Source organism: Streptomyces sp. NPDC127114 (genome assembly GCF_042677525.1).
Classification (GTDB): Bacteria; Actinomycetota; Actinomycetes; order Streptomycetales; family Streptomycetaceae; genus Streptomyces.
The window spans coordinates 1-53,133 of record NZ_JBHXTJ010000048.1; the positions used below are offsets into that span (position 1 = coordinate 1).

At 72.5% G+C, this 53,133-nt stretch carries 51 protein-coding genes and 1 pseudogene; 20 read left to right on the plus strand and 32 right to left on the minus strand.

What is annotated here, in order from left to right; genetic code table 11:
- Window positions 1-166: 166 nt before the first annotated feature.
- Together ACFVGS_RS31940 and ACFVGS_RS31945 are read right to left on the minus strand one after the other, a co-directional pair.
- Window positions 167-865, minus strand: a complete 699-nt coding sequence (locus tag ACFVGS_RS31940; protein ID WP_384422834.1) for a copper homeostasis protein CutC — start codon at window positions 863-865, stop codon at window positions 167-169.
- A gap of 62 nt (window positions 866-927) precedes the next feature.
- Complete coding sequence (locus ACFVGS_RS31945) at window positions 928-1,914, minus strand: hypothetical protein (protein ID WP_384422832.1); 987 nt, start codon at window positions 1,912-1,914, stop codon at window positions 928-930.
- 164 nt (window positions 1,915-2,078) lie between these two features.
- On the opposite strand from ACFVGS_RS31945, the gene ACFVGS_RS31950 reads away from it, so the two are divergent.
- The 3 genes from ACFVGS_RS31950 (at window position 2,079) to ACFVGS_RS31960 (ending at window position 5,088) form a co-directional block, all read left to right on the plus strand.
- A complete protein-coding gene (locus ACFVGS_RS31950) occupies window positions 2,079-2,369 on the plus strand; it encodes a cation transporter (RefSeq protein ID WP_384422838.1) in 291 nt (96 codons plus the stop codon).
- A gap of 107 nt (window positions 2,370-2,476) precedes the next feature.
- Window positions 2,477-4,762 carry a heavy metal translocating P-type ATPase gene (locus tag ACFVGS_RS31955; protein ID WP_385695420.1) on the plus strand — a complete coding sequence of 762 codons (2,286 nt, stop codon included), beginning with the start codon at window positions 2,477-2,479 and terminating at the stop codon, window positions 4,760-4,762.
- A 44-nt stretch (window positions 4,763-4,806) separates the two neighbouring features.
- Window positions 4,807-5,088, plus strand: coding sequence for a metal-sensitive transcriptional regulator (locus tag ACFVGS_RS31960; RefSeq protein ID WP_128981368.1), 282 nt, complete (start codon window positions 4,807-4,809; stop codon window positions 5,086-5,088).
- A 29-nt stretch (window positions 5,089-5,117) separates the two neighbouring features.
- Here the strand turns inward: ACFVGS_RS31960 and ACFVGS_RS31965 are convergent, their stop codons facing one another.
- Window positions 5,118-5,297, minus strand: a complete 180-nt coding sequence (locus ACFVGS_RS31965) for a hypothetical protein (protein WP_384422827.1) — start codon at window positions 5,295-5,297, stop codon at window positions 5,118-5,120.
- 85 nt (window positions 5,298-5,382) lie between these two features.
- On the opposite strand from ACFVGS_RS31965, the gene ACFVGS_RS31970 reads away from it, so the two are divergent.
- The 7 genes from ACFVGS_RS31970 (at window position 5,383) to ACFVGS_RS32000 (ending at window position 11,381) form a co-directional block, all read left to right on the plus strand.
- Window positions 5,383-5,778, plus strand: a complete 396-nt coding sequence (locus ACFVGS_RS31970) for a BlaI/MecI/CopY family transcriptional regulator (protein ID WP_384422836.1) — start codon at window positions 5,383-5,385, stop codon at window positions 5,776-5,778.
- Entirely contained in the window at window positions 5,775-6,686 is a 912-nt protein-coding gene (locus tag ACFVGS_RS31975; RefSeq protein ID WP_385695423.1) for a M56 family metallopeptidase, read from the plus strand. The genes ACFVGS_RS31970 and ACFVGS_RS31975 overlap by 4 nt, the downstream gene beginning before the upstream one ends.
- 105 nt (window positions 6,687-6,791) lie before the next feature.
- Complete coding sequence (locus ACFVGS_RS31980; RefSeq protein ID WP_384422822.1) at window positions 6,792-7,274, plus strand: GNAT family N-acetyltransferase; 483 nt, start codon at window positions 6,792-6,794, stop codon at window positions 7,272-7,274.
- Between the two features lie 244 nt (window positions 7,275-7,518).
- Window positions 7,519-8,424, plus strand: coding sequence for an SAM-dependent methyltransferase (locus ACFVGS_RS31985; protein WP_384422819.1), 906 nt, complete (start codon window positions 7,519-7,521; stop codon window positions 8,422-8,424).
- 107 nt (window positions 8,425-8,531) lie between these two features.
- Window positions 8,532-8,963 (plus strand): Fur family transcriptional regulator, encoded by a 432-nt coding sequence (locus ACFVGS_RS31990; protein WP_384422817.1) that lies wholly within the window; start codon window positions 8,532-8,534, stop codon window positions 8,961-8,963.
- Between the two features lie 97 nt (window positions 8,964-9,060).
- The gene (locus ACFVGS_RS31995) at window positions 9,061-10,104 is read left to right on the plus strand and encodes a LuxR C-terminal-related transcriptional regulator (RefSeq protein ID WP_384422815.1); all 1,044 of its coding nucleotides are present in this window, start codon (window positions 9,061-9,063) and stop codon (window positions 10,102-10,104) included.
- Window positions 10,105-10,277: 173 nt separating this feature from the next.
- Entirely contained in the window at window positions 10,278-11,381 is a 1,104-nt protein-coding gene (locus ACFVGS_RS32000) for a LuxR C-terminal-related transcriptional regulator (RefSeq protein ID WP_384422814.1), read from the plus strand.
- 97 nt (window positions 11,382-11,478) lie between these two features.
- Here ACFVGS_RS32000 and ACFVGS_RS32005 read toward each other — a convergent pair whose 3' ends face one another.
- From ACFVGS_RS32005 to asnB, 6 genes are all read right to left on the minus strand, one after another.
- Complete coding sequence (locus tag ACFVGS_RS32005) at window positions 11,479-11,670, minus strand: hypothetical protein (protein ID WP_384422811.1); 192 nt, start codon at window positions 11,668-11,670, stop codon at window positions 11,479-11,481.
- A 217-nt stretch (window positions 11,671-11,887) separates the two neighbouring features.
- On the minus strand, window positions 11,888-13,276 hold the full coding sequence (mshA, locus tag ACFVGS_RS32010; protein ID WP_384422809.1) for a D-inositol-3-phosphate glycosyltransferase: 1,389 nt from the start codon (window positions 13,274-13,276) through the stop codon (window positions 11,888-11,890).
- A gap of 206 nt (window positions 13,277-13,482) precedes the next feature.
- Entirely contained in the window at window positions 13,483-15,048 is a 1,566-nt protein-coding gene (locus ACFVGS_RS32015; RefSeq protein ID WP_384422806.1) for a class I tRNA ligase family protein, read from the minus strand.
- A gap of 60 nt (window positions 15,049-15,108) precedes the next feature.
- Window positions 15,109-15,855, minus strand: coding sequence for an SDR family oxidoreductase (locus ACFVGS_RS32020; RefSeq protein WP_384422803.1), 747 nt, complete (start codon window positions 15,853-15,855; stop codon window positions 15,109-15,111).
- A 95-nt stretch (window positions 15,856-15,950) separates the two neighbouring features.
- Entirely contained in the window at window positions 15,951-16,982 is a 1,032-nt protein-coding gene (locus tag ACFVGS_RS32025) for a hypothetical protein (protein WP_385695430.1), read from the minus strand.
- Entirely contained in the window at window positions 16,972-18,792 is a 1,821-nt protein-coding gene (gene asnB / locus ACFVGS_RS32030; protein ID WP_385695432.1) for an asparagine synthase (glutamine-hydrolyzing), read from the minus strand. The genes ACFVGS_RS32025 and asnB overlap by 11 nt, the downstream gene beginning before the upstream one ends.
- 175 nt (window positions 18,793-18,967) lie before the next feature.
- Between asnB and ACFVGS_RS32035 the strand changes: the two genes are divergently transcribed.
- Together ACFVGS_RS32035 and ACFVGS_RS32040 are read left to right on the plus strand one after the other, a co-directional pair.
- Window positions 18,968-19,720 carry a PIG-L deacetylase family protein gene (locus ACFVGS_RS32035; protein WP_385695435.1) on the plus strand — a complete coding sequence of 251 codons (753 nt, stop codon included), beginning with the start codon at window positions 18,968-18,970 and terminating at the stop codon, window positions 19,718-19,720.
- Window positions 19,721-20,095: 375 nt separating this feature from the next.
- Window positions 20,096-21,265, plus strand: a pseudogene (locus tag ACFVGS_RS32040) (collagenase); the annotation flags it as partial.
- A 203-nt stretch (window positions 21,266-21,468) separates the two neighbouring features.
- On the opposite strand, the gene ACFVGS_RS32045 reads toward ACFVGS_RS32040, so the two are convergent.
- Both ACFVGS_RS32045 and ACFVGS_RS32050 read right to left on the minus strand, forming a co-directional pair.
- Window positions 21,469-22,119 carry a DUF5701 family protein gene (locus ACFVGS_RS32045; protein ID WP_385695438.1) on the minus strand — a complete coding sequence of 217 codons (651 nt, stop codon included), beginning with the start codon at window positions 22,117-22,119 and terminating at the stop codon, window positions 21,469-21,471.
- A gap of 94 nt (window positions 22,120-22,213) precedes the next feature.
- Window positions 22,214-22,765 (minus strand): hypothetical protein, encoded by a 552-nt coding sequence (locus ACFVGS_RS32050; RefSeq protein ID WP_385695440.1) that lies wholly within the window; start codon window positions 22,763-22,765, stop codon window positions 22,214-22,216.
- Window positions 22,766-22,992: 227 nt separating this feature from the next.
- Here ACFVGS_RS32050 and ACFVGS_RS32055 point away from each other — a divergent pair, with 227 nt between their 5' ends.
- Entirely contained in the window at window positions 22,993-24,351 is a 1,359-nt protein-coding gene (locus tag ACFVGS_RS32055; protein ID WP_385695442.1) for an RCC1-like domain-containing protein, read from the plus strand.
- Window positions 24,352-24,421: 70 nt separating this feature from the next.
- Here the strand turns inward: ACFVGS_RS32055 and ACFVGS_RS32060 are convergent, their stop codons facing one another.
- Complete coding sequence (locus ACFVGS_RS32060; protein ID WP_384423466.1) at window positions 24,422-25,030, minus strand: SMI1/KNR4 family protein; 609 nt, start codon at window positions 25,028-25,030, stop codon at window positions 24,422-24,424.
- A 26-nt stretch (window positions 25,031-25,056) separates the two neighbouring features.
- On the opposite strand from ACFVGS_RS32060, the gene ACFVGS_RS32065 reads away from it, so the two are divergent.
- Genes ACFVGS_RS32065 through ACFVGS_RS32075 form a run of 3 tightly spaced genes read left to right on the plus strand, consistent with a single transcriptional unit; the run spans window position 25,057 to window position 26,694 of the window.
- On the plus strand, window positions 25,057-25,446 hold the full coding sequence (locus ACFVGS_RS32065; RefSeq protein ID WP_385695445.1) for a hypothetical protein: 390 nt from the start codon (window positions 25,057-25,059) through the stop codon (window positions 25,444-25,446).
- 55 nt (window positions 25,447-25,501) lie between these two features.
- Window positions 25,502-26,125: a histidine phosphatase family protein gene (locus tag ACFVGS_RS32070; RefSeq protein WP_385695447.1), complete on the plus strand. Its 624-nt coding sequence runs from the start codon at window positions 25,502-25,504 to the stop codon at window positions 26,123-26,125.
- A gap of 35 nt (window positions 26,126-26,160) precedes the next feature.
- Window positions 26,161-26,694 carry a hypothetical protein gene (locus tag ACFVGS_RS32075; RefSeq protein WP_384423472.1) on the plus strand — a complete coding sequence of 178 codons (534 nt, stop codon included), beginning with the start codon at window positions 26,161-26,163 and terminating at the stop codon, window positions 26,692-26,694.
- Between the two features lie 380 nt (window positions 26,695-27,074).
- Here ACFVGS_RS32075 and ACFVGS_RS32080 read toward each other — a convergent pair whose 3' ends face one another.
- Complete coding sequence (locus tag ACFVGS_RS32080) at window positions 27,075-28,001, minus strand: class I SAM-dependent methyltransferase (protein ID WP_385695450.1); 927 nt, start codon at window positions 27,999-28,001, stop codon at window positions 27,075-27,077.
- Between ACFVGS_RS32080 and ACFVGS_RS32085 the strand changes: the two genes are divergently transcribed.
- The 3 genes from ACFVGS_RS32085 (at window position 28,000) to ACFVGS_RS32095 (ending at window position 29,306) form a co-directional block, all read left to right on the plus strand.
- A complete protein-coding gene (locus ACFVGS_RS32085) occupies window positions 28,000-28,272 on the plus strand; it encodes a hypothetical protein (RefSeq protein ID WP_385695452.1) in 273 nt (90 codons plus the stop codon). The genes ACFVGS_RS32080 and ACFVGS_RS32085 overlap by 2 nt on opposite strands.
- Window positions 28,273-28,356: 84 nt before the next feature.
- Complete coding sequence (tpx, locus tag ACFVGS_RS32090) at window positions 28,357-28,857, plus strand: thiol peroxidase (RefSeq protein WP_385695455.1); 501 nt, start codon at window positions 28,357-28,359, stop codon at window positions 28,855-28,857.
- Window positions 28,858-29,036: 179 nt separating this feature from the next.
- Window positions 29,037-29,306, plus strand: coding sequence for a hypothetical protein (locus ACFVGS_RS32095; RefSeq protein ID WP_385695457.1), 270 nt, complete (start codon window positions 29,037-29,039; stop codon window positions 29,304-29,306).
- Here the strand turns inward: ACFVGS_RS32095 and ACFVGS_RS32100 are convergent.
- Complete coding sequence (locus ACFVGS_RS32100) at window positions 29,275-29,832, minus strand: hypothetical protein (RefSeq protein WP_384423593.1); 558 nt, start codon at window positions 29,830-29,832, stop codon at window positions 29,275-29,277. The two genes, ACFVGS_RS32095 and ACFVGS_RS32100, sit on opposite strands and share 32 nt — an antisense overlap.
- Before the next feature lie 106 nt (window positions 29,833-29,938).
- On the opposite strand from ACFVGS_RS32100, the gene ACFVGS_RS32105 reads away from it, so the two are divergent.
- A complete protein-coding gene (locus ACFVGS_RS32105; protein WP_384423592.1) occupies window positions 29,939-31,336 on the plus strand; it encodes an FAD-binding oxidoreductase in 1,398 nt (465 codons plus the stop codon).
- A 111-nt stretch (window positions 31,337-31,447) separates the two neighbouring features.
- Here ACFVGS_RS32105 and ACFVGS_RS32110 read toward each other — a convergent pair whose 3' ends face one another.
- The 18 genes from ACFVGS_RS32110 to ACFVGS_RS32195 all read right to left on the minus strand — a co-directional run bounded on the left by ACFVGS_RS32110 (window position 31,448) and on the right by ACFVGS_RS32195 (window position 53,031).
- Window positions 31,448-32,074: a LysE family transporter gene (locus ACFVGS_RS32110; RefSeq protein WP_384423591.1), complete on the minus strand. Its 627-nt coding sequence runs from the start codon at window positions 32,072-32,074 to the stop codon at window positions 31,448-31,450.
- A gap of 371 nt (window positions 32,075-32,445) precedes the next feature.
- Window positions 32,446-32,724 (minus strand): antibiotic biosynthesis monooxygenase, encoded by a 279-nt coding sequence (locus tag ACFVGS_RS32115; protein ID WP_384423590.1) that lies wholly within the window; start codon window positions 32,722-32,724, stop codon window positions 32,446-32,448.
- Window positions 32,725-32,894: 170 nt separating this feature from the next.
- The gene (locus tag ACFVGS_RS32120; protein WP_385695461.1) at window positions 32,895-33,845 is read right to left on the minus strand and encodes a prealbumin-like fold domain-containing protein; all 951 of its coding nucleotides are present in this window, start codon (window positions 33,843-33,845) and stop codon (window positions 32,895-32,897) included.
- 283 nt (window positions 33,846-34,128) lie between these two features.
- Complete coding sequence (locus ACFVGS_RS32125) at window positions 34,129-37,896, minus strand: amino acid adenylation domain-containing protein (protein WP_385695463.1); 3,768 nt, start codon at window positions 37,894-37,896, stop codon at window positions 34,129-34,131.
- Window positions 37,897-37,959: 63 nt separating this feature from the next.
- Window positions 37,960-38,634 carry a maleylpyruvate isomerase family mycothiol-dependent enzyme gene (locus ACFVGS_RS32130; RefSeq protein WP_384410351.1) on the minus strand — a complete coding sequence of 225 codons (675 nt, stop codon included), beginning with the start codon at window positions 38,632-38,634 and terminating at the stop codon, window positions 37,960-37,962.
- Between the two features lie 6 nt (window positions 38,635-38,640).
- Complete coding sequence (gene ahcY / locus ACFVGS_RS32135) at window positions 38,641-40,041, minus strand: adenosylhomocysteinase (RefSeq protein ID WP_385695466.1); 1,401 nt, start codon at window positions 40,039-40,041, stop codon at window positions 38,641-38,643.
- The gene (metF, locus tag ACFVGS_RS32140) at window positions 40,028-40,906 is read right to left on the minus strand and encodes a methylenetetrahydrofolate reductase [NAD(P)H] (RefSeq protein ID WP_385695469.1); all 879 of its coding nucleotides are present in this window, start codon (window positions 40,904-40,906) and stop codon (window positions 40,028-40,030) included. The genes ahcY and metF overlap by 14 nt, the downstream gene beginning before the upstream one ends.
- Window positions 40,903-44,379: a methionine synthase gene (gene metH, locus ACFVGS_RS32145; protein WP_385695472.1), complete on the minus strand. Its 3,477-nt coding sequence runs from the start codon at window positions 44,377-44,379 to the stop codon at window positions 40,903-40,905. Before metH ends, metF begins: the two co-directional genes overlap by 4 nt.
- Window positions 44,376-45,359: a carbohydrate kinase family protein gene (locus ACFVGS_RS32150; protein WP_385695475.1), complete on the minus strand. Its 984-nt coding sequence runs from the start codon at window positions 45,357-45,359 to the stop codon at window positions 44,376-44,378. The genes metH and ACFVGS_RS32150 overlap by 4 nt, the downstream gene beginning before the upstream one ends.
- 36 nt (window positions 45,360-45,395) lie before the next feature.
- Window positions 45,396-46,604 (minus strand): methionine adenosyltransferase, encoded by a 1,209-nt coding sequence (metK, locus tag ACFVGS_RS32155; RefSeq protein ID WP_385695478.1) that lies wholly within the window; start codon window positions 46,602-46,604, stop codon window positions 45,396-45,398.
- Entirely contained in the window at window positions 46,601-46,855 is a 255-nt protein-coding gene (locus tag ACFVGS_RS32160; protein ID WP_384410333.1) for a phosphopantetheine-binding protein, read from the minus strand. Before ACFVGS_RS32160 ends, metK begins: the two co-directional genes overlap by 4 nt.
- Before the next feature lie 12 nt (window positions 46,856-46,867).
- Window positions 46,868-47,326: a holo-ACP synthase gene (gene acpS, locus ACFVGS_RS32165; protein ID WP_384410330.1), complete on the minus strand. Its 459-nt coding sequence runs from the start codon at window positions 47,324-47,326 to the stop codon at window positions 46,868-46,870.
- 1 nt (window position 47,327) lies between these two features.
- Window positions 47,328-48,218, minus strand: a complete 891-nt coding sequence (locus ACFVGS_RS32170; RefSeq protein WP_385695481.1) for a hypothetical protein — start codon at window positions 48,216-48,218, stop codon at window positions 47,328-47,330.
- Between the two features lie 36 nt (window positions 48,219-48,254).
- A complete protein-coding gene (locus ACFVGS_RS32175; protein WP_384410325.1) occupies window positions 48,255-49,148 on the minus strand; it encodes a diiron oxygenase in 894 nt (297 codons plus the stop codon).
- Between the two features lie 105 nt (window positions 49,149-49,253).
- On the minus strand, window positions 49,254-50,297 hold the full coding sequence (locus ACFVGS_RS32180; protein ID WP_384410322.1) for a class I SAM-dependent methyltransferase: 1,044 nt from the start codon (window positions 50,295-50,297) through the stop codon (window positions 49,254-49,256).
- Entirely contained in the window at window positions 50,294-51,136 is an 843-nt protein-coding gene (locus tag ACFVGS_RS32185) for a class I SAM-dependent methyltransferase (protein WP_384410318.1), read from the minus strand. The genes ACFVGS_RS32180 and ACFVGS_RS32185 overlap by 4 nt, the downstream gene beginning before the upstream one ends.
- A gap of 72 nt (window positions 51,137-51,208) precedes the next feature.
- The gene (locus tag ACFVGS_RS32190; protein WP_384410315.1) at window positions 51,209-51,754 is read right to left on the minus strand and encodes a MaoC family dehydratase; all 546 of its coding nucleotides are present in this window, start codon (window positions 51,752-51,754) and stop codon (window positions 51,209-51,211) included.
- Window positions 51,755-51,864: 110 nt separating this feature from the next.
- Complete coding sequence (locus ACFVGS_RS32195; RefSeq protein ID WP_385695486.1) at window positions 51,865-53,031, minus strand: trans-sulfuration enzyme family protein; 1,167 nt, start codon at window positions 53,029-53,031, stop codon at window positions 51,865-51,867.
- Between the last annotated feature and the right edge of the window lie 102 nt (window positions 53,032-53,133).

A 53,133-nucleotide genomic window follows, 5' to 3' on the forward strand; every position in this document is an offset into this window, starting at 1 on the left:
AGCGACGCGACCGAAGGGAGCGCCCTTGACGCGGTGGTGGTGGGAGCCACACTCGGATCAAGGGCGGCCGCACCAGAAGCCCACACGCAACCCCCGCCCGTACGACCTCAGAAACCCGTCACACCTCCCGGACTTCAGCCCCCACCACCTCAGAAACCCCCCACCCCTACCCGTCCAACGCCTCCCGCCACCCCCGTACCGCCTCCGCCGTCACCGGGGCCGTCCAGCCGTTCGGGCGGGCCGCGCCGCCGATGTGGAAGGCGTCGATGCCCGCCGCCCGGAGTTCCGGCAGGTGGTCGAGGCGCAGCCCGCCGCCGACCAGGATCTGCGGCTCGTAGCCCGCCTCGCCCGCGCGGGCCGCCTCCGCCTTCAGGGTGGCGAGGCCGTCGTCGACGCCCGTGGCCGCGCCCGCCGTCAGGTACGTGTCGAGGCCCGGCAGGTCCGCCAGCTGCTTCCGCAGCGCGTCGCGGTCCGCCGCGCGGTCGATCGCCCGGTGGAAGGTCCAGCGGCAGCCGTCCAGTACCGCCAGCAGGCGCTCCACCGCCACCAGGTCCGGGTCCCCGTCGGGGGTGAGGAAGCCCAGGACGAACTCCGTCGCGCCCGCCTCCCGGAGCTCCGACGCCCTCGCCACCAGCGTCGCGACCTGCCCGGCGTCGCCGGCCGCGAAGCCGTCCGTCAGTCTGAGCATCACGCGCAGCGGGATGTCCACCGCGGCGCGGATCGCCGCGAAGCCGGTCGTGGACGGGGTGAGTCCGTCCGCCGCCATGTCGGTGACCAGCTCCAGGCGATCCGCCCCACCGGCCTGGGCAGCGACCGCGTCCTCCTCGTCGAGCGCGATCACCTCCAGCACTGCACGGTTGCTCATCGAGTCCGTTCCTCCATGGATCGCACGACGCCTACAGGTCTAGTCCAATGTTCGGGACCAGACTAACCGTGCGAGTGGCCTCCCGCATCGTGCGACGCCTCTTCCGCCGGAGCCGTGGCGGCGGGCGCCTGGTCGCCCGTCGCGGGACCGACCGCCCCCGCCCGTACCGTGAACGCCGCCGTGCGGACCTTGCCCTCGTGCTGGAAGTCCAGGAACAGGCGGTACGTCCCCGAGCTCGGCGCCGTCGCCGTGAAGGAGACGTCGGGGCCCGGGCCGCCCTCGTTCGGGTGGACGTGGAGGTAGGCCAGGTCGCCGTCGCGCAGGGCGACCAGGTGGCCGTACGCGCCGAGGTAGGGCTCCAGGTCGGTGACGGGCTTCCCGGCCTTGGTGACGGTGAGCCGCAGCTCGCCCGCCTTCCCCGGGTTCAGCGTGCCGCCGAGGCGGACCTGGTAGCCGTCGACGTCGGCGGCCGGCGTGACCGGCGGCATCGGCTTCGGCGCGTACGCGCCCGGGACGGAGAGGTCCACGCCCAGCGTCACGCCCTTCGCGCCCTTCACCGCGGGCTTGAAGTCCGCGAAGGCCTTGTAGGCGCCCGCCGACGGCAGGTCCGCGGCCACGCTCCACGTGCCGTCGGCGGCCTTCACCGGGTGCAGGTGGCGGAAGACGGTGAGGTCGCGCGAGGCGACGATGAAGTGCAGCTCCTTGCCGTGCTCCGTGGTGAACGCGGTGACCTTCTTCCCCGCCGCGTCCTTGATCGAGAACTTGAGGGTGCTCCTGCCCTGGGCGGGCGTCGGGGTGTCCAGGGCCAGGGTGTAACCGCCCTCGGAGACCTGGAGGCCGCCGGCCGCGGGCGCGTTCGCCGCGCCCTCGGCATGGCCGGCGTGGCCGTCCGCGGCTCCCTCGCCCTTCGGCGCCGCCTCCGCGTGCCCGCCGTGCTCGGCCTTCTTCGGCTCGTCGACGGGTCCGACGCCCTTGCCGACCCCGTACGCGGTCCCGAAGGTCGCGGCGAGCGCGGCGGCAAAGGCAGTGATCTTCACTCCGGTGTTCATGACTGCTCTCCCGTACGTGGGTGGCTTCAATGCACCTCACCATACCCCTGGGGGGTATCAAGTCAAGTCGGATCCACACTTGCGTGGGATACGGGAGGGGGGTATACATGAATCCGCACCGATACCCCCCGAGGGTATATGGAAGAGCTCCGATGGAGGACGACATGGGTTCCTGCTGCACCCCCGACAACAGCTGCTCCACCAACACCGTCGAGGTCACGACGGCCACCGCCGTCGCCGACACCACCGCCACGGTCTACGCCGTCTCCGGCATGACCTGCGGCCACTGCAAGACCGCCATCACCAACTCCGTCAGCGCGCTCGACGGCGTCGTCTCCGTGGACGTCGACGTGGCCGGCGGTCTGGTGACCGTCACCACCGGCGGCGCGCCGGACGACGCCGCCATCGCCGCGGCGGTCGACGACGCCGGCTACGAGCTGACCGGCCGCGCCTGAGCGACCGGCTCGACCGGCGCCCGACCGCGCCGACCCGGCCGCCGGGGCTCGCCCACCACGCCCGGGCCCCGGCCCCCGACCCGTACCACGTAACGAGGAGCAGCCTCATGACAACGACGACCCCCGGCACCGCCCAGGTCGAGCTCGCCATCGGCGGCATGACCTGCGCCTCGTGCGCGGCCCGTATCGAGAAGAAGCTCAACCGCATGGACGGGGTCGAGGCCACCGTCAACTACGCGACCGAGAAGGCGAAGGTCACCTTCGACGCCGACATCGACGTCGCCGAGCTCATCGCCACCGTCGAGGCCACCGGCTACACCGCGAAGGAGCCCGAGCCCGAGCGCCCGGCCGCCGCCTCCTCCGGGAGCGGCGAGGGCGGCCCCTCCGACGAGGAGAAGGCCGACGCCGAGCTGCGGCCGCTCCGGCAGCGGCTGGTCACCGCCGTCGCCCTGGCCGTGCCCGTCATCGCCATGGCGATGGTCCCGGCCCTCCAGATCGAGTACTGGCAGTGGCTGAGCCTCACGCTCGCCGCGCCGGTCGTCACGTACGCGGCCTGGCCCTTCCACAAGGCCGCCTGGACCAACGCCAAGCACGGCGCGGCCACCATGGACACGCTGATCTCGGTCGGCACGATCGCCGCGTTCCTGTGGTCGCTGTGGGCGCTGTTCTTCGGCACCGCCGGCACGCCCGGCATGACGCACCCCTTCGAGTTCACCATCGCCCGCACCGACGGCGCCGGGAACATCTACCTGGAGGCCGCGGCCGGCGTCACCGCCTTCATCCTGGCCGGGCGCTACTTCGAGGCCCGCTCGAAGCGCAAGGCCGGCGCCGCGCTCAAGGCGCTGATGCAGCTGGGCGCGAAGGAGGTGACCGTCCTCAGGAACGGCCAGGAGATCACCGTCCCGACCGCCGAACTCCAGGTCGGCGACCGCTTCCTGGTCCGCCCGGGCGAGAAGATCGCCACCGACGGCACCGTCGTCGAGGGCTCCTCGGCCGTCGACGCCTCGATGCTGACGGGCGAGTCCGTGCCGGTCGAGGTCGGGGTCGGCGACTCCGTCACCGGCGCCACCCTGAACGCCGGCGGCCGTCTGGTCGTCGAGGCGACCCGGGTCGGCGCCGACACCCAGCTCGCCCGCATGGCCAAGCTCGTCGAGGACGCCCAGAACGGCAAGGCCGCCGCCCAGCGCCTCGCCGACAAGATCTCCGCCGTCTTCGTGCCGATCGTCATCGCGCTCTCGCTCGGCACCCTCGGCTTCTGGCTCGGTACGGGGCAGGGCCTCACCGCCGCCTTCACCGCCGCCGTCGCCGTCCTGATCATCGCCTGCCCGTGCGCCCTGGGACTCGCCACGCCGACCGCCCTCATGGTCGGCACCGGCCGCGGCGCGCAGCTCGGCATCCTCATCAAGGGTCCCGAGGTCCTGGAGACCACCCGCAAGGTCGACACGATCGTCCTGGACAAGACCGGCACCGTCACCACCGGCCGGATGACCCTGCTCAAGGTCCACACCGCCGCCGGTACGGAGGAGAACGACGTCCTGCGCCTGGCCGGCGCCCTGGAGCACTCCTCCGAGCACCCGATCGCCCAGGCCGTCGCCACCGGTGCCGCCGCCCGCGTCGGCACCCTGCCCTCGCCCGAGGACTTCGCCAACATCCCGGGCCTCGGCGTCCAGGGCGTCGTCGAGGGCCACGCGGTCCTCGTCGGCCGCGAGAAGCTGCTCCACGAGTGGGCGATGGAGCTCACCCCGTCCCTCAAGGCCGCCAAGGACGCCGCGGAGAAGGCCGGCAGGACCGCCATCGCGGTCGCCTGGGACGGCCAGGCCCGCGCGGTCCTCGAGGTCGCCGACGCCGTCAAGGAGACCAGTGCCGAGGCCATCAGGCGGCTGCGCGCGCTCGGTCTGACGCCGATCCTGCTGACCGGCGACAACAAGGCGGTCGCCGAGGCCGTCGCCGCCGAGGTCGGCATCGACGAGGTGATCGCCGAGGTCATGCCGCAGGACAAGGTCGACGTCGTCAAGCGGCTGCAGGGCGAGGGCCGTTCGGTCGCCATGGTCGGCGACGGCGTCAACGACGCCGCCGCGCTGGCCCAGGCCGACCTGGGCCTCGCGATGGGCACCGGCACGGACGCGGCCATCGAGGCCGGCGACCTGACCCTCGTACGGGGCGACCTGCGGGCCGCTGCCGACGCCATCCGGCTCTCCCGCAAGACCCTCGGCACCATCCGCTCGAACCTGTTCTGGGCCTTCGCCTACAACGTGGCCGCCCTGCCGCTCGCCGCGGCCGGACTGCTCAACCCGATGATCGCCGGTGCCGCGATGGCCTTCTCCTCGGTCTTCGTGGTCGGCAACAGCCTGCGCCTGCGCGGCTTCCAGGCCGCCGACAACCGAGCCGCGTGACCGACCGCCACCGCCTGCTGTAACTGTCCGACAAGGAGGCCGCCGTGGCCGGTTACGTACAGCACAAGGAAGACATCATCAGACGCCTGCGCCGCATCGAGGGGCAGGTCCGGGGAGTGCAGCGGATGGTCGACGAGGACGTCTACTGCATCGACGTCCTGACCCAGGTCTCCGCCATCAACGCGGCACTCCAGTCCTGCGCGGTGGCCCTCCTGGACGAGCACCTGAGCTGCTGCGTCACGGAGGCCATCGAGGCCGGCGGGGACCAGGCCAAGGTCAAGGTCGGGGAGGCGTCGAAGGCGATCGCCCGCCTGATCCGGACCTGACGCACTTCGCGTGGGACAAGAGAAAAGTGTCAGCCGCCCTTGTGCGAAGGGCAGTCAGCGGTCAGCCGGACGCTCAGCCGAAGACAGAGGCCGAGCACCTGACGGAGGACCACCAGTTCCGCCGAAGCCGGCGGACCGGGGACGCAGACCTTCGCGCAGGGGCGGTTCTTCATGAGGGTCGTCGACAGGCTCGTCATGAGGGTCGTCATCCCGCCATCGTACCCCTGGGGGGTATACCTGAGCGGGTGAGGCGGCCCGTACGATGAGCCGCCCGTGAGCGGGGAGGGGATGCACGTGCGCCGGCTGGGAGAGCTGGAGGCCGAGATCATGGACCGGCTGTGGGCCTGGCAGCGGCCCGCGACCGTCCGCGAGATCGTGGACGACATCAACCTGGGGCGCCGGGTCGCCTACACGACGGTGATGACCGTCGCGGACATACTCCACCGCAAGGGCTGGCTGCGCCGCGAGAAATCCGGCCGGGCCTGGCTGTACGAGCCCGTCCGCAGCCGCGAGGAGTACACCGCGGGCCTCATGCAGGACGCGCTCGGGGACAGCCAGGACCGGCCCGCGGCGCTGCTGCGGTTCGTCGAGACCATCTCCGACGAGGACATGGCCGCCCTCGACGCGGCCCTGCGCACCGCCCGGCGCGCACCGGGCGGCGGTTACGGCGAGGGCGGCGGCCACCCGTGAACCACCACACCCTGCCGCCGCTCGGCCTGATCCTCTGTACCGGCTTCGTCGTCCCCTGGCTCCTCGTGCGCGCCCGCTGGGTCCAGCAGGTGCCCCGGCTCGCGCTCGCGGTGTGGGTCGCGAGCGGCGCGCTGTTCGCCGGCTCGGCCGCGCTGCTCCCGACCCAGCTGATCCTGCCGAGCGAGACCGGCCACCGCCTCAGCGACGCCCTGTTCGCGCTCCGCTTCCCGCGGCCCGGGCGGCTCCTCGAACTGAGCCCGCTGGAGTACACGGCGCTCGGCCTCGGGCTCGCCGTGCTCTCGGTACCGGTCACCGGCTTCGTCCGCGCGCTGCTGCGGGCCCGCCGCCGGCGCAGCCGGCACGCGGAGACGCTGCGGCTGGTCGGGCGGTACGACCCGGGTCTCGGCGCCACCGTCCTGGACCACGAGCGGCCCGCCGTGTACTGCCTGCCCGGCCGCTCGCGCCGCGTCGTCGTCTCCTCCGGCGCCATCGACACCCTCACCGAGCCGCAGCTGGCCGCCGCGCTGGCGCACGAGCGGGCGCACATCTCGGGACGGCACCATCTGCTGGTGGCGGCCGCGGAGTCGTTCGCGTCGGTCTTCCCGCACCTCCCGCTCGCCCGGCACGGCGGTACGGCGGTGCCGCTGCTGCTCGAAATGGCCGCGGACGACCGGGCGTTGCGCCGTTGTTCACGCGACGCGCTGGCCACGGCCCTGTACGCGCTGGCCTCCGGGAAGGCGCCGCGCGAGGCCTTCGGCGCCGGCGGCCCGTCGGCGGCGCTGCGCATGCGCCGCATCCTCACCCCGCACAGCGTGGGGCATCCGGTGCTGTGGGGACTGCTGACGATCGCGGCGGCCGGCCTGGCGGCCGCACCGCTGATCATCGCCTGCTGTTCGTTCCCGAATTAGTTACTAAGGGAATTCGTAGATTTCACATCGGTCACATCGTGGCCGAATTCCCGGCTATTGTGGGTATGTTGGCGTTCAGCTCGGCACGTCGAAGGGTACGAACCAATGCAGCTGGCGGACGTGCGGGCGGCGCAAGCCCCCGACGCGACGACGATATCCAGGCTGCTTGCGGAGTCCATTCGGGGCAGCTACGCGGAAATACTCGGAGAAATCCCGACCCGCCGGCTCGTCTCCGCGCAATGCGCACTCCCTCGTATCCGCGCGGAAATTGAAATTCCCGGCGGCGCGCCCGGCTGGCTCGGCTGGCTGGTGGCCACCGACGCGGACGGCGCCGTGCTCGGCGCGGTGGCCGGCGGCGTGCCCGTACCGGGCGAGGGCGAGCTGTACGCGCTGGCCGTGATCCCGGGTGCACGCCGCGGCGGTGTGGGCACGGCCCTGCTGGCGGCGGCCAGCGAGCGGATGCGCGCGTTCGGCGCGACCGAGCAGCGGGTGACGCTGCCGGCCGACGACGACCCCTCGCTCCCCTTCTACGAGAAGCAGGGCTTCGTCCCGCTGGGCGGCGCGAACCGCCGGAGCCGCCCGCTCTGACCCCGGCCCCTCCCTCTCCTCCTCTCTTCGCCTTCCTCCTCCTCTCTTCGCCTTCCTCCTCCCTTCTCCGCCCTCTCCTCGCTCTCCGCCCGGGCCCTGGCGGACTCACGCCATCGCGTGTTCACGCCCCCGCTTCCGCTGGAACCGGTGCTCCGCCGCAGGTCAGGATGGAGCACAGCGGCGCGGCCCCGGCGGCACGGGAGCCCGCCCGGACGGCACGGACCGAGCGAGCCCTGGAGGAGCGATGCACACACCGAGCGGCACTTCCCTGCCCGTCGTGCCCGCGACGCTCGCACCGGTCCTGCCGTCCCGGTACGACCTCCACCTCGACCACCTCGAACTGCCCGCCCCCGGCGCCGGCATCCGGCTCAAGGCCGACACCCTGCCCGGACTGGAGACCGTCTCGGCCGGCGACGAGGACTCGGTCTGGCTCCACGACGCGCTCCTCGGCCCGCACAGCGCCGACATCGTCCGGTACCTCGGTCTCGCCCGGTCCACCGGCGGCCCCGTTCTCGATCTCGGCTCCGGCGCCGGACGGCTCGCCGTCCCCTTCGCCCGGCACGGCTTCGCCGTGGAGGCCGTGGACCGTGACGGCCCCGCCCTGGAGCGCCTCGAGACCTGGGCCCGGCGCATCGGTCCGCAGGTCGCCGGGCTGATCGTGACCACCAGGGCCGACCTCACCGAGCTGCGGCTCGACGGCGACTACCGGCTCGCGCTGCTCGCGGGCGCGATGGTCTCCGCCGTGCCGCCGGGCGCGCGGCCCCGGCTGCTGCGCGAGATCGCCTCGCACCTGGGGGCGGGCGGAGCGCTCGCGCTCGACTACACGGCGCATCTGCTGCCCGGCCTGGTCGCCGAGCCACAGCGCACCTGGGCCTTCCAGGTGCCGCGGTTCGACGGCGTCGACGAGTGGGTGGTGGCCCGGCAGACCTTCGATCTGCGCACGATGAGCGAGAGGATCACGTACTACTCGGCGCGGACCGGAAAGCTGTCGACCGAGCGGGTGGTGCTCACCACCGACAAGTGGATCGTGGACGGCGAGCGCCTCGCGGCCGAGCTGCACTCGGCGGGCCTGCACATCGAGGGCCGGCGGCGGCACCGGATCGACGACCGGACCGAGAGCGTGCTGCTCGTCTGCCGGGCCGACGACTGACGCACGCCCCGGCCGGACCCCTGACGCCAGGGACCGCCAAGATGTACGATGCCCACAAAGGTTTGGGTCGACCAGGTGGCGGGTGGCGGGCGGAGAAGATGGCAGTCGTGGAAGACCTGACGGGCCGCGAGGCGGTGATCCAGCGCCTGCGCGACGTCGGCCTGCGGGTCACCGGTCCACGCCTCGAGGTGCTCACGGTGCTCGCCGCCGGCGGCCATCTCGACGTCGAGGCGATCACCGCGACCGCCCGCGAGCGTCTCGGCACCCTGACCAGCCAGGCCGTCTACGAGATGCTGCGGCACTTCCAGGAGACCGGCCTGGTCAGCAAGTTCGACCGCCCGGGCCTGCCCGCCGTCTTCGAGATCTCGGGCCCCGCGCACCAGCACGCCCTGTGCCAGAACTGCGGCCGCGTGGAGAACGTCGCCGCCACCGCCCCCGCGCCGCCGCGCGGCAGTCTGCCGCAGTGGCGGGTCAGCGACGCCGAGGTGGTCTTCAAGGGCCTTTGCCCCGACTGCCACGAAGAGCCCCCTTCGCGCTGAAAGCACGTGAACACCGTGCGTCGCGTTCGAATTTGTGGCAGGGTCTAGCGGGGCGTTTCAACAGGATCCGCGCGATCCGAGGGGAGTCTGCTGCGTCGTGTCCAAAAACGCCGCCGGAGCGCGTACGGGAAGCGAGCAGGCCCTCGCGCTCTACCAGGAGTTACGCAGCACGACCGGCGCGTCCTTCGACGACGCGGCGCACCGGCTGGAACTGACCGGCGCCGAACGCGACCGCTGCCGCGAGGAGTTGGTCTCCCTCGGCCTGATCGACCAGGCCGCCGCCGGTGCCGACGGCACCGCCGGTTCCGTCCCCCTCGTGATCGCCCCCGACGTCGCCCTGCTCCGGCTGCTCCAGCACGAGCGCGAGCGCCTGGAGAACCGGCTGGCCGAGACCAGTCGGGCGCACACCACCCTGGAGACGCTGGCAGGACCCTTTCTGCGGGCCGGGATGGAACCCGGCTCCGAGGTCGAGGTGGAGATCGTCGAGGATCCGGCCAGGATCCGCCGGGAACTGGCCGACCTGACGAACACGGTGCGAAGCTCCGTCCATTCGATGCTGACCGGATCGGTGCGGCGCGAGGAGATGTCCCTGGAGCTGGAGCGGGACCGCGACCGGGTGGCCCGCGGCGTGCTCGTCCAGGCCATGTACAGCCACCGGGTCGGCCAGGTGCCGGAGATGGTGCAGCACCTCGCGGAGCGCTCCGCGCTGGGCGTCGAGGTGCGCCTGTCGCCCGTCGTGCCCATGAACATGGTGCTCGCCGACGAGAACTTCGCCCTCCTGCCCACCGATTCGCGCGACCCCGACTCCGCCGCCATCCTGGCCCGCGGCCCCGGCCTGGTGCGCTCCTACCGGGCCCTGTACGAGTACTGCTGGCACGCGGCCACCCCGTACGGCCACGAGGAGCCCGCCGAACGCGGCGGCGACGGCCTCTCCGAACAGCAGCGGGCCGCCCTGCGGATGCTCGCCTCCGGGATCAAGGACGAGCAGGTGGCCCGCAACCTGGGCGTCTCGCTGCGTACGGTCAGCCGGCTGATCTCCGAGGTGATGCAGGAGCTGGACGCCGCGAGCCGCTTCGAGGCGGGTGTGAAGGCGGCCCGGCTCGGCCTGCTCGACGGCGAGCCGTACGAGCAGCCGACGTAGCCCGCGCGCCCGTGCCGCCCCCCGACCGGACGGCTCGACGCCGCACACCGGCTCCCGAACACGACGCGTAACCTGGCCATTTGGGGTGCGACAACGGATTCGCGACACGGATGCGCGACACGGATTCGGGACACGGGACACGGGACCACGAAGAGCAGAAGGGGGAACCTCGCGTGATCACGACGAGCGGTCTCGGCGGCGACGGACCGGCGGAGGGCGCGGTGGACCGCGCGGCCGGGGGCACGGCGCACGGACCGGCAAACGGCCGGCTCGTCGCGCTCTACCAGGAGCTGCGCAGACGCGGGGTGTCGAACCTCCCCGAGGTCGCGGAGGGATTAGGTCTCGCCGCCGAGGAGTACGAGCGATGTCGGGCCGAGCTGATCGCGCTGGGTCTGGTCGTCCCGACCACGCGCACCCACGCCACCATCGCCGACGTGCGGAACGAGGCCTGGCAGCCGGACGCCGACACGGTCGCCGCGGTCGACCCGGAGATCGCGCTGCTGCGGCTCCTGGACCGCGAACGGGCCCGGCTGCGGGAGCATCTGGCCGAGGCGGACCAGGCGTACGGAACCCTGGAGACCCTGGCGGGCACGTTCCTGCGGGCGAGCGTCCTGGCCGGCTCCGAGGTCGAGGTCGAGGCGCTGACCGACTACCGGCGCATCCAGCAGGCCCTGGACGACATCATCGACGTCATGCAGGAGAGCTCGGCGTCCATGTACCCGGGCGGGCCGAGCCGCGAGGTGCACGACGTGACCCTCGCCCGCGACCGGCGGCGTCTCGAACAGGGGATCCGGGTCCGGGCGATCTACGCGCACGAGCACGCCACGCGCCCCGACGTGGCCGAACTGCTCGACGCCCGGAGCGAACTGGGAGCGGAGATCCGGGTCGCCGCGGCCGTCCCGCTCAACATGATCATCATCGACCAGCAGTACGCCCTGCTGCCGATCCGGCCGGAGGACGCGCGCCAGGGCGCCATCCTGGCCCGCGGCCGGGCGCTGGTCCGCTCGTACCTCGGGCTGTTCGAGCACTGCTGGCACACGGCCGTGCCCTACGGCTCCGGGGCCGCCGCCGAGCGGGGCGGTGACGGTCTTTCGGAGCAGCAGCGGGCGGCCCTGCGGATGCTGGCCACCGGAATGAAGGACGAGAAGATCGCCAGGAATCTCGGGGTGTCGCTGCGCACGGTGAGCCGAATGCTCTCGGAACTCATGCAGGAATTGGGGGCGACGAGCCGATTCGAGGCGGGTGTGCGCGCGGTGCGGATGGGCTGGCTGGACTGACGGCCGGGGCATTCACGGCTCGCACGGAAGCGGGCCGGGAAAAGCCCCGCGATCGTGGCAGGGCGATCGCGGGGCTTTTCTCTCGGGTTTCTGCCGTTCAGTTGGAGGGGGCCGGGGTCGGGACCGGCCAGTTGTCGTCGGCCAGCATCAGGCGGGGGGCCGCGGGCGCCTCGGCGTCGCCGGAGCCGGCGACCGCCACCGCACCGCCCGCGACCGCCATACACGCCACCAGGGCGAGGGCGAACTGGCGGACGGTCTTGCGCAGGCCGGTGTTCTGCTGAGCGGACATGATTCCTCCAGGAGTGGGAATGTGAATTCCGGCTTCCGGGGGCCCGTGCCGCCGGGCGCTCCCTGAAGACATCTCTATTCTGTCCGGCACTCCAGAGCGAATCCAGGGATTCTCGATGCGTGGATCCGCCATGGCGTGAGTGCGTCAATGCGCCGCGGAATGAACGGAATTGACGCATCCGGGCCGCCTCTAACCTTTGGTTAGACCAAAAGAGATGCTAGACTCGTGCAACGGCCTTCTCGTTCCTCCAGGAGAGAGGGGCCGCCGGGGCAGGGGCGTGCCGCCGCCCTTGCCCCACCCGTCCGGCCAGGCCGGAGCTCATCCGCTCCGCGATCCGCGAGGCCGTCCGCTCCCGCCCCGCCAGCGCGTCCTCATAGACGTCGATCGTCCGCGTGGCGGAAGCGCGCCAGCTCATCCCCCGGGCGTGCCGGACCGCCGCCTCCCCCATCGTGACCCGCGCCCGCGGGTTCCGGGCGAGCCACAGCAGCCGGCGCGCGTACTCCGCCGGATCGTGGCCCTGGACGAGCAGTCCCGTCACCCCGTCCCACACCGCCGACGGGAGCCCGCCCACCGCCGAGGCCAGCACCGGCGTCCCGCAGGCCTGCGCCTCCAGGGCCACCAGTCCGAACGACTCCGAACGCGACGGCACCACGAGGACGTCGGCCGCGCGGTAGAAGTCCGCCAGCCGCTCCTGCGGTACGGGCGGACACGCCTTCAGGACGTCCGCGACGCCGAGGTCCGCCGCGAGCCGCCACACCGTGCCCTGCTCCGTCGCTCCCGAATGCCCGCCGACCACGGGCACGAGCAGCCGGGACCGCAGCTCCGGGTCCATCCGCAGCAGTTCGGCGACCGCCCGCACCAGCACGTCGGGCCCCTTCAGCGGCTGGATCCGCCCCGCGTACAACGGAACGAAGGCGTCGGCCGGCAGCCCGAGCCGCGCCCGCGCCGCCCGCTTCTCCTCCGCCGGACCGTCACCCCGCGCCTCGCCCGGACCGAACGCGGGACCGAAGGTGCGCAGGTCCACGCCGGGCCGCACCACCTCGGTACGGGCCGGGTCCGCCCCGTACAGCGTGCGCAGCGCCTCCGCCTCGTCGACGGTGTTGGCGATCAGCCGGTCCGCGTCCCCGACCACCTGGTGCTCGCCGCGGATCCTCAGCTCGGGCTCCGGGGTGTCGCCCTCGGCGAGGTGGGCGTTCTTTATCAGGGCCAGGGTGTGCGCGGTGTGCACCAGCGGGGTGCCCCAGCCGAAGGCGGCGATCCGCCCGGCCTGCCCGGACAGCCAGTAGTGCGAGTGGACCAGGTCGTACCGCCGGAACTCCTTCAGGAGGGCCAGCGAGAACGGCACGACCAGGTCCGGCATGGCCTCCTTGGGCAGCGCCCGGCGCGGGCCCGCGGCGAGGTGCCGCACCCGCACGCCGGGCTCCAGGTCGACGAGGCCGGGCAGGCCCTCGCCGCGGCAGCGGGTGAACAGGTCGACCTCGACGCCCTGTTCGGCGAGGGCACGGGACAGCTCGACCATGTAGACGTTCATCCCGCCGGCGTCCCCGGTACCGGGCTGGTGGAGCGGGGAGGTGTGGACGCTGAGCATGGCGACGCGCAGGGACACGTGGGGCTCCTGTGGGGTGGGCCGGCCACGTGGCCCCGCGCGCGGCGCGCACGGTCACGCGGCAGGGAAGCGGTGGGAAGGGCTGGACGTGCTGGACTGCTGGACGTGATGGGCGGCTGGGGAAGCACCAGGGGTGGTGCGGGGCCGCCAAGTACGCGACTTCTTAGCGGATTAGAAGTGAGGAGCGAGGTCGACCGGGCTCGGGCTCAGAATCCGAAGACCGGCCCCGACGGCGGCGCGAGCCGCGTCCCCGGCAGCGGAGCGATCAGCGCCGACCAGTCCACCGGCCGCCCCGGTGTCACCTGGAGCGCCGCCGCCAGCCGGTCCGCGCCCTCCGGCATCACCGGCCGCGACCACGCCGACAGCGCGGAGGCCACCGCCAGCTGGGCGGCGAGCGCCGGAAGGTGGCGGCAGGAGGTGGTGGGCCTGCACCGCTCGTGGGCGTTGACGTAGCCGAAGTCGGCGACCGAGCGCACCATCTCGTCGAGCACGGCGACCGCCCGGCGCGGGTCGAAGGCGTCGGGGCCGTACGCCTCGCGCAGGTCGTCCACGCCGCGGTGCAGCCGGCGCTCCAGGATCTCCCAGCCGGTGCCGCCGGGCATCGCCTGCGGCGCGACGCCGTCGCACTCCTCGCGCACGGCCGTGAAGAGCCGGGCCAGCCAGCTGTTCCAGTTCTCGTCGAGTTCCAGGCGCGCGGCGGCGAGCCGGTCGCGCTGGTGGACGGTCCTGCGGCCGGTCGGCCGGGCCTGCAGGACGTGCCGGCGCAGGGTGTCGGAGCCGTACTCGGTGAGCAGGTCGAGCGCCCACACGTTGCCTTCCTGGACGCCCTCCTCCACCACGTACGACTCGTTGACGTTGAACTCCTGCGGCAGCTTGACGTCCTGCGCGAGCAGCAGCACCGGCAGCAGCACGGCGTGGCAGAAGGCGTGCCCGAAGCCGCAGAAGTGGATGGTGCGGGCGGGTAACGGGCCCTTGGTGTCGTAGCCGAACAGGTGCATCGCCGCGGCCTCGAAGCACGCGTCGATCCGGTGGTCCGGGAAGCCCTCGACGGGCACCTCCAGGCCCCACTCGGCCGGGTGTCCGACCGCGATGTCCGGCAGGCCGTCCTCGACGAGCGACTCGCACAGCGCGGCGAGCCGCGGCGGGAGGCCGGCGAGCGCCCAGTAGTCGGAGAGCTGGTCGCGGAACGGTTCGAGCGGCACGTACAGCCGGCGGCAGCGCTTGGCGACCGCCGGGGCGTCGCACATCGAGCAGCGCGGCGACAGCAGGTCGCCGCCGTCGTTCGGCCGCGCGCACTCGTGGCACATGCCGCCGTCGCTCGACGCGCCGCAGTGCGGGCAGGAGCCGGTGACGTGCGCCCCGTACAGCCAGCGCTCGCACGGCTCGCAGTACGGCAGGAGCCGGGTGCGCGGCGCGATCACGCCCTGCGCGTAGAGCCGGCTGAACAGCTCCTGCACCCAGCGCGCGTACCCGCGGTCCCGGCGCGGCCTGACGATGTGGTCGAACTCGACGCCGGAACGCAGCCAGTCGGCGGTGATCGCCGCGCGGTAGCCCTCGGCGACCTCCTCGGGCTTGCGGTTGTGCCGCAGCGCCCGCACCTCGACGGAGCTGGCGTGGTCGGCGGTGCCGGTGGTGAAGCGGACGGGTTCGCCCTCGGCGCGCAGGAAGCGGGTGAGGACGTCGGCCGCGACGTACGGTCCCGCCAGATGGCCGATGTGCAGTTCGCCGTGGGTGGCCGGAGGGGTCGCGGTGATCCAGACGGGGGTGCTCATGGGACCTCCTTGACGCTGTCGTGCGATGAGCTGTCAGCGGTCTTCTGTCAGCGGTGTCGGTCAGCGAGGTTCGAAGTGGAAGGAGCGGATGAAGCAGTCACGGGGCTGCTCGACGGCGTAGACGATGCACTCGAAGAGCGCCTGGGTGGTGAGCTTCTCGTCGGGCGCGACGCCGTCCGGGTTCGCGCCGTCCCACTCCGCGAACCGCGGGTCGGACGTCGAGAAGTCCGGCGGGAACAGCGAGAACACCCGCACTCCGGAGGGCCGGAGGCGGCGGGAGAGGATGTCGGCGAAGCCTGCCTGGGCGCTCTTCGCCGCCCAGAAGGCCTCGTGCGCCGCCGAGGCGGTCGCGGCGGAGGCGCCCTCCGCGTCGCGGACGGCGACCATGTTGACGATGTCGGGCCGCAGCGAGCCGCGCAGCAGCGGCAGGAAGTGCTTCACCATGAGGACGGTGCCGCCGGCCGTCGACTCGATCGTCTCCACGATCTGGTCGTCGCTCGCCGACTCCAGGTCCATGCCGTCGAGCCAGCGGGCGCCGTTGTTGACCAGCAGGTCGACCCGGTCGGTGCGCTCGCCGACGCGGGCGGCGAACTCCCGGATCTCCGCGGGCCTGCTCAGGTCGCAGCCGAAGGCGTGGATGCGGTCACGGGCGGAGCCCATCACCTCGGCGCGGGTGCGCTCGGCGGCCTCGACGGTGCGGGCCGACACGTAGACCTCGGCGCCGAGATGGGCGAATCCGACGGCGAGCGCGCGGCCGAAATAGCGGGACGCCCCGGTCACGACGACACGCAGGTTCTCGAATTTCATGTGTGTCTGCTCTCCCCACGGATACCGAAAGCCGGTCGGTCCCGTTCAGCGTGGCAGAGGAGAGCGGTGGATCACCCGGCCGTACGGGTGCGCGTTCACGCCGTTGCGTGGATACGCCAAGGGGCAGGCCAGGGCAGTTCGAGACGCTGCAGCAGGCGGGCCCGCTTGTGGTGCACCCGGACCCGGTCCGGCGCGGCGGAGACCGTCACGGTGCCGCCGTGCGGCGTGCGGAGCCGCGACACGGGCCCGCCGACGACGGTACCGCCGATCGCCCCGGCGGCGGCGAACGCGGCGGCACCGGTGAGCGCGAGCCGCGGGTGCCAGCCGCCGACCGTCAGGGCCCGGACGGCGAGGCGGTCGGGGCCGGTGCGCGTGAAGAGCGCGATCTTGGGGAGCGGGGATTCGGGCGGGTACCCGAGCAGGCGGGCGGCACGGGCACGCAGCTCCAGGAGCCGCGCCTGGAGGGCGTCGGCGGGGAGATGCGGGGAGTCGGCGGAGAGGCGTCGGGCGTCGGCGGGCAGATGCCGAGCGTCGGCGGGCAGGTGTCGGGCGTTGACGGGGAGGTGCCGGGCGTCGACGGGGAGGTGCCGGGCGTCGACGAGGACGTACGGGTTGCCGTAGCGCACGAGCGTCACGGGCACGCCGTCGAGGACGTCGACGGGCCGGCCGGTGGGGAGCGTCCCGGGCGCGTCGGGCGGCCGCAGGAAGTCCAGCGTGTACGCGCCGTCGCCCTGCGCCACGCACCGCACGACGTCTCCCGTCGTGACCGCCCGCACGGTCACCTCCCCGCCCGCGCGCCCGTCGGCAACGACGCACGCGAGCAGCGAGTGCCCGCATCCGGCCCGGAAGTCGAACCGCCCGCCGGGCAGGGCCTGGACGAAGCGGTAGTCGAGCTCGGCGGCCGTGCCGGCCGAAGGCCCGTACAGGGCGATCTTGTTGAGCCCGACGTACGGCGTGCGGGCGAGCGCCTGGCGCAACCGCGCGAGCTCGCCGCTCGACGCGAGTGCCCCGGGCGGCAGCCGGTCGCGCCGCACGACGAGGGTGGGCCCGGGCGCGTCCTCGGCGAGGACGACGTGGGCGAGGACGCCGTGCGAGCGGCCGCGCCGGCCACCCTCCTCAGGCCGCACAGCCCACCGGGATCCGCATGCCCTGGACGACCTCCGTCCACAGCTCGTGGACGGCGAGGGCCCACAGCGCGAGGGCGATGTGCTGGTTCGGGCGTTCCAGGTGCCGGGCGAGGAGCCGGTTCACGCGGTCCGCGCGGATCTTGCCGCCGAGGACCAGTCGGGCCGGCGACAGCAGCTCGCGCACGGTGTCTAGGAGCGGGCCGCCGGGCGCGATCATCGCGGCGATCGGCAGTGTGAACGGCTGCTTCGGGCGGTTCAGGACGGACGCCGGCAGCAGCTCGGCGCCCGCCTCGTACAGCGCGCGCTTGCCGTGCCGGGCCTCCGGCGGCAGTTCGCGGGCGTGGGTGACGACGCTCGGCTGGCAGAAGGGCAGCCGCGCCTCGACCGCCCACGCCATCGACAGGTGGTCGACGCGCCGCAGGTGGTACGCGGGCAGCCGGCGGCGCGTCTCGAACGCGCTCATCGCCGTCGCCCGGTCCGTGCCCGCCGCCTCCGCCGAGCGCAGTTCGCCCTCGACGCGGTCCGCCGCCGAGCCGTGGTCGGCGATGAACGCGGCGTACGAGCTGGTGTACAGGTGCTCGCGGAGCAGCCGCGGCGCCGCCGAGAGCGCGTCGGCGTACGCACCGGCCCAGTCCACGCCGGGCGGCGCGGCCAGCGCGGCCCGCATCCGGTCGTAGCCGCCGAAGAGCTCGTCCGCGCCGTCGCCGGCGAGGGCGACCGTGAAGCCGTTCTCGCGGACCGCGCGGAACAGCGCGTACGTGGACAGCGCGATCGGGTCGGCGTTGGGCTGCCCGACGTGCCGCACCGTCCGCGTGAGCAGCGAGGGGATCTCGTCCGGGTCGATGCTCACCTCGTGGTGCACGGTCCTGGCCCGGCGGGCGACGGAACGCGCGTACCCGGCCTCGGAGTCGGGCCACTTGCCGCGGTAGGTGAGGTGGAAGGTGTGCAGCGGCGGGGCGTCCGCCTCCCGCCGCTGCTCGGCGGCCAGCGCCGTGACGAGGCCTGAGTCGAGCCCGCCGCTGGTGATCGCGCAGACCGGCGCGTCCGCGGTGGCCAGCCGCCGCACCTCGTGGCGCAGCACGTCCTGCGTGTCACCCACCGGCCGCGGGCCCGCGTGCGGGGCGCGGCGGCGGACGACGGGTGCGCAGCCGGGCCGTACGACCGCGGTCGCGCCGGGCGGCAGGACGCCGACGCCGTCGAGGGCGGTGTGCGTCGCGTACGAGGTGCGGGTGGCGAGGAGGGTGTCGAGGGCGTCCTCGCGGGGCGTGATCGGCACGCCCTCGAAGGCGAGCAGCGCGGGGATCTCGGAGGCGAAGCGGGTGACGCCGGCGCCGTTCGGGCCGTACGGGTCGTGGTGGAAGTGGACCGGCTTCATGCCCATGTCGTCGACGGCGAGGACGAGTTGGGTGCTGCCCGGCCGCAGGTCGAGCACGGCGACGGCGAACATGCCGTCGAGGTGTTCGGCGAAGGCGGCGCCGTACTCGGCGTAGAGCGCGGGCAGCAGCGTGCCGTCGCAGCGGTCGGGGAAGCGGTGGCCGCGGGCGGCGAGGCGGCGGCGCAGCTCCTCGTGGTTGTAGATCTCGCCGTTGAGGACGGCGAGGATGCCGGGGAGGTGCGGCAGCCGGTACGGCTGCGTGCCGCCGCACGGGTCGGTGACGGCGAGCCGGTCGCAGCCGAGCGACCAGCCGGGGCCGCTGAGCACCTGGTGCTCGTCGGGGCCGCCGTGCCGCTGGCGGGCCGAGACCGCCGCCAGCTCGGCAGGGTCGGGACGGTCCGCCCCCGCGGCGAAGGAGCCGAGAATCCTGCACATGGGCGGTCGCCTCCGGTCTCTCTGCTGAGCTACGAGTAGGTCTCTGCGCACCCGTTCACATGTCGCACCCAATGATTTGAATCTACCAACTTTTTGGATGGCGCGTAAGTGCCATGTCCGGTTCACGCCACGAGTTGGCCTTGCGACGCCCCCGCACGCCCAACAGGCTGGCCCCATGGAGGACTTCGCGACGACCGACCTGCCGGAGCCGACCGCCCGCAGTGCGCCGGAATCACTGCTGGTGGTGGCGGCACACCCGGACGACATCGAGTTCTGCGTGAGCGGCACCGTCATGCAGTGGATCGAGCGCGGCACCCGCGTCACGTACTGCATCGTCACCGACGGCGGCGCCGGCGGTTACGACCCGCTGCTCCCCCGCCAGGCCATGGCGGACCTGCGCCGCGCCGAGCAGGTCCACTCGGCGAAGCTCAGCGGCGTCGCCGACGTCCGCTTCCTCGGCTACCCCGACAGCTTCGTCGAGGCGGACGTGCCCCTGCGCCGCGACCTGTGCCGGGTCATCCGCGAGGTCCGCCCGCAGCGCTGCATCGTCCCGTCCCCCGAGATCAACTGGGCCCGGGCCGCCGACCTCCACCCCGACCACCGCGCCGTCGGCGAGGCCTGCCTGCGCGCGATATACCCCGAGGCCCGCAACCCCTTCGCGCACGCCGAACTGCTGAAGGAGGAGGGCCTGGAGCCGTGGACGGTCCACGAGCTGTGGCTGATGACCGGCCCCACGCCGAACCAGTACGTGGACGTCACCCCCGTCTTCGACCGCAAGGTCGAGGCCCTGCGCATCCACACCTCCCAGACGGCCCACTTCGACGACCTGGCCGGCCTGCTGCGCGACTGGCTGAGCGAGCACGCACGGGCGGGCGGGCTGCCGGCGGGGCGCATGGCGGAGGCGTTCCAGATCGTGCACATCGACTGAGGCGCACCGGGGCCGGGCGTGAACTCGCCCCGGCCTCAAGGGTGTTCAATACAATTTCACATTGCTATGTTACGCGGCACTAGCAGGCCCCCTCCCTGACGACAGGAGACCTCTGTGTCCCGTCCGAGACCCGTGCGCGCGCTCCTCGGAGCCATGGCCACGGCCACCACCTGCGCGGCGACCCTCCTCCTCCCCGCCGCCACCGCGACGGCCGCGCCGGCGCCCGCGCCCCTGTCTGCGGCCGCCTCCTCGCCGGCGCCCGCCTCCGCGTCCGCGCCCAGGCCCGGCGGGCACGACAAGGCGTACGACCACGCCGAGCGCCGCGCTACCCGCCCCGCGGCCGAAGCGGGCACGGCACCGTGCAAGTCACCCAAGTGCAAGGCCGAGCTGGAGGCCCGGCTCTTCCCGTACACCTACGTGTACGACAAGGGCGCCATCAAGGTCCGCACCGCGCTCGACAAGACGACGGTCGACCAGCTCTACTACGCGAGCAAGCAGGTCAAGGCGCACTTCCACCGCGTCCTCGGAACCGAGGCGCCGCTCGCCGGTGACACCAACTCCGTCCTGACGGTGGTCCTCTACGCCTCCCGCGCGGACTACGTCGCCTACCAGACCCTCCTCTACGGCCTCAGCACCAACAACGGCGGCATGTACATCGAGGACGGCGCGACCTTCTACACCTACCAGCGGCGGGTGCCCGAGGACTCCTCCCTGACCCTGGAGGAGCTGTTCCGCCACGAGTACGCGCACTACCTCAACGGCCGGTTCGCGGTCCCCGGCACCTTCGGGTCCGGCCCTTGGTACACCGGCGACCGGACCACCGCGATGGACGAGGGCACCGCCGAGTTCTTCGACGGCGCGACCCGCGACGACGGCATACGGGTGCGCCGCTCGCTCGTCCAGGGCGTCATCGACGACACGGCCTCCGGCGGCCCGCGCATGACGGTGGACCAGCTGCTCCACGCCACGTACGACGGCGACGGCTTCCGCTTCTACGACTACGCCGGCACCTTCTTCGAGTACCTGTGGCGGGAGCGGCCGAGCGAGCTCCAGGCCATGTACGGCTTCCTGCGCGCCGGTGACGTGACCGGATTCGACGCCTGGCGCAACCGGCTCGGTGCCGACCCGGCCGTCCAGCGCGCGTACGACGCCTTCCTCGACGCCCAGATCGCGATCGTCGACCAGCTGTACGTGCCCGCGACGACCTTCCAGCCGACCGGGACGCTCACGCACGGCACCGCGGAGCAGGTACGGGCGGCGCTCGCCACGGCGTCGGGCACCGCACCGCAGTGCGCCGACACCGGCGACACCGGCACCAACCGGCGCTTCGTGTGCGGCGGCAGCCTGACGACGGCGACGGCCGACGCGGCCGACGGCGATGCCGTGTTCCGGGACTTCACGGCCGCGGCCGACCGCACCCTCATCGAGGCGGCACTCGCCGGCGGAACGAACTTCACGGACGTGAACTGCTGGTTCGGCCCGGTCCGGGCGACGGGGACGACGGCGACGGCGGCGTACAGCTGCGAGGGCCCGCTGCGGGGCTGATCGGACGCCGAGGGAGAGCCGTACGGCGGCGGTGAGGGCGGCGGTGACGGCCGTCGCCTGGCCGACGAGGGCGGCACGGCGCCGGTGCCTGCAGCGGCGTGCGCCGGGTCACCGCGAACGGCTGACACGCCGGGTGACGCACCGGGTGGCGCACCGGCCGCGGCCCCGCACGCTCATGGCGTGCGGGGCCGCGGTGTCCGCGCCTACCGCGACCGGCGGCCGGTCGCCGAGCCGAAGCCCAGCCACGTGTGGCGGTTGCCCCACCAGCACCAGCCGACCTTCGGCGCGTCGCGCCGCTCGCGGCCGTCGCGGCCCGTGCCGTTGCTGATCCAGATCGCGGGCGTACGGGCGTCGTACGCGCCGTTCGGCTTGCGCAGCCGGGAGCCGATGGTCATGAAACAGCGGTTGCGCTCCAGCGCCTCGGGCTGCTGGAGCACCCAGTGGATGCCCTCGGCGAGCGTGAGCGGGCTGCGACCGTCCTTCTCGATCGCCGGCAGCGCCTCCTCCGGGCTCCAGTTGGCCATGTGGTCGCCGCGGTCGAGCCCGGTGACGAGGTAGAGCGGGGAGTCGGGCAGCTCGACGGTGTACGGCGCGAAGTCGTCCACGTCCGGCATGTCGACGACGACGAACCCGGGCTTGTCGGCGCGCCGGAGCAGCGGCGCGAGGGCGGAGGCGGGCACGCGGCCGGGGTGCACGGCGAGGAGGGCTTCGCCGCCGGCGAGGTCGGTTCCGGCGTTCGCGGCGAAGGCGCGGAGCTCGTCGGCGGTCAGTCCCGCGAGCTCGTGCACGCCGAGTTCGATCAGCTTCTCGGCCTGGGCGGCGAGGGTCGGCAGCGGGGCGAGGGGGTCGGTCAAGGTACTCCTAGGTCGTCCGGGGATCGGCCTGGAGTCGAACGCGACGCGGGGACGGATTGTTCCCGCGGACCGCACAACATGCTGCCGATTCCGGCTACTTCCAGGTGACGAGCGTCTTGTCGCCGTCCACCCACTTCACGTCCTTCGGGGCGCCGCCGCCCGTGTCCGTGAGGAAGATCTGGCAGCCCTCCACGCTCGCGCCCTTCGCGACCTTGTCGAATCCCGTACTCGACTCGCACTTCTCGAAGGTGCGGACGTCGAAGGGATCGTCCGGGTTGCCGGTCGAGTCGAGCGACGGCAGCACGCTGAGCGAGGTCAGCGGCCCGGCGTCCCCGTGCACCTCGAAGTCGCCCGACCAACTCGCCTTCCCCTCCTGCGTCTTGGTGTAGCGGTAGCGCAGGTAGTAGGGCGTGCGGCCGGCGTACTTGGAGGAGTCCTTCAGCTCGGCCAGGTCCGCCTCCGTACCGGCTTCCAGAGCGAGCACGGTCACGTCGACGTGATGGCCCTTGGCCACCTCGACGCTCGCGGACTGCCCGATGCTCCGCTCCTCGCCGGACGAGGAGGAGCAGGCGGTGAGAGCGAGCACGGGGAGGAGGGCCAAGGCGGCGAGGGCGGCGGTACGAGCGGCCGGGCGTGGCGTCGTCATGGAGACGAGGATAGCGAGACTATCCTTCCCGTAGAGCGTGGTTTCCGGCCAGCTCGCACCGCACCGTCTTCCCGTACGGCCCCTGCTCGACGCCCCACCGCAACGCCGCCGCCTCGCGGGTGACGGCTTGTCGGCCGAGTGCCGCAGGCCGACGCGTGTTGTAAGCCCTGCCGCGCAGGTCGGGGCCATGCTCGGTGCGTTTCTCCTCACTCACCGAAGGACGGCCCATGCGATCTGTTGGGAACGTGCGAAGACGAGCCACCGCCCTCTGCCTCGCGACCCTCGCGGCCCTCGCGGCTCTCGCCGCGCCCGCGCAGGCGGACCCGCGAGCGGACGGGGAACGGCGGACGGCGCTGCTCGGCGCTGCCATCACGCCCGGGCCCGTGGTCGCCTGGGGCGCGGGGAGCGGCGGACAGCTGGGCAACGGCGAAACGGTCGACAGCACGACCCCGGTCCGTGCGCTGCGCATGCGGCGGATCATCGCCGTCGACGGCGGGAGCAACTTCTCCGTGGCCCTGCGCACGGACGGCACCGTGTGGGCGTGGGGCGTCAACAACGAGGGCCAACTGGGTGACGGCACGACCGCCGACAGCAGCAGGCCGGTGCAGGTGTGCGCGGTCGGGGAGACCGCCCCGTGCCGCGATCCGCTCACGGACGTGGTCGCCCTCGCGGCCGGCGCGTTCCACACCCTGGCCCTGCGGTCCGACGGGTCCGTCGTCGCCTGGGGCAGCAACGACTACGGGCAGCTCGGCAACGGCACTTCCGCCGACAGCACCACCCCTGTCCAGGTGTGCGCGGTGGGCCAGACCGCGCCCTGCGCCACCTTCCTCACCGGGATCACCGACCTCGGCGCCGGCGCCTGGCACAGCCTGGTCGTGGGCACCGACAGGACCGTACGCAGCTGGGGCCTGAACTCCTCCGGCCAGCTCGGCGACGGCACGTACGTGTTCCAGCGGGAGACGCCCGTGCAGATCGCCCTGACGGGCGTGGGGACGGTGGCGGGGGGCCTCTCGCACAGCCTCGCGCTCATGACCGACAGCACGGTCCGCGCGTGGGGCCACAACGCCTTCGGTCAGCTCGGCGACGGTACGACGGTCAGCACCAACGCGCCCGTTCAGGTGTGCGCGCCGGGCCAGACCGCGCCCTGCGCCGCCTTCCTCGGCAACGTGAACCAGATCGCGGCGGGCAGTGCGCACAGCGTGGCGCTCGGCCAGGACCAGACGGTCCTCGGCTGGGGCGACAACCGGTTCGGGCAGCTCGGCGACGGCACGTTCGGCAACCAGACGCAGACGACGCCCGTCCGGGCCTGCGCGCCGGGGGCGACGGCGCCCTGCGGCGGCAACGCGCTCGACACCGCCATCACCATCGCCGCCGACGGCGAGCACACCCTCGCCATCCAGTCAGACACCAGCGCACTGAGCTGGGGCTACAACCTGGCCGGCCAGCTCGGCGACGGCACCACGGTCAACCGCGCGATCCCGGTCCAGGTCTGCTCGGGCCGCCGGCCCGCCCCCTGCGCGGAACCCCTGACGAGCGTGTTCGCGATCGCCGCGGGCGGCGCCCACAGCCTGGCCACCCACGGCTGAGCACTGCGGGCGTCGCCGTACGGCGCGCCCGAACCGCTGCCGGCTGCCCGCGTCCGGGCCGGACCGCTGATCACCACGGGACCAGATCCATGCCGTGGTCGACCCAGTCCGCGAAGGACGCGGGCCGGCCGTTCAGCTTCAACGGCAGGATCCGATCGCAGGTGGCGCGGCTGTCGAACCACATCTCGCCGCGGTGGGGACCGGTGACGACGAGCAGGGTGCTGAAGCCGCAGCCGCCCTCCTGGATGTGGACGGCTCCCGCCGTCTTCCGCTCCTCCAGCACTCCGCACTCGTCGTCCCACGCCGCCCAGGCCTCCGCGTCCTCGCGCGGGGGCTCGCGGTCGCCCAGTTCGTCGTCGTACGCGGCGTACGAGTCGGGGTGCGGGAAGGGCACGGACAGCAGGTCGTAGTTGGTGGTCGAGTCGCCGTGCCAGCCCCAGCCCTGCGGGCCCTTGAAGAGGTGCTTCATCCTGCCGCCGGCGCTGTGCCGCAGCAGGTGGTTCCGGTACTCCACCGGGAAGGTGATGCCCAGATCCGCCTCGGCCTCGCGGACCTCCGTCTCGGTCAGGGGCGGCGGCACGGAGCCCGGATACTCCCGCCACCAGGGCGGCGGGCCGATGTGGCCGTGGCGGTGCCCCGACAGCAGGCGGCGGTACTCGGCGTTCCAGTCGGTGGTCATGGTGACCGAGAGCGTACCTTCTGGCCATGGTCTGGTTCTGGGTCGGCGAGTCCGACGAGGTGGACGCCGTCGAGGAGTTGCCGGAGTCGGGGCGTCGTTTCGTGCGGGTGCTGCGGGAACGGGCCGTGACCTGGCCCGGTGACCCGGACGGCACGTTCGTGCTGCGGCCCGAGGAGACGGGGTTCGGGCATCTGCTGGCGGTCGTGCGGGTCGGGTGGCACGTCTTCGGGGCGTTCTTCGACGAGCAGGGCGGGGTGTACGGCGCCGAGCTGCACGACCAGATGTACCTCCCTCTGCACGGCGGCTCCGCGGCGGGCGGATTCCGCACGGCCGGATCCGCCGCGCGCTGCGCGGAACGCACGGCGGACTGGTTCGAGGCTCTGTTGCGCGGCCGGGACGGTGCGGAACCGGCGTGAGCGGGGCGGCGTCCCTCCGGGAGTCCGCAAGATCGACTCCGACGGAGGACCCGACGTGACCGGTACGGCCGCCCGCTATCTCTACCTCACCCGGCACGGTGAGGCCACGCCGGACGAGCGCGGGCTGACGGAGGCCGGTCGCCGGCAGGCGGCGCTGCTCGGGGAACGGCTGCGCGGGATCCCGCTGGCGGCGGTCCGTCACGGGCCGCTGGCGCGCGCCGAGCAGACGGCGCGGCTGGTGGGCGAACAGCTCGACGGCGTACCCGTGCGGTGCTCGGAGGCGGCCGGGGACTACATCCCGTACATGCCGCTGCGTGAGGAACTGCCGCCGGAGACGGCCGACGCCACGCTCCGGTTCCTCGCCGGGTTCCCGGCCGGGGAACGCGAGCAGGGGCCCGCGCTCGCGGCCGCGGCGGTCGCGGAGTTCACCGGGCTCGTCGTCGGCGACGAGCCGCGCCACGAGCTCGTCGTCACCCACAACTTCCTCGCCGGCTGGCTCGTCCGCGCCGCCCTCGACGCGCCGCGGTGGCGCTGGACGGGCATCAACCACGCCAACGCGGCGCTGACCGTCATCCGCTACGCCCCCGGCCGCCCACCGGCGCTCCTCCTCTTCAACGACACCGGCCACCTCCCCACCGAACTGCGCTGGACCGGTTTCCCGCCGGAACTGCACGTCTGAGAGATTTCCGTGCGGGGGCCGGAAAGGGGTGGGTGTTGGAGTTCGGTGTTTCGCTGCCGGGGTACGGGCGGCGGCCGTCGGTGCGGCGGCTGGCGCCGCACCGGCGCCGGTCGAGGTGGAAGTCGCTGGGGGAGCTCTTCCTCGTCCGTTTCCTGGTGTCGCTGCCCGAGGATCCCGTCGAGGCGTTCGGGGCGCTGTTCGAGCCGTTCCAGAAGGCCTTCCGGCTGCTGAAGCGGCTCCTCGCGGGGCCGGCGATGCGGGGCGGCTGGGACAGCGACGCGGGGCGGCTCGTCCTGGCGGTGCACGCCGCGTACTGGGAGAGGGAGGCGCTGCGGGCGGATCAGGCGGACCTCCTGCTGGAGGTCGCGGACGGCGGGGTCGCCGTACGGACCGACTGGCAGGAGTCGTCGCAGGCGGTGTCCCGCCGGCACGCGGGCGTACGGGTCACGCCGTGGCCGCGGCGGCTGCGGCGACGGGTGGACATCGCCTTCCCGGACGGCTCCTGGCTGACCGTCCGCGCGTCCCAGGCCGCGTCAGCCGACCGCGTCCGGGCGCTGCTTTCCGCCTGACGACGTACCTTTCCCGGGTGAGCAGCAGCTTTCAGACGATCGTGGATCTCGACGCGACCGCCGACGACGCCCTCGCGCACGGCGAGCGGGTGACGGCGTTGCTCGTGGGCCAAGGGATCGTATGGGCAGGTGACCTCGGGCCCGGGCCGCGGTGGGAGCTGGCCACCGGCGCGCGGGAGGCGGGCGGGAGCGACGGGCTGACCGTCGTCACCGGGCGGACGGTGTTCTTCTCGCCGCAGCACGGCGGGCCCACCGGTCTGCCCGTACTGCGCGGGCGTCTTCGACGCGACGCACCGGGAGGTGTTCTCGCCGGCCATGGACGCCCGGTGGGCGACGGGCGAGGCCGAGGTGACGTGCCCGGGCCCGGTGTGCCCCGGCCGCTACCCCCGTACGCCCTTCACCGCCCAGGCGCGCGCCGTGAGTTCGACCGAGCCGTCCGGCTCGCGGGGGACGGCTTCGGCCAGCGCGGTACGGACGCGGTCGCGGTCACCCGGGGTGAGGGAGGCGACGTAGCCGGGGGCCGGGCCCTGGCCCGTCAGGAACGGGTCCCAGAGGTCGGCGAAGTCGGCGAAGACGGTGGGGACGTCGATCGGTGCGGTCGTGACGTCGGCCAGGCCCGCCTCCGTCCACAGGCTGTGCAGGCGCTCGGGACGGCAGAGCGTCCCGAAGCGCCGGCCCTCGTCGAGGGCGACGGCCGCCGCCGGGTCGACGGTCGCGACCGCGTCCCAGAAGCGGCGCAGGAAGCCCATGCCGTCGGCGTAGTCCCACACGTACGCGGCCACCGTGCCGCCGTCGGGGCGCACCGCGCGGACCAGCTCGGCGGCACCGGCGGCCGGGTCCGGCAGGAAGTTCAGGGTCAGTCCGCTGAGAGCCGCGTCCCAGGCGGCGTCGCGCACGGGGAGCGCCGTCGCGTCGGCCACGACGAAGGAGGCCGTGGCGGTGGCGCCCACGGCCGTGGCGCGGGCCGCGCGGACGAAGGGTTCCGACAGGTCGAGGCCCAGGAGGGCGCGGGGGCGGCAGCGTTCCGCCACCGCGGCGGACAGGGCGCCGGTGCCGCAGCCCACGTCCAGCCAGCGCAGGCCCTCCGCCGGGTCGAGCCACTCCGTGAAGCGGGCGGCGACGAGCCGGCTCCAGCGCCCCATGTACCGCTCGTACGCCGGACCGGACTCCCACGCGTCCTGTCCCGCGTGCTCCCGGGCGCTCCGCCCCGCGTTCTTCGGGCGCGCGATCCGCCCCGCGTTCCGCCCCGCGTCCTGCGGGGGCGCGATCCGCCCCGCGTTCTGTCCCGCGTTCTGCCCCGTGTCCATGGCGTCACCTCTCGCCACCTCTCAGTCCAAGCGTCTCCTCCTTCCCCGGCGTCAGCCAGCGCAGACGCCCGGCCAGGGCCGGGTCCGCGGCGAAGGCGGCGGTGAGGGCGGGCCCGGCCGCTCGTCGGCGCTCTCGCCGCACTCCACGACCGTCGGCGTGCCGCAGCTCGTGCACACCTTCGCGCCCGGCACGGAGCCGGACGAGGACGAGCTCGCGCGGGTGGCGGGCTCCGGCCTGGACCTGTTCCTGGCCGGATACGCGCGCACCTGACCGCGGCGGCGGAATACGATCGGGCCGTCGGCGGCTGACCACAGCTGACGACGGCAACATCCTCAGTCGAAGGAGAGATTCCTCATGGCGCAGGTCGCGCTCAAGGGCAACCCCGTTACGGTCGACGGCATCCTGCCCGCCGCGGGCAGCCAGGCTCCCGCGTTCACCCTGGTCGGCGAGGGTCTCGCGGACAAGACGCTGAAGGACTTCGAGGGCAGGCGCAAGGTCCTCAACATCTTCCCGAGCGTGGACACGCCCACCTGTGCCGCGTCGGTGCGCGCCTTCAACGCGAAGGCCGCCGAGCTGGACAACACCGTGGTGCTCTGCATCTCCGCTGACCTGCCCTTCGCCCAGGCCCGCTTCTGCGGCGCGGAGGGCCTGGAGAACGTGCAGAACCTCTCCACCCTGCGCGGCCGCGAGTTCCACACCGACTACGGCGTCTCCATCGCCGACGGCCCGCTGGCCGGCCTGACCGCCCGCGCCGTCGTCGTCCTCGACGCGGACGACAAGGTCCTCCACACGGAGCTCGTCAACGAGATCTCCGAGGAGCCGAACTACGAGGCCGCCCTCGCCGCCCTGAAGTAAGCGGTCCGATGCCACCCGGCGCCCCGGCGCCGGCCTGGGGCACGTACCTCACCTCGCGCACGCGCGGCCCGAAGGTCCGCCCGGCAGCACCGTCGCCGGGCGGGCCTTCGCGGTCTCCGAAACCGTGTGTTCCCCGCGTTCGGGAGCGCACCGGCAGCGGCCGTGCCTACGATCAGGCCATGCGACGCAACAGCGGCCCGGGCGTCACGCCCCGCCCAGCCTCCCGCTCCGGCTCCTGCCTCTCCCTCTGGTCGAAGAACTCCTTCCTCTCCATCGGGTCGGTCGGGTCCTTCATGTCCATCGGGTCCGTCGGCTCCGCCTTCTCCATCGGATCCGTCGGCTCCTTCCTCGGCGTCGGCTCCCTGCTCTCGGCCCGCTCGGTGCTCGCCGTCATGTCCTGGCGGTCGGCCCGCGCGGTCATGAGCTCCCGCAGTCGCCGACGGGGGTGACCGCCACCACGTCCGTGACCGGGATGTCGACCGTACGGCCCCGGACGCTCAGGGCCAGGGCGCCGCTGCCCCGGGTGAGCTCCCCGCACCACGTGCCCGCGGACGTCGTCACCGCGACGGCGGGGGCCGTCGCCGCGCCCTCGCCCGCCTCGCCCTCCGGAGACGGCCACCACGCGCTCGTCGCGGCGAGGGCCGTCAGGAGGACCGTGACGAACGTCAGGACCAGGCCGGTGCGCAGACGGCGCGCGGCGCGCGCCGGGTCGTCGGGGGTCGCGGAGTGCGGCCAGGCGGTGCGGCCGACGAGGTAGACCGCCAGGATCGCGACGAACAGGGCGAGCAGGACCAGGACGCCCGCCACGATCTCGACGCCCCGCGGGGCCGTGGAGCCGGAGCCGCCGGCCTTCAGCGCGCCGCACAGGCCCACGAAGCCCAGGGCCGCGAGTTGGAGCGTCAGCCAGCCGCGGGCCGAGGCCCGTACTCCCTGCACGTCACCGTCACCGGCGTCACCCGCGGCCGCGTCGCTCATGGCCGTAAGGATGCCGACGCACCGGCCCGGCAGGCGGGGTGCCACGCCGGGGGAGAGACTGAAGGGGTAGCGCGGCCGCCGGACAGGGGTGCCCTGAGGAGTGGACATGGGCGGCACTGGCACTGTGGTGGAGGCCCTGCGCGAGCAGCTGCGGGGCGAGGTGATCGGACCCGAGGACCCCGGATACGACGAGGCCCGGACGGTCTACAACGCGATGATCGACCGGCGGCCCGCCGCCATCGCGCGGTGCGCCGACGTGACGGACGTACGGGCGGCGGTGCGCCACGCCCGCGACACCGGCATGGACCTGGCCGTGCGCGGCGGCGGCCACAGCGGCGGCGGCCTGTGCATGATCGACGGCGCGCTGGTGATCGACCTGTCGGGCGGCCTGCGCTATGTACGGGTCGATCCCGGGACCCGTACGGCCGTGGTGGGCGGCGGCAGCCAGCTCGGCGACCTCGACCACGAGGCGCACGGCTACGGGCTCGCGACGCCGGCCGGCGTGATGTCGACGACCGGGGTCGGCGGGCTCACGCTCGGCGGCGGACACGGGCATCTGACCCGCGCGTTCGGACTGACGATCGACAACCTGCTCGGCGCGGACGTGGTCCTCGCCGACGGGACGACCGTCACCGCCTCCGCCGACGAGCACCCCGACCTCTTCTGGGCGCTGCGCGGCGGTGGCGGCAACTTCGGCATCGTCACCTCCTTCCGGTTCGCCCTGCACCCGGTGGACAACGTCGGGCTCGGCGTCACGCTGTGGGATCCGGAGCACATCGGCGAGGTCCTGCGCTGGTACCGGGACTTCCTGCCGGCGGCCGACGAGAGCCTGAACGGCTTCTTCGCGACGCTGGTGGTGGCGCCGGAGGCGCCGTTCCCGGAGGAGCTCCACCGCAAGAAGATGTGCGGCGTGGTGTGGTGCTCCACGGGAGCGACGGACGAGGAGAGCCTGGCGAAGACCTTCGCACCCGTCGCCGAACCCGCCCGGCCCGCCTTCCACTTCGCGGTGCCGACGCCGTACCCGGCGGTCCAGACGATGTTCGACGAGCTGATCCCGAAGGGCCTCCAGTGGTACTGGCGCGGTGACTTCTTCGACCGGATCACGGACGACTCGATCGACGTGCACCGCACGTTCCTGGAGAACATCCCGAGCAACCTGTCGACGATGCACCTCTACCCCGTCGACGCCGCCGCCCACCGGCTCGGCCCGGCGGACACGGCGTGGGCCTACCGCGACGCGGTCTGGTCGGGCGTGATCGGCGGGATCAGCCCGGACCCGGCCGACGCGGGCGCGATCCGCAGCTGGGCCATCGACTACTGGGAGGCCCTCCACCCGCACTCGATGGGCGGCGCCTACGTCAACTTCCTCGGCCAGGACGAGGGCGGCGACCGGGTCCGTTCGACGTACCGGGGCCACTACGACCGGCTGGCCGAGGTGAAGCGCACGTACGACCCGGACAACGTCTTCCACCACAACCAGAACATCCACCCGGCGAAGCCCTAGGTGTGTTGTGCGGGGACGTCGGTGACACGCGTGCTGGGTTCTTGAACGGGTGAGGGCCTCCGGGTTCGGTGTGGATTGCCCTCCATGTACCGCTCGCCACCCTCTGACTCCCTACTCCACCAGCCGCACCGCCAGCACCACGATCAGTGTGCTCGACGCCAGGGTCGTGGCCAGGCGGCCTCGGGTGCCGGTCAGGGTGCGGCCGAGGAGGGTGCCGCCGGTGGCGAGGAGGAGTTGCCAGCTCGCCGAGGCGGCCAGGGCGGCCAGGACGAAGGCGACGCGCTCGGCGGCGGAGGACGGGGCGTCGGGGCCGGTCGCGAGGACGAGGGCGGCGAAGTAGATCACCGTCATCGGGTTGAGGACCGTGATGCCGAGGAACGTGAGGTATGCGCGGCCCGGGCCCGGTCCTGCGGCGCCGTCGTCGCGGGAAGCGAGCTCGCCTCCCCGGTAGGCCCGTACGGCCGTCGTCGCCGCCCGTACCGCCAGGATCACCAGGACCACGGCGGAGACCCAGCGCAGCGGGGTCATCACGGGAGTGAGCAACGGGACGAGGACCGAGCCGCCCGCGACCGCGAGAAGTGCGTAGACGCCGTCCGCGGTGGCGACGCCGAGCGCCGCGGCGGCGCCCGTGCGCCAGCCGGTGCGGGCGGTGACGGCCACCAGATAGGCGCCGACCGCGCCGACGGGGATCGCGATGCCGTAGCCGGCCAGCAGGCCGGCCACCGCCGCGGCGATCACGCGACGAGCGGGATCGCGCCTCCGGGGACGCCGGGCTGCTGCTGTCGGCCGTCACGGAGGACGACGGGACGGCGGCGGCGGGACGGAAGGGAAGAAGTCATGCGCCGCAGCGTGCCGCCGGGGCCGCCCGGCCCGCAACGCAATTACGCCCGGGCCCCTTCGCCCGTGACCTTCGCGCGGACCTCCCACGCCGATCCCGCGGGCCGACCTTGCGCGGACCTGCGCCCGCCCCTGGCCACCCCGCGCGGCCCCGCCCACGGGCTCCGCGCCCGTGACCCTCGCGCCGACGTCCGGCGCCCGGCCCGTCGCCCGGCCCGTCGCCCGGCCCGCGGCCCCGCCCGTCGCCCGGCCCACGGGCTCCGCGCCCGTGCCTACTTCAGGATGACGTTCACCGCCTCCTCCACCCGCGGCGCGATCTGCGGCGTCCCCTCCTCCTCGAAGATCGGCGTCGCCTTCTCCACGAATGCCATGAAGTCCGCCTTCGACTCCCAGAAGTCGACCACCCGCCACCCGCCCGTCCCGTCCGGGCCCGCCGCGTGGGCGAGGAAGCCCTTGGCGGGCCACCAGGACGCGCTGGTGATCTTCCGGGTGGTCCGCTCGTAAGTCTCCTGGGTGCCGCCGGGGATCTCGACGGTGACGATGACGGCCATGGCTGGTGCTCCTGTACGTGGGGGTGCCGGACTCCGACCAGCACACCAGCGGGTCCCCCGCCCCGCACGGCGACGGCAACCGAACGGACGACGGCGCCCTCGCGCGGTGCGAGGGCGCCGTCGTCCGCCGCGTGGCCGGGCGGTGTTCACGCGGCCACGAGCTCAGCCGGTCACGGGTCGATGTGGATCTGACAGGTGTAGTCGCCCGGCGGCAGGTCGTTGACGTTCAGGATGGCCGGGTCCGAGGGGCCGGTGCTGTTGCCGTTGCACGCGATCGTGGACTGGATCTCGCCGGAGCCCTGGTCGTCCACCCGCACGAGGAGGTCGGCGAGCGGTGCGTTCGTGAACGTGGCCGTCGCGCCCGCAGGGACGCTCGAACAGGTGGTGCCGGCGACCACGGTCGCCTGGACGTTCGTCTGGGTCGCGGCGCCGTATCCGGCGGGAGGCGTCGTCTCGTTGACCGTGTAGGTGCCGGGCGTGAGGTTCGAGATGCACACCTCGCCGACGGTCGGGTCCTCGTCGGGAGCCGCCATGGTCGTGTCGTCGGTGACGCTGGTGCCGAAGCCGCCCGGGCCGCTCACCGAGAACACCGCGCCGGCGTTGTTGACGAGCCCGCCCTTGGTGCTGTTCTTCACGATCTTCAGCGCCCCGGGCCGCGGAGCCTCGCCGAGGCAGAACGCGACGTGGCTGAGGCCGAAGAACCGGTTGCCGTTCGGGCCCGCGCCGAGCGGGGAGTGCAGGCTGGTGTCGTTCCTGTTGCCGGCGGTCCGGTAGTCGTAGAAGTTGGAGTCCGGGCCGCCCTTGACGATGACTCCGAGCGCGACGAAATCGCCGTCGAGGTTGAAGTCGAACACCTGGCCCTGACTGGTGTTCCGAACGTCGATGTCGAGGTTCCCGCTCAGCCCGCTGGGGGCCGGCGGGCTCAGCGGCGAGAGGTCGACGTTCGTCCCGTCCACCACGGGCTCGTACCGGAACTCGAACGATCCCGGGACGAGTTCCGCGCAGTCCGGGTTGCCCTGCACCAACTGGGGCTGCTCGCCGTCTCCGCTCGGAGGTCCCGGAGTCAGCGCCTGGGCCGCGGTCGCCAGGCCCGACAGAGGGAGGGCCAGAGCCGTGGCCATGCCGAGAGCGACGAGCGACGCCCTGCGCGTCCTCTTTCTCGGCCGTCTCGCGGTTGTCGTCATGAAGCTTTTCCACCTTTCGGTGCCAGATCCCGGCCACCTTGCTGGTCGCGGGGTCTCAACCGCCGACGAGTATTCGCACGAAGCGGGACAAAAGGACCGCGCCACACGCTCCGCGTTGCGGCGTGAACGCCGAAGGACGAGAGAAACCCCTCCGATGGCGGGCGCATCGGAGGGGCCTTCTTCGTACTGGTCGGACAATCTCGGCGGGCCGAACGGGCGGCTACCTCCCCAGCCGGTAGCGGATCTGCTTCACGAGTTCCTTCAGGTCCGGTGCCCGCAGCAGGCTGTAGTGGTCCGCCGCCAGCTCCACCACCGTCGGCGGGCGGGTCGACCAGCCGGTCGCGCGCTCCAGGAAGGAGTAGTCGTCGCCCTGCGCCTTGAAGATCGTGACCGGGCAGGAGACCTGGCGTTCCGTCAGTTCCCGGAAGGTGTACGTGAAGTCGAAGGTCTTCTCGACGATCGCGATGATCCGGGCGACCAGGTCCGGGTCCAGCGCCGGGAAGCGCTCCGTCACGTACGTCGCGAACGACTCCGCGTCCGTCGCCGGGACGTCTTCCAGGGCGCCCGCGAAGACCGAGTACAGGATCTGCGTGAAGGCGGGGTTGTCGTAGGCCGCGCCGCCGGCCGCCGACTCCGCGCGCACCTTCGGCGAGCCCGGCGCGATCAGGAACAGGTGCTCCACCTGCTCCCCCGCCGCCTCCAGCAGGTGTGCCGACTCGAAGGCGACGCGGGCGCCGAAGGAGTAGCCCCACAGCGTGTACGGGCCGGTGGGCTGGCGCTTGCGGATCGCCTCGACGTCGGCCGCGGCCATCTCGCGGATGGTGTCGTACGGGGTCTCGCCACGGTTGATGCCGTGCGCCTGGACGCCGTAGAACGGGCGGTCCACGCCCGCCTCCTCCGCCAGGAAGCGCAGGTTCATGGTGTAGCCGCCGAGGCCCGGCCAGCAGTAGACCGGCGAGCGGTCGCCGCGCGCGTGCAGCCGGACCAGCCGCGAGGCGGGCGTCGCGGCGGCGCCGTCCACGCGGTGGGCCAGCTTCTCGATCGTCGGCGCCTCGAAGAGCACCTGGAGCGGCAGGCGCGCGTCGGGGAACTCGCGGTTGATCCTCGTGATGAGCGAGACCGCGATGAGCGAGTTGCCGCCGGACTCGAAGAAGTCGTCCTGGACGGAGACCGCCTCGACCTCCTCGTACCTGAGGGCCGCCGCCCAGATCTCCGCGAGCCGCCGCTCGGTGGCGGTGCGCGGCAGGACGTGCGGGCGGCCGTGCAGGCCGGCGTTGACGACGGCGAGCTCGGCGAGCGCCTTGGTGTCGACCTTGCCGTTGGCCGACAGCGGCAGCCGGTCGAGGACCACGACCCGGTTGGGGATCATGTAGTCGGGCAGGTGGTGGACGAGGTCGTCGCGGATCATCTCCGCGGGGCCCTTCATGTGCACGGTGTCCTCGTACATGCCCTCGCCGAGCCGCTGCTCCTCGCTCACCCGGCCGCCGACGAAGAAGTACGAGGGGCCCGTGGGCCGCCCGGCCCGGGTCAGGATCTCGTCCATGCGGCGCGCGGCCGGCAGCGGGTTGCCCGACATGGAGCTGTAGCCGGAGGACATGAACCCCAGTCCGTGGCCGCCGAGTTGGAGGCGCTGCAGCGCGCGTCCCAGGTCGATGTACGCGCGCCAGGACTCGGCGGTGCGGCTGACCACCGTGATGCCGAGGCTCGCCCGCTCGTACACCGCCTGGTTGATCGCGATGACGTGCTTCTTCTCCACCAGCGAGTCGGCCAGCGGGGTCAGGTGGCCGTTCTCGTAGGCGTACTGGCCGTGCGGGAGGTCGGCGACACGGCCCGGGTGCGCCTGGACGTAGACGTCCACCTCCGCGTCCGTCGCTCCGTCCGCCGCGGCCTCCTCGTCGTACGGGACGAGTTCGAAGACGCCCAGGTCCGCGGCGCCCTCTCCGCCCCGCACCGGGCGCACGTCGAGGCCGAGCGGCGGGAGGATCTCCTCGAACAGGCCGACCATGTGGCCGGTCTCGATCTCCAGGACCTCCCGGATGTTGTTCCGGTAGACCGGCTCGATCGCCTCCCACTTGCCCCGGAAGGCGAGACGGACGCACGGCTCTCCCCCGGCCGTGCCCGCCGCCCCCTGGGTCCCGGCCGTGCCCGCCGTGCCCGGCTCCATCAGGTGCAGCTGGTGGTGCACCGGGTGGTAGTAGTACGTGCCGGGCTCCAGGCCCGCGATGCCGCGCAGCTCCACGTACAGCTGGGTCGCGTAGAGCGCGCCCGGCGAGGCGTAGCCGTACTTCGGGAGCAGGCGCTCCTCGCTGAGGAACTGGCCGAACCAGCGCAGGATCTCCCCCAGGTCGCCTGCGGTCAGGCTGCCGATCGCGCGGGAGCCGATGGCCTCGGGGCGGCGGGACAGGGCGGCCAGGACGTCGGCGCGGGTCACCGGGCCGCCGTCGTAGAAGCGGTAGGTCTTGCGGGCGAAGACGGTGCGGCGCATCCGCTCGGTGGGCGTGCGGCCGGGCAGCTCGACGACGGGGCGGCCCGCCAGCTCGGCGGGGTCGAGGGTGCCCGCGTTGGACAGCTGGGCCTTGACCTGGAGCTTGGACTCCTTGGACTGGTGGTGGGCGCCGTGGTTGCCCTGGTCCATCAGGGCGGCTTCCTTCGGGGACAGCTCGACGCAGGCGACCAGGTTCTGGAAGCCGGTGCGCGGCTCGTCCTTGACGATGACGGCGGCGTTCTTGACCCAGTCGTGGTTCTCGATGGCGAGCGCGATCTCGTCCAGCTCGACGCGGAAGCCGCGCAGCTTGATCTGGTTGTCCGCCCGGCCCCCGAAGTGCACGGTGCCGTCCTCGTCGATCGTGGCCAGGTCCCCGGTGCGGTAGAGGCGTTCGCCGGTCTCGGACACCACGAACTTCTCGGCCGTGAGCTCGGGGCGGTCCAGGTACCCCCGCGCGACCTGGACGCCGCCGACGCACAGCTCTCCGTCGCGTATGCGGAAGGTGGTGTCGTACGCGGGTCTGCCGATGGGTATCGCGGGCGGGCCGTCGGCGACGCGGGCACGGTCGACGGTGTGCGAGGAGGCGTTGATGGTGCACTCGGTGGGGCCGTAGAGGTTGACGAGTTCCGCCCCGGGCAGCTCGGCGAGGAGCCGGCCGGCCAGGTTGCGGGAGAGGATCTCGCCGCCCGAGTACACCCGGCGCAGGCTGGTGCAGGTGCCGAGGCGCTCGGTGTCGACGAGGGCCTGGAGCAGCGTCGGCACGCACTGGAGCATGGTGGCGCCGTGCCGCCGTACGGTGTCGATCAGGCCTTCGGGATCGCGGTAGACGCCCGGCGGGCCCATGGCGACGCGGGCGCCGACGGCCGGGGCGAGGATCTCCCACTGGGCGGCGTCGAAGCTCATCGGCGTCTTCTGGACGACGGTCTCGCCGGGGCCGAGCCGGTGCTCGCCGGCCATCCAGCGCATCTGGGCGACGATCGAGCGGTGCTCGACCATCACGCCCTTGGGCCGGCCGGTGGAGCCGGAGGTGTAGATGACGTACGCCAGCTGTTCCGGGCTCAGCTCGGGTTCGGTGATCGGCTGCTGGTCGCCTCCGGTGCGCCAGGCGTGCTGCACGGCGTCCTTGAGGGTGACGACGGTGGTGCCGGGCGGGGCGAGCTCGGTGACGCGGTCGCGGAAGCGTTCCTGGGTGAAGACGACCCGGGCGCCGCTGTCCTCGATCATGTAGCGCAGCCGCTCCTCGGGGTACTCCGGGGAGAGCGGCACGTACGCGCCTCCGGACAGCACCACGCCCCACGTGCCGATCACCAGTTCGAGTGCGGGTTCGACGTGGACGCCGACACGGTCGTCGGCGGTGACGCCGAGGGTGCGGAGGTACGCGGCGAGGACGGCGGCGCCCTCGTGGAGCTCGCGGAAGGAGAGGGTGTCGTCCTCGAGGACGACGGCCGTGTCGTCGGGCCGCGCTTCGGCCTGTGCGCGGAGGAGCCGGTCGAGCGTGGGCATAGGGATCCTCTTCGTGGATGAAAGGGGCGGGCCCCGGTCCTCGGGGACCGGGGCCCGCCGCCCTCAGCGGTAGATGAGCAGTTCCTGCTCCGTCGCACCCGTCAGCTCGTAGCGGGTGCGGACCAGGGGGCGGCCCGCGTAGATGCGGATCAGGGTGGCCGCGTCGCCGTGGAAGCGGGCCGGGGCCCGGCCCTCGATCTCGTTGCCGAGATCGACCTCGCCGGCCCGGTCCGCGAGGACGCCGACCAGGCGCGGGGTCTCCCGCCTGCGGCTGGTGACGGAGAGCAGCGGCAGGGCCAGGTCCAGGGCCTCGCCGCAGTACGCGCCGGGCTCGCCGAAGGCCTCGCGCACGTCTCCGGCGTGCACCCATTCGCCGAGCGCGACCGCGTCGAGCCGGCCGTCCTCGTGGCCGGCGATGACCGGCCCGGCCTCGGTGAAGCCGCGCTCCAGCTCGTCCAGGACCCGGCCGAGCGGCCAGTCCTCGCGTTCGGCAACGTCACAGGCATTGGCCTCGGGCAGGAACACGCCCTCCTCCAGCCGGCCCTCGACGATCCGCACGAGCGCCGCGCCGCAGTGGGCGATCACCTGCCGGACCGTCCAGCCGGGGCACGCGGTGCGGAGCTCGTACGCCTCCTCGGGCATGCGCCGCAGCAGCGGCATCAGCAGGTCGCGCTCCGTCTTCAGGAGCCGGTCCGGGAGCCAGGGGTCACGCACGTCATGTCGACAGTCGGTACACATACGGCCTCAGTAGCGGTAGTGGTCCGGCTTGTACGGGCCCTCCACCGGGACGCCGATGTAGGCGGCCTGCTCGGGGCGCAGGGTCGTCAGCCGGACGCCGAGGGCGTCGAGGTGGAGGCGGGCGACCTTCTCGTCCAGGTGCTTCGGCAGCGTGTACACGCCCACCGGGTACTCGGCGGTCTTCGTGAACAGCTCGATCTGGGCCAGGGTCTGGTCCGCGAAGGAGTTGGACATCACGAAGGACGGGTGGCCGGTCGCGTTGCCCAGGTTGAGCAGGCGGCCCTCGGACAGCACGATCACGACCTTGCCGTCCGGGAAGGTCCAGGTGTGGACCTGCGGCTTGACCTCGTCCTTGACGATGCCGGGGATCTTCGCCAGGCCGGCCATGTCGATCTCGTTGTCGAAGTGGCCGATGTTGCCCACGATCGCCTGGTGCTTCATGCGGGCGATGTCGGACGCCATGATGATGTCCTTGTTGCCCGTGGTGGTGATGAAGATGTCGGCGGTCTCGACGACGTCCTCCAGGGTGGCGACCTGGTAGCCGTCCATGGCGGCCTGGAGCGCGCAGATCGGGTCGATCTCGGTGACGATGACGCGGGCGCCCTGGCCGCGCAGCGACTCCGCCGAACCCTTGCCGACGTCGCCGTAGCCGCAGACGACGGCCGTCTTGCCGCCGATGAGGACGTCGGTGGCGCGGTTGATGCCGTCGACGAGGGAGTGGCGGCAGCCGTACTTGTTGTCGAACTTCGACTTCGTCACGGCGTCGTTCACGTTGATGGCGGGGAAGAGGAGCTGGCCGTCGCGGTGCATCTCGTAGAGGCGGTGGACGCCGGTGGTGGTCTCCTCCGTGACGCCCTTGATGCCGGCCGCCAGCGTGCCCCAGTCCAGCGTGCTGTTCTCCAACAGCGCGCGCACGACGGCCAGTTCTTCGTTCTCGGCCTCCGGAAGCCTGCCGGTCTTCTGGTACTCCACACCCTTGTGGACGAGGAGCGTGGCGTCACCGCCGTCGTCGAGGATCATGTTGGGGCCCTCGCCGCCCGGCCAGGTCAGCGCCTGCTCGGTGCACCACCAGTACTCCTCCAGGGTCTCGCCCTTCCAGGCGAAGACCGGGATGCCGGCGGCGGCGATGGCGGCGGCGGCGTGGTCCTGGGTGGAGTAGATGTTGCAGGAGACCCAGCGGACCTCGGCGCCGAGGGCGACGAGGGTCTCGATGAGGACCGCGGTCTGCACGGTCATGTGCAGGGAGCCGGTGATGCGGGCGCCGGCCAGCGGCTGTGCCTCCGCGTACTCCTTGCGGATCGCCATCAGGCCCGGCATCTCGTGCTCGGCGAGGGTGATCTCCTTGCGGCCGAACTCCGCCAGGCCGATGTCGGCGACCTTGAAATCGGTGAACTCAGACACGTGCAAAGCTCCTTGACGCTTGGATCGATCGGTGGATTTCCAGTGCCGCCGTGGACTTGTTCAGCGTGATGTAGTGCAGGCCGGGCGCCCCCTCGTCGAGCAGTCGCAGGCCCATCGCCGTCGCGTGCTCGACGCCGATCCGGTACGCGGCGGCCGGGTCGTCCTTCGCCGCCTCCAGGCGGTGCGCCAGGTCCTCGGGGAAGGCCGCGTCCGACAGCTCGGCGAAGCGGCGGATCTGCCGGACGTCGGTGGCGGGCATGATCTCCGGGATGACCGGGGTGTCGCAGCCGGCCGCGGCGAGCCGGTCGCGCAGCCGCAGGTAGTCCTCCGGGTCGAAGAACATCTGGGTGATGGCGTAGTCGGCGCCCGCCCGGCACTTGGCGACGAAGTGCGCGAGGTCGCTGGCCGGGTCCGCCGACCGTGGGTGGCCCTCCGGGAAGGCCGCCACGCCGATCCGGAACTGGCCCAGCGACCGTACGAGCTCGACGAGTTCGTACGCGTACGTGAAGCCTTCCGGGTGCGGCGTCCAGGCGCCGCGCGGATCGCCCGGAGGGTCGCCGCGCAGGACCAGGACGTCCCTCACGCCGGCGTCCGCGTACGCGCCGATGATCGCGCGCAGCTCGGCGACCGAGTGGCCGACGGCGGTCAGGTGCGCCACCGGCCGCAGGGTCGTCTCCGTCACGATCCGCTTCGTCACGTCGATCGTCCGGTCGCGGGACGAGCCGCCCGCGCCGTACGTCACGGAGACGAAGTCCGGCGACAGCGCCTCCACGCGCCGGATCGCGTCCCACAGGGTCCGCTCGCCCTTGTCGGTCTTCGGCGGGAAGAACTCGAAGGAGAAGGTGGGGGATTCAGGGGCTTCGGGGCTCACAGGCGTCGGCCTCCCGCGTTGAAGTAGGTCGCTTCGGGGTGGTGGACGACGAAGGCGTCGGTGGACTGCTCGGGGTGCAGCTGGTACTCCTCCGACAGCTCCACGCCGATCCGCCCGGGATCCAGGAGGGCGGCGATCTTGGCCCGGTCCTCCAGGTCGGGGCAGGCCGGATAGCCCAGCGAGTAGCGGCAGCCCTGGTACTCGGTGCGGAACATGCCGGCCATGGAGGCCGGGTCCGCCCCGCCGATGCCCCACTCCGCCCGCACCCGGGAGTGCCAGTACTCGGCCAGGGCCTCGGCCAGCTGCACGGACAGGCCGTGGAGTTCGAGGTAGTCGCGGTAGGAGTCGGCGGCGAACAGCTTCGCCGTCTCCTCGCCGATCCTGGAGCCGACGGTGACGACCTGGAGCCCGACCACGTCGACCTCGCCGGAGTCCTCGGCGCGGAAGTAGTCGGCCAGGCACAGGCGGCGGCCCCGCTGCTGGCGCGGGAAGGAGAAGCGGGTCCGCTCGGATCCGTCCTCGTCCAGCAGGATCAGGTCATCGCCCTTGGACACGCAGGGGAAGTAGCCGTAGACCACGGCCGCCTCCAGCAAGTGCTCGGTCTGGAGCCGGTCCAGCCAGCCCCGCAGCCGCGGCCGGCCCTCCGACTCGATCGTCTCCCGGTCCTTCAGCCCCCACTGCCCCTTGAACAGCGCGCCCTCGTCCAGCCACGACGCGTACTCCGCCAGCTGGATGCCCTTGACGACCTTCGTCCCGAGGAAGGGGGGCTCGGGTACGGGGTTGTCGGCGGCCACGTCGGAGCGGCCGGCCGGCTCGGGCTCCCGCACCTCGTCGAGGAGCGGGCTCGGGGTGTCCCGCCTGGGTACGCGCCGCTGCTTGAGCTCGGGCAGGGTCGCGCCGGGCACTCCGCGCTTGACCGCCATGAGGGCGTCCATCAGTCGCAGGCCCTCGAAGGCGTCGCGGGCGTAGCGGACCTCGCCGTCGTACAGCTCGTGCAGGTCCTGCTCGACATAGGCCCTGGTCAGGGCCGCACCACCCAGGATCACCGGATACCTGCCGGCCAGACCGCGGCCGTTCAGCTCCTCCAGGTTCTCCTTCATGATCACCGTGGACTTCACCAGGAGCCCCGACATGCCGATCACGTCCGCCTGGTGCTCCTCGGCGGCCTCCAGGATCGCCGACACCGGCTGCTTGATCCCGATGTTGACCACGTTGTAGCCGTTGTTGGACAGGATGATGTCGACCAGGTTCTTGCCGATGTCATGGACGTCGCCGCGGACGGTCGCGAGCACGATCGTGCCCTTCCCTTCCGCGTCGGACTTCTCCATGTGCGGCTCCAGGTAGGCCACCGCGGTCTTCATGACCTCGGCGGACTGGAGCACGAACGGCAGCTGCATCTGACCCGAGCCGAACAGCTCGCCGACCGTCTTCATCCCGTCGAGCAGGACCTCGTTGACGATCTCCAGGGCCGGACGCTCCCCGAGCGCCTCGTCGAGGTCGGCCTCCAGGCCGTTCTTCTCGCCGTCGACGATCCGCCGCCGGAGTCGCTCCTCCAGCGGGAGCGCGAGCAGCTCCTGCGCCTTGCCGGCCTTGAGGGACTTCGCCGTCGCGCCCTCGAAGAGCTCGAGGAGGCGCTGCAAGGGGTCGTAGCCGTCCCGGCGCCGGTCGTAGATGAGATCGAGCGCGACCTCGACCTGCTCCGGCTCCAGACGCGCGATCGGCAGGATCTTCGACGCGTGGACGATCGCCGAGTCCAGGCCCGCCTTCACGCACTCGTCCAGGAAGACGGAGTTCAGGACGATCCGGGCGGCCGGGTTGAGGCCGAAGGAGATGTTCGACAGGCCCAGGGTCGTCTGCACGTCCGGGTGGCGCCGCTTCAGCTCGCGGATCGCCTCGATCGTGGCGATGCCGTCGCCCCGCGACTCCTCCTGGCCCGTGCAGATGGTGAAGGTCAGGGTGTCGATGAGGATGTCCGACTCGCGGATCCCCCAGTTGCCCGTGAGGTCGGCGATCAGCCGCTCCGCGATCTCGACCTTCTTCTCCGCCGTCCGCGCCTGCCCCTCCTCGTCGATCGTCAGCGCCATCAGCGCCGCGCCGTGCTCCCGCGCCAGCGCCGTGACCTGCGCGAACCGCGACTCGGGCCCGTCGCCGTCCTCGTAGTTGACCGAGTTGAGCACGGCACGGCCGCCCAGCTTCTCCAGTCCGGCGCGCAGCACGCCGACCTCGGTGGAGTCCAGGACGATCGGCAGCGTGGAGGCCGTCGCGAAGCGGCCGGCCAGCTCCGCCATGTCGGCGGCGCCGTCCCGGCCCACGTAGTCCACGCACAGGTCGAGCATGTGCGCGCCCTCGCGGATCTGGTCCCGCGCCATCTCGACGCAGTCGTCCCAGCGGCCGTCGAGCATGGCCTCGCGGAACTTCTTCGAGCCGTTGGCGTTGGTCCGCTCGCCGATCGCCAGGTACGAGGTGTCCTGGCGGAACGGCACGTGGCTGTACAGGGACGCGGCGCCCGGCTCCGCCTCCGGCGTCCGGGCCGGCACGGCCGCGCCGCGCACCCGGTCCACGATCTCCCGCAGGTGCTCGGGCGTCGTGCCGCAGCAGCCGCCGACCAGGGCGGGGCCGTAGTCCCGTACGAACGCCTCCTGGGCGTCCGCCAGCTCCGCCGGCGTCAGCGGGTAGTGCGCGCCGTCGGAGGTGAGCACCGGCAGGCCCGCGTTGGGCATGACGGAGACGGGGATGCGGGCGTGCCGGGAGAGGTAGCGCAGGTGCTCGGCCATCTCGGCCGGGCCGGTCGCGCAGTTCAGGCCGATCATGTCGATGCCGAGCGGTTCCAGGGCGGTCAGCGCCGCCCCGATCTCGGAGCCGAGCAGCATCGTGCCGGTCGTCTCCACCGTCACCTGCACGATCAGCGGCAGGTCGAGCCCGAGGCGGTCCAGGGCGCGGCGGGCGCCGATGACGGCCGCCTTCGTCTGGAGCAGGTCCTGCGAGGTCTCGACGAGCAGGGCGTCGGCGCCGCCGGCGGCCAGGCCCTCGGCGTTGCGCTGGTAGGCGTCGCGCAGCGGCTCGTACGTGACGTGCCCGAGGGTGGGGAGCTTGGTGCCGGGGCCCATGGAGCCGAGCACCCAGCGGGGCCGGCCGTCGGTGGCGGTGTGGGCGTCGGCGACGCCGCGCGCGATGCGGGCGCCGGCCTCGGACAGTTCGTGGACGCGGTCCTCGATGCCGTACTCGGCGAGGGCCGCCAGGTTCGCGCCGAAGGTGTTGGTCTCCACGCAGTCGACGCCGACGGAGAAGTAGGCGTCGTGCACGGAGGCGACGATGTCGGGCCGGGTGAGATTGAGGATCTCGTTGCAGCCCTCCAGGTTCCGGAAGTCGTCCATCGTCGGGTCGGCGGCCTGGAGCATGGTGCCCATCGCCCCGTCGGCCACCACGACCCGGGTGGCGAACTCCTCGCGCAGGGACCTCCGTACGGTGCTCACGTCAGCCCCCTCAGGTGGTTGAGCAGTTCGGCGGTGCAGCCCACGCCGTAGGTGGTCCTGATCCGGTCCAGGAGCGGGTCGCGGTGCAGCCGGTACTCCTGGGTGCCGACGTAGTCGAGGACGGTCGCGGCGACCGCGCAGCCCAGCTGGGCCGCGCACCGCTCGGGCACGCCCCACAGCGTTCCGGCGAGGAAGCCGGCCCGGAACGCGTCGCCGACGCCGGTCGGGTCGACGACACCGGCGACCGGTACCGCGGGCACGGCGAGCGGGGTACGGCCCTCGCCGCGGATCCGTACGCCGGCCGCGCCGTGGGTGGTGATCCAGGTGCCGACGTGGCGCAGCACCTCCGCGTCGCTCCAGCCGGTCTTCTCCTGGAGCAGGGCGGTCTCGTACTCGTTGGTGAACAGGAAGCGGGCCCCGTCCACCAGCTCCCGCACCTGACCGCCGTCGAGCCGCGCGAGCTGCTGCGACGGGTCGGCCGCGAACGGCACCTGGAGTTCGCGGCAGGTGCGGGCGTGCCGCAGCATGGCCTCCGGGTCGTCCGGCGACACCAGGACGAGCTCCAGGCGTCCCGTCCGGGCGAGGACCTCCCGCAGGTCGATCTCCCGGGCCTCCGTCATCGCCCCGGCGTAGAAGGTGGCGATCTGGTTCTGTGCCCGGTCGGTGGTACAGACGAACCGGGCGGTGTGGAGCGACTCGCTGACGCGCACCGAGTCGGTGTCCACACCGTGGTCCTTCAGCCAGATCCGGTACGGCTCGAAGTCGGCGCCGACCGCGCCCACGAGGACGGGGCGCAGGCCGAGCACGCCGAGTCCGAAGGCGATGTTCGCTGCCACTCCGCCGCGCCTGACCTCCAGGTTGTCGGCGAGGAACGACAGGGAGACCTTGTCGAGCCGGTCGGCGATCAGCTGTTCGCTGAACCAGCCGGGGAAGGTCATCAGATGGTCGGTCGCGATGGATCCGGTGACAGCGATACGCATGTCGACTCCCTCAGCTCCTTCAGATCCTCGGATCCCTCAGAGGCCCGCGGCCGTCTTGAGGGCGTCGACCCGGTCGGTCCGCTCCCAGGTGAACTCCGGCAGTTCGCGGCCGAAGTGCCCGTACGCCGCCGTGGCCGCGTAGATCGGACGCTTCAGGTCCAGGTCGCGGATGATCGCGGCCGGCCGCAGGTCGAAGACCCGGCTGACGGCTTCCTGGATCTTCTCGTCGGGCAGGGTGCCGGTGCCGAAGGTCTCGACGAACAGGCCGACGGGCTCGGCCTTGCCGATCGCGTACGCGACCTGCACCTCGCACCGCTTGGCCAGCCCCGCGGCGACGACGTTCTTGGCGACCCAGCGCATCGCGTACGCGGCCGAACGGTCGACCTTCGACGGGTCCTTGCCGGAGAAGGCGCCGCCGCCGTGGCGGGCCATGCCGCCGTACGTGTCGATGATGACCTTGCGGCCGGTGAGGCCGGCGTCGCCCATCGGGCCGCCGATCTCGAAGCGCCCGGTCGGGTTCACCAGGAGCCGGTAGCCGTCGGACTCCAGGTTCACGCCCTCCTCGACGAGCTCCTTGAGGACGTGCTCGACGACGTGCTCGCGGACGTCCGGGGTGAGCAGGCCCTCGACGGAGATGTCGGCGGCGTGCTGCGAGGACACCACGACCGTGTCGAGGCGGACCGGCCGGTCGCCGTCGTACTCGATGGTGACCTGGGTCTTGCCGTCGGGCCGCAGGTACGGGACGGTGCCGTTCTTGCGGACCTCGGTGAGCCGCCGCGACAGCCGGTGGGCCAGCGCGATCGGCAGCGGCATCAGTTCGGCGGTGTCGTCGCAGGCGTAGCCGAACATCAGGCCCTGGTCGCCGGCGCCCTGGGCGGCCAGCTCGTCCTCCGCGCCCTCGACGCGGGCCTCGTGGGCGGTGTCGACGCCCTGCGCGATGTCCGGCGACTGCGCGCCGATCGACACCGACACGCCGCAGGAGGCGCCGTCGAAGCCCTTCGCGGAGGAGTCGTAGCCGATGTCGAGCACCGCGTCGCGCACCAGCTGCGCTATCGGCGCGTACGCGGCGGTGGTGACCTCGCCGGCGATGTGGACCTGGCCGGTGGTGATCAGGGTCTCCACGGCGACGCGGGACGACGGGTCCTGGGCGAGGAGCGCGTCGAGGATCGTGTCGCTGATCCGGTCGGCGATCTTGTCGGGGTGGCCCTCGGTGACGGACTCCGAGGTGAACAGGCGGCGGCTCATGCCTGGACCTCCGCCGGGGCCTTGGCGAAGAAGGACTGCTCGATGGCGGCGAGGGTGCGGATGGAGTCGACCTCCAGGGTCTCCATCTGGATGGCGGTGCCGCTCTCCTGCTCCAGCAGGAAGACGAACTCGACGAAGGACAGCGAGTCGATGAGCCGGTTCTCGATCAGGTCGAGGTCGGAGGCGATGTCCTCGCGCTCCGGGTGACGCTCGAGGATCCAGTTCTTCACCGTCTGCAGGCCGTCGGCCATGATTGCTCTCCTTTAGCTGCTGCTCGATGAGCTGCTGGGTACGTAAGGGGTGGGGGCGATGATCGGCGCGGCGACCGCGACCGCGTAGTCCACGTCGTGGCTGATGGACACGGTGATCTCGGAGATGCCGGACTCCTGGGCCATCCCGGCCGCGGGTCCGCGCAGCTCCACCAGCGGCCAGCCGCCTTCGGAGCGCCGTACGACGATGTCCGTCCAGGGCAGGAACCTGCCGCGGACGCGCAGCGTCTTGAAGGCCGCTTCCTTGGCCGCGATCCGGCCGCAGAGGCTCAGGATGTCCAGCCCGGCGGCGGTGCGGCAGTCGGCGAGTTCGCCGGGGGTGAGCATCCGCTCGAAGAACTTCTCCCCGTACTGCGCGAGAAGCCTGCGGACACGGTTGACGGACACGATGTCCATGCCGAGGTTCGCCCAGCCCAGGCCGCCCGCCGGCGGGGCGACGGGACGGGCCGGCACGTCAGATCACCGGCCCGGCCGCGAGGCTCGCATCGGCCCGCAGTCGGGCGTCGGCGTCGAGGACCGCCTGGGTGGCGGACTCCCAGTCGCCGTGCCGGCGGGTGAGCGCCGACAGCCAGCGTTCCAGGCCGAAGGCGACACAGCTGGTGAAGGCGGGGCCGCCGGTGGACTCCAGGGTGATGTCACAGCGGTCGCCGAAGAAGTTCCGGTGCGTGTTGACCGAGGCGATGGCCAGGTCCTCGTACAGGAACTCGTGCTTCACCGGCGTGAGCCGCTGGAGCAGGGCCTTCGATCCGCCCTTGTCGAAGAACGGGTCGCAGGCGGCCTCCTTGCGCAGCGGCAGGTCGAGTGCCGTGGCGAAGGCGTGGATGCGGGCGGTGAAGTCCGCGAGGTGGTTCTCGGCGTGCTCGCGCGAGCCGACGGCGACGATCTCCCGCATGCGGAAGCCGAGTTGCCGTCGCATCCCCTCGTAGTGCGTCTCCTTGCGGAAGCACCAGGAGCAGATGGTCACCAGGTGGTCGTCGGCGACCTGGGTGCCCTGGTGGGTGAGGTAGACGGCGTAGCAGGACGCCGAGGGCAGTCCGAGCGCGGCCGGTTCGAGGGCGGCGGTCGGGAAGCAGCCGGTGTCGGTGGAGAAGGGCTCGGTCGCGCGGCGCTCCAGGTCGAGCGGGGCGGCGACGACGGCCTGGTGGGGGAAGTTGTCGTAGTAGTCGAGCCGGGCCAGGTCGGCGGCCGGGAGCAGCGGGGGCATGGTCATGGGGCGGGCGCCCGCGGCCACTCCCCAGCCCTCGAAGGTGTCGTCGAGGAGCCGCAGCAGGCGGGTCCCCTCCGGGCCGAGCGTGGGCAGGCCCCTGGTCGCCCCGACGTTCTGCTCGGGGGTCGTCATGGTCATGATCGGTGCACCTCTCGGTGGGAGGTTCCTGGGGACTCAGACGATGGGCAGGCTGTCGTCGGAGAAGATCCCGGTCTTGAGGAAGAAGGCGAGCGGCTTGCGGATCGCCTTGCGCTCGTGCGGGCGGCGGCGCTCGTCGGCGACGAGGGCGTTGCGCAGCGCCAGCGGGTCGGGGATGCCGGCGTCGCGGTACACGTGGGGGTTGTAGAGCGAGTTGACGCTGTAGACGACGTAGCGCTTGAGGTACGCCTCGACCTCGCGGACCCGCTCCGCGCTGACCGCCTGGCACATCCGCTGGTAGAGGAGCGAGACCAGCTCGCGGCCGAAGGCGATGTGGCGGGACTCGTCCTGGTGGTGGATCCGGTTGACCTCGCGGATGGTGTGGCACAGGGATTCGTCCTTGGCCATCCGGGAGTTGTAGTGGTCGACCAGCTCCTCGAAGAACAGGATGCGGGTGAAGACGAGGAAGTTCTCGACCTCGGGCTCCCAGGCGGCGTCGGCGCGCATCGCGGTGGAGCCGTAGATCTTGTTGCCGTAGCGCCGGCAGAACTCGGAGAAGAACCACATGTGTTCGTTCTCCTCGCCGATGAAGTGGTGGAAGAAGTCCGAGGGGACCTCGAAGCCCGGCATGTGGATGCGGCCGACGACCTCGATGAGGAGCTCGCGGATGCCGTGCACGTTGAGGCTGTAGAAGTTGACGGACTCCCACTTCGACAGGCGCTGAAGCGTTTCCTCGCCGAGGGTGTCGAAGTGCTCGGTGCCGTAGACGGTGAGCAGCTCCGGCGTCATCCAGTACCGGTTCTCCTCCAGGCTCTCGGGCCACTGGAAGGTCTGGTACGGGTTGTAGTAGTCCTCGACGGAGCGCTCGCTGAGGCGCGAGAGCACCTCCATGAACCGGTCGGTGACGGGCAGCGGGGCGGTGACGCCCATGGTGTGACTCCTTGTGACGGGTGGGGCGGAGCGCTCGCGGGGCCGGACGGGGACCCGGGGAGCGGCGGCGCCGGACTGTCGGGGCCGGACGACGGGAGCGGGCCGTCAGGGCCGGACTTCGTAGACCGCGTTGACCGGGGTCTCCGTGGCGCGCCGCCAGCGGGTGAAGCCGGCCTCCTCGGCGATGGCGCGGAAGGCCTTCTCACCGGAGTGGTTGCCGAGGGCGTGCGGCCCGCGCTGGGCGACGGCGACCGGCAGGCACATCACGGCGGACAGCGCCATGAACATGCGGGCGGCCGGGGTCTGGGTGTCGATGTCGGCGGGCGACACGTTCGACTCGACGAGCATCCAGGTGCCGTCGGCGTCGAGCGACTTGTGGACGTGCTGGGCGGCGGCGACCGGGTCGCCCATGTCGTGCAGGGCGTTGAAGAAGCACACCAGGTCGTAGCCGGAGCCCGGGTAGTCGTCGGCGGACGCCACGTCGAAGACGACCCGGTCGGACAGGCCGGCCTCCTCGGCGAGCTGCCGCGCGATGGAGATGGCCTCCTCGGAGTAGTCGAAGCCGTGGACGGTGGCGTTCGGGAAGGCCTTGGCGATGAGCAGCGTGGTGTGGCCGACGCCGCAGCCGACGTCGGCGACGGTGCCGCCGTCCGCCAGCTTGTCGGTGACCTCGTGCAGGGCGGGCAGCCAGTCCGGGACGAGCTTGTGCTCGTACGTCGGCTGGAAGAAGGAGCCCATGCCGGTGTCGAGGGCCGCGTCGTGCTCGGCCCAGCCGACGCCGTCACCGGTCCGGTACGCCTCGACGAGCAGGTCCTCGGTGGCGTACAGCGCCTTCAGGGCGGTGAAGAAGCCGGCGGCGAAGGTGACGGCCGTCGGGTCGGCCAGCACGGCGACGTGGTCGGCGGGCAGCGTGTACGTGAGGGAGCTGGGGTGCCGCTCCACGTAGCCGGCGGACAGCTGGGCGTGCAGCCACTCCTCGATGTACCGCTCGTTGGTGCCGGTCTTCCCGGCGAGCTGGGCGGCGGTGAGCGGGCCGTGGTCGGCGAGGGCCCGGTAGAGGCCGAGGCGCTCGCCGAGGGCGACGGTCAGTCCGCGCACGGCGGCGCCGGCGTCGGTGATGACCTTCTGGTGGAAGTCGTGGGCGCTCATGCGGCGGTCTCCTCCTTGTACGTGGGGAGGTCACAGGTGAACAGGAAGGAGCGGGGCACGCCCGGGACGGAGCGGGCCGGGACCGGGTACGGCCAGCGGTCGAAGTGGGCGCCGGGCTCACCCGGCTGCCTGACCTCGCGCACGGCCCAGCCGCAGTCGTCGAGCAGCGCCTCGGGCTCCTCGGTGCCGAAGAGCCACGGGTTGCCGTCCTCCTCCAGCGCCTTGAGGAAGCCCCGGGCGAGCGGGTTCACCAGGGCGGCCTTGGAGATGACGTCGCCGAGCAGCACGGAGCCGGGCGCCGCGTGCGCGGAGAGCGTCGAGATGAGGGTCCGTACGGCCTGCTCGGGCAGGAAGAACAGCAGTCCCTCGACCACCCACAGGACGGGCTCGTCGCTCTTCCATCCCGCCTCCTTGAGGGGGCCGGTCCAGTCCTGGGTGAGGTCGACCGGGACGGTGATCCGGGTGCGGCCGGCCGGCTGCGGCTCGTCGGCGAGCATCGCGGCCTTGGCCTCCAGGAGCGCCGGGCGGTCGAGCTCGTAGACGGTGACGCCGTCGGGCCAGGGCAGCCGGAAGAAGCGGGTGTCCATGCCGGCGGCGAGGAAGACGACCTGCCGGATGCCGCGCTCCTCCACCGCCTTGACGATGGCGCGGTCGAGGTAGGTGGTGCGGATGGCGAGGAACGGGACGGTGCCGCCGCCGGCGTAGCGCTCGAGCAGTTCGAAGCCGATCTGGTCGGCGACGGTGCGCGCGTAGGGATCGGCGAACAGCCGGTCCTCGCGCTCGGTCTCCAGGGCACGCGCGGCGGCGGTCCACTGGGCGGTGCGGGATACGGCCTCCACGGGAGGTCCCCCTTCACTGGTGGATTCGCAGGTGGTTGAGAGAGGTTCGGACGGCCGTGTTCGGCGGGAGCGCTACGCGCTCATGGCGGCTGCGGGCTCGCTCTTCCTCGCACGGGTGCAGCACCCGGCGGGATCCTCGGCGGCGGGCATCGACGACAGACGTCCGGCCTCGGATCCGGCGGGACGGCGCCGGAAGATGCTGTGCAGGACCATGCTGAACACGGCCGTCCCGTCGGCGGCCACCAGCGTGCAGCGCGGCTTGACGGTGCCGCTGGTGGGGTTGAACGGCGACGGCGTGGCGCCGAGGATCTCCACGCGCGCCGTCAGGACGTCCCCGGGACGGACGGGACGCAGGTAGCGGACCTCGTCGATGCCGGGCGAGCCGAGACAGGCGCTGTAGGCGAGCAGCCCGTCGACGTAGCGGCGCATGAACATCGACTGGGTGTGGAAGCCGCTGGCGATCAGTCCGCCGAACGGCGAGTCCTTGGCGAGCTCGGGGTCCGTGTGGAAGGGCTGCGGGTCGAAGCGCTTTCCGAACTCCAGCACCTCCTCCGCCGTGACGGTGACGGTGCCCAGCTCGTGGACGTCGCCGGGCCGGAAGTCCTCGAAGTAGCGCATCGCGCGCCCCCCTTGACCTAGGAGTTGTCGTTCCCTGGCATCTCCTAATTTACGAATCGACCATTTATTTTGTCAACCCAAAAGAAGGCCGGAACCCGAAGGAACGACCGTCAGCCGGTGGCCTGTTCGAGTGCCTGCTCGATGTCGCCCCACAGGTCCTCGACGGCCTCGATCCCGACCGACATCCGCACCAGGCCCGGCGCTATCCCGGCGGCGGCCAGGGCGTCGGCGTCCAGCTCGCGGTGCGAGGTGGACGCGGGGTGGGTGACCAGGGACTCCACGCCGCCGAGCGACAGCGCGAGCCGGGCGACCCGCACCCGCTCGATGAAGGCCCGGCCGGCCTCCCGGCCGCCCGCGAGCTCGAACGAGAGCAGCCCGCCGCCGCCGGACAGCACCTTGCGGGCCGTCTCGTACGAGGGATGGCCGGGAAGCGACGGATGGTGGACGGCCGTGACGTCGCCCCGGGCGGCGCTCCTGTCCGCGAGCCGCTGGGCGAGCACCGCGGCGTTCAGGCAGTGCTCGCGCATCCGCAGCGGCAGCGTGGCGATCCCGCGCAGGGTCAGCCAGGCCGCGAACGGGTCGGCGCAGGCCCCGAGTTCGACCGTGCGCGGCCACACCACCCGGCGCAGCGCGTCGTCGGCGAAGACGGCGGCGCCGCCGAGCACGTCGGAGTGGCCGGCCAGGTACTTGGTGGTGGAGTGCACGACGACGTCCGCGCCCAGCTCGACGGGCCGGCACAGCACCGGCGAGGCGAGCGAGTTGTCGACGACGCTCGTCACGCCGAGGAAGCGGGCCGCGGCCAGGAGTCCGGGCAGGTCGGGCACCTGGCCGGTGGGATTGGCGATCGTCTCCAGGACGAGCAGCCGGGTGGCCGGATGCACGGCGGCCCGCTCGAACTCCTCCACGTCGTCGCCGGACACGTACGTGACGTGGACGCCGTACCGGGCGGCGAGGTCCGACAGGACGGCGTAGGTCCCGCCGTACAGACAGCGCTGCGCCACCACCCGGTCGCCCGGCTTCAGGAGCGCGAGCAGCACGCCGCTGATCGCCCCCATCCCGGACGCGAAGGCGATGGCTCCGGCGCCGCCTTCGAGCCCGGCGAGCGTCTGCTCCAGGGCCCGTACGGTCGGGTTGCCGCGCCGGCTGTAGACGTACTGCCCGTCGGGTCCCGCCATGGCCTCCGCGAGGGCGTCGGCGGAGGAGAAGGCGAAGGCGGAGGACTGGACGAGGGGCACGGAGAGCGGGTGGCTGCCGCCGGGCGCCGGCGGGTCGGACACGTGGACGGCACCCCACTTGCGCGGCGCGCACGAGCAGAGACGATTTACGCATGTGCATGTATGCACCGCTTATGCGTCGAGAGGTCTACCTGTTGTGCTTCG

Bases quoted from the DNA above. Each gene is read 5' to 3' on its own strand.
- ACFVGS_RS32105 (WP_384423592.1), top strand. From the start codon at position 29,939: ATGGGCGGCACTGGCACTGTGGTGGAGGCCCTGCGCGAGCAGCTGCGG.
- ACFVGS_RS31965 (WP_384422827.1), bottom strand. From the start codon at position 5,297: ATGACGACCCTCATGACGAGCCTGTCGACGACCCTCATGAAGAACCGC.
- ACFVGS_RS32065 (WP_385695445.1), top strand. From the start codon at position 25,057: ATGGTCTGGTTCTGGGTCGGCGAGTCCGACGAGGTGGACGCCGTCGAG.
- ACFVGS_RS32005 (WP_384422811.1), bottom strand. From the start codon at position 11,670: ATGTCCGCTCAGCAGAACACCGGCCTGCGCAAGACCGTCCGCCAGTTC.
- ACFVGS_RS32125 (WP_385695463.1), bottom strand. From the start codon at position 37,896: ATGCCCACGCTCGACCGGCTCCTCCGCGCACAGGCCGAAGCGCGGCCC.
- tpx (WP_385695455.1), top strand. From the start codon at position 28,357: ATGGCGCAGGTCGCGCTCAAGGGCAACCCCGTTACGGTCGACGGCATC.
- ACFVGS_RS32085 (WP_385695452.1), top strand. From the start codon at position 28,000: ATGGCGTCACCTCTCGCCACCTCTCAGTCCAAGCGTCTCCTCCTTCCC.
- ACFVGS_RS32020 (WP_384422803.1), bottom strand. From the start codon at position 15,855: ATGAAATTCGAGAACCTGCGTGTCGTCGTGACCGGGGCGTCCCGCTAT.
- ACFVGS_RS32190 (WP_384410315.1), bottom strand. From the start codon at position 51,754: ATGCGCTACTTCGAGGACTTCCGGCCCGGCGACGTCCACGAGCTGGGC.
- ACFVGS_RS31980 (WP_384422822.1), top strand. From the start codon at position 6,792: ATGCAGCTGGCGGACGTGCGGGCGGCGCAAGCCCCCGACGCGACGACG.
- ACFVGS_RS32180 (WP_384410322.1), bottom strand. From the start codon at position 50,297: ATGAGCGCCCACGACTTCCACCAGAAGGTCATCACCGACGCCGGCGCC.
- ACFVGS_RS32150 (WP_385695475.1), bottom strand. From the start codon at position 45,359: ATGCGTATCGCTGTCACCGGATCCATCGCGACCGACCATCTGATGACC.
- ACFVGS_RS32060 (WP_384423466.1), bottom strand. From the start codon at position 25,030: ATGACCACCGACTGGAACGCCGAGTACCGCCGCCTGCTGTCGGGGCAC.
- ACFVGS_RS32035 (WP_385695435.1), top strand. From the start codon at position 18,968: ATGGAGGACTTCGCGACGACCGACCTGCCGGAGCCGACCGCCCGCAGT.
- ACFVGS_RS31945 (WP_384422832.1), bottom strand. From the start codon at position 1,914: ATGAACACCGGAGTGAAGATCACTGCCTTTGCCGCCGCGCTCGCCGCG.
- ACFVGS_RS31950 (WP_384422838.1), top strand. From the start codon at position 2,079: ATGGGTTCCTGCTGCACCCCCGACAACAGCTGCTCCACCAACACCGTC.
- ACFVGS_RS32080 (WP_385695450.1), bottom strand. From the start codon at position 28,001: ATGGACACGGGGCAGAACGCGGGACAGAACGCGGGGCGGATCGCGCCC.
- ACFVGS_RS31955 (WP_385695420.1), top strand. From the start codon at position 2,477: ATGACAACGACGACCCCCGGCACCGCCCAGGTCGAGCTCGCCATCGGC.
- ACFVGS_RS31985 (WP_384422819.1), top strand. From the start codon at position 7,519: ATGCACACACCGAGCGGCACTTCCCTGCCCGTCGTGCCCGCGACGCTC.
- asnB (WP_385695432.1), bottom strand. From the start codon at position 18,792: ATGTGCAGGATTCTCGGCTCCTTCGCCGCGGGGGCGGACCGTCCCGAC.
- ACFVGS_RS32160 (WP_384410333.1), bottom strand. From the start codon at position 46,855: ATGGCCGACGGCCTGCAGACGGTGAAGAACTGGATCCTCGAGCGTCAC.
- ACFVGS_RS32120 (WP_385695461.1), bottom strand. From the start codon at position 33,845: ATGGCCACGGCTCTGGCCCTCCCTCTGTCGGGCCTGGCGACCGCGGCC.
- ACFVGS_RS32170 (WP_385695481.1), bottom strand. From the start codon at position 48,218: ATGACCATGACGACCCCCGAGCAGAACGTCGGGGCGACCAGGGGCCTG.
- ACFVGS_RS32015 (WP_384422806.1), bottom strand. From the start codon at position 15,048: ATGAGCACCCCCGTCTGGATCACCGCGACCCCTCCGGCCACCCACGGC.
- metK (WP_385695478.1), bottom strand. From the start codon at position 46,604: ATGAGCCGCCGCCTGTTCACCTCGGAGTCCGTCACCGAGGGCCACCCC.
- ACFVGS_RS32050 (WP_385695440.1), bottom strand. From the start codon at position 22,765: ATGACGACGCCACGCCCGGCCGCTCGTACCGCCGCCCTCGCCGCCTTG.
- ACFVGS_RS32095 (WP_385695457.1), top strand. From the start codon at position 29,037: ATGCGACGCAACAGCGGCCCGGGCGTCACGCCCCGCCCAGCCTCCCGC.
- ACFVGS_RS31940 (WP_384422834.1), bottom strand. From the start codon at position 865: ATGAGCAACCGTGCAGTGCTGGAGGTGATCGCGCTCGACGAGGAGGAC.
- ACFVGS_RS32055 (WP_385695442.1), top strand. From the start codon at position 22,993: ATGCGATCTGTTGGGAACGTGCGAAGACGAGCCACCGCCCTCTGCCTC.
- ACFVGS_RS32115 (WP_384423590.1), bottom strand. From the start codon at position 32,724: ATGGCCGTCATCGTCACCGTCGAGATCCCCGGCGGCACCCAGGAGACT.
- ACFVGS_RS32100 (WP_384423593.1), bottom strand. From the start codon at position 29,832: ATGAGCGACGCGGCCGCGGGTGACGCCGGTGACGGTGACGTGCAGGGA.
- ACFVGS_RS32175 (WP_384410325.1), bottom strand. From the start codon at position 49,148: ATGGGCGTCACCGCCCCGCTGCCCGTCACCGACCGGTTCATGGAGGTG.
- ACFVGS_RS32130 (WP_384410351.1), bottom strand. From the start codon at position 38,634: ATGTGTACCGACTGTCGACATGACGTGCGTGACCCCTGGCTCCCGGAC.